This is a genomic window from Rhodococcus sp. 05-2254-2 (assembly GCF_002259095.1).
Classification (GTDB): Bacteria; Actinomycetota; Actinomycetes; order Mycobacteriales; family Mycobacteriaceae; genus Rhodococcoides.
The window spans coordinates 113,580-171,250 of the sequence record NZ_NOZJ01000003.1 but is presented as its reverse complement, the minus strand read 5'-3'; the positions used below and the strand labels follow the sequence as shown (position 1 = coordinate 171,250).

At 64.8% G+C, this 57,671-nt stretch carries 44 protein-coding genes (2 of these 44 cut by a window edge); 13 read left to right on the top strand and 31 right to left on the bottom strand.

What is annotated here, in order from left to right:
- From CH283_RS05470 to CH283_RS05440, 7 genes are all read right to left on the bottom strand, one after another.
- Window positions 1-6,313 carry the 5' end (the start) of a non-ribosomal peptide synthase/polyketide synthase gene (locus tag CH283_RS05470; protein ID WP_255183097.1) on the bottom strand. The gene continues 14,558 nt to the left of window position 1, outside the view, so 6,313 of the gene's 20,871 nt are visible here — the first part of the coding sequence; the start codon lies at window positions 6,311-6,313; the stop codon falls past the left edge of the window.
- A 283-nt stretch (window positions 6,314-6,596) separates the two neighbouring features.
- Window positions 6,597-7,022 (bottom strand): PPOX class F420-dependent oxidoreductase, encoded by a 426-nt coding sequence (locus CH283_RS05465; protein ID WP_068051470.1) that lies wholly within the window; start codon window positions 7,020-7,022, stop codon window positions 6,597-6,599.
- A gap of 88 nt (window positions 7,023-7,110) precedes the next feature.
- Window positions 7,111-8,304, bottom strand: a complete 1,194-nt coding sequence (locus CH283_RS05460) for a glycerate kinase family protein (RefSeq protein WP_094639123.1) — start codon at window positions 8,302-8,304, stop codon at window positions 7,111-7,113.
- A 30-nt stretch (window positions 8,305-8,334) separates the two neighbouring features.
- Window positions 8,335-9,834, bottom strand: a complete 1,500-nt coding sequence (locus CH283_RS05455) for an SLC13 family permease (protein ID WP_255183096.1) — start codon at window positions 9,832-9,834, stop codon at window positions 8,335-8,337.
- A gap of 123 nt (window positions 9,835-9,957) precedes the next feature.
- Window positions 9,958-11,448 carry a sensor histidine kinase gene (locus tag CH283_RS05450; protein ID WP_255183095.1) on the bottom strand — a complete coding sequence of 497 codons (1,491 nt, stop codon included), beginning with the start codon at window positions 11,446-11,448 and terminating at the stop codon, window positions 9,958-9,960.
- The gene (locus tag CH283_RS05445; protein ID WP_094639122.1) at window positions 11,445-11,861 is read right to left on the bottom strand and encodes a hypothetical protein; all 417 of its coding nucleotides are present in this window, start codon (window positions 11,859-11,861) and stop codon (window positions 11,445-11,447) included. The genes CH283_RS05450 and CH283_RS05445 overlap by 4 nt, the downstream gene beginning before the upstream one ends.
- A gap of 100 nt (window positions 11,862-11,961) precedes the next feature.
- A complete protein-coding gene (locus tag CH283_RS05440) occupies window positions 11,962-13,419 on the bottom strand; it encodes an amidohydrolase (RefSeq protein WP_094639121.1) in 1,458 nt (485 codons plus the stop codon).
- 73 nt (window positions 13,420-13,492) lie between these two features.
- Between CH283_RS05440 and CH283_RS05435 the strand changes: the two genes are divergently transcribed.
- Window positions 13,493-13,927, top strand: coding sequence for an acyl-CoA thioesterase (locus CH283_RS05435; protein WP_094639180.1), 435 nt, complete (start codon window positions 13,493-13,495; stop codon window positions 13,925-13,927).
- Here CH283_RS05435 and CH283_RS05430 read toward each other — a convergent pair.
- From CH283_RS05430 to mftE, 13 genes are all read right to left on the bottom strand, one after another.
- A complete protein-coding gene (locus tag CH283_RS05430; RefSeq protein ID WP_094639120.1) occupies window positions 13,903-15,849 on the bottom strand; it encodes an acetoacetate--CoA ligase in 1,947 nt (648 codons plus the stop codon). The genes CH283_RS05435 and CH283_RS05430 overlap by 25 nt on opposite strands.
- 13 nt (window positions 15,850-15,862) lie before the next feature.
- Window positions 15,863-17,497 carry an AMP-binding protein gene (locus tag CH283_RS05425; RefSeq protein WP_068051480.1) on the bottom strand — a complete coding sequence of 545 codons (1,635 nt, stop codon included), beginning with the start codon at window positions 17,495-17,497 and terminating at the stop codon, window positions 15,863-15,865.
- 53 nt (window positions 17,498-17,550) lie between these two features.
- Window positions 17,551-18,327, bottom strand: coding sequence for an ethanolamine ammonia-lyase subunit EutC (gene eutC, locus CH283_RS05420; protein WP_094639119.1), 777 nt, complete (start codon window positions 18,325-18,327; stop codon window positions 17,551-17,553).
- Window positions 18,324-19,736, bottom strand: coding sequence for an ethanolamine ammonia-lyase subunit EutB (locus tag CH283_RS05415; protein WP_068051484.1), 1,413 nt, complete (start codon window positions 19,734-19,736; stop codon window positions 18,324-18,326). The genes eutC and CH283_RS05415 overlap by 4 nt, the downstream gene beginning before the upstream one ends.
- On the bottom strand, window positions 19,733-21,187 hold the full coding sequence (gene eat / locus CH283_RS05410) for an ethanolamine permease (RefSeq protein ID WP_094639118.1): 1,455 nt from the start codon (window positions 21,185-21,187) through the stop codon (window positions 19,733-19,735). The genes CH283_RS05415 and eat overlap by 4 nt, the downstream gene beginning before the upstream one ends.
- A gap of 136 nt (window positions 21,188-21,323) precedes the next feature.
- A complete protein-coding gene (locus CH283_RS05405) occupies window positions 21,324-22,307 on the bottom strand; it encodes a cation diffusion facilitator family transporter (protein ID WP_094639117.1) in 984 nt (327 codons plus the stop codon).
- Window positions 22,308-22,387: 80 nt separating this feature from the next.
- Window positions 22,388-22,927, bottom strand: coding sequence for a DUF779 domain-containing protein (locus CH283_RS05400; protein WP_176460346.1), 540 nt, complete (start codon window positions 22,925-22,927; stop codon window positions 22,388-22,390).
- Window positions 22,927-24,450: an acetaldehyde dehydrogenase ExaC gene (exaC, locus tag CH283_RS05395; RefSeq protein WP_068051492.1), complete on the bottom strand. Its 1,524-nt coding sequence runs from the start codon at window positions 24,448-24,450 to the stop codon at window positions 22,927-22,929. Before exaC ends, CH283_RS05400 begins: the two co-directional genes overlap by 1 nt.
- Before the next feature lie 121 nt (window positions 24,451-24,571).
- A complete protein-coding gene (locus tag CH283_RS05390; protein ID WP_068051494.1) occupies window positions 24,572-25,867 on the bottom strand; it encodes a transcriptional regulator in 1,296 nt (431 codons plus the stop codon).
- 109 nt (window positions 25,868-25,976) lie between these two features.
- Window positions 25,977-26,114, bottom strand: a complete 138-nt coding sequence (locus CH283_RS28190; protein WP_176460347.1) for a hypothetical protein — start codon at window positions 26,112-26,114, stop codon at window positions 25,977-25,979.
- A gap of 56 nt (window positions 26,115-26,170) precedes the next feature.
- Window positions 26,171-27,688: a mycofactocin dehydrogenase MftG gene (gene mftG, locus CH283_RS05385; RefSeq protein WP_255183094.1), complete on the bottom strand. Its 1,518-nt coding sequence runs from the start codon at window positions 27,686-27,688 to the stop codon at window positions 26,171-26,173.
- 33 nt (window positions 27,689-27,721) lie between these two features.
- Window positions 27,722-29,119, bottom strand: a complete 1,398-nt coding sequence (gene mftF, locus CH283_RS05380) for a mycofactocin biosynthesis glycosyltransferase MftF (protein WP_094639178.1) — start codon at window positions 29,117-29,119, stop codon at window positions 27,722-27,724.
- Window positions 29,120-29,244: 125 nt separating this feature from the next.
- Window positions 29,245-29,931 carry a mycofactocin biosynthesis peptidyl-dipeptidase MftE gene (gene mftE / locus CH283_RS05375; protein WP_068051498.1) on the bottom strand — a complete coding sequence of 229 codons (687 nt, stop codon included), beginning with the start codon at window positions 29,929-29,931 and terminating at the stop codon, window positions 29,245-29,247.
- Between the two features lie 70 nt (window positions 29,932-30,001).
- On the opposite strand from mftE, the gene CH283_RS05370 reads away from it, so the two are divergent.
- From CH283_RS05370 to CH283_RS05360, 3 genes are all read left to right on the top strand, one after another.
- On the top strand, window positions 30,002-30,718 hold the full coding sequence (locus tag CH283_RS05370; RefSeq protein WP_068051513.1) for a GntR family transcriptional regulator: 717 nt from the start codon (window positions 30,002-30,004) through the stop codon (window positions 30,716-30,718).
- A gap of 164 nt (window positions 30,719-30,882) precedes the next feature.
- Entirely contained in the window at window positions 30,883-32,436 is a 1,554-nt protein-coding gene (locus CH283_RS05365) for an NCS1 family nucleobase:cation symporter-1 (protein WP_068051515.1), read from the top strand.
- A 10-nt stretch (window positions 32,437-32,446) separates the two neighbouring features.
- Complete coding sequence (locus CH283_RS05360; protein WP_094639115.1) at window positions 32,447-33,190, top strand: aspartate/glutamate racemase family protein; 744 nt, start codon at window positions 32,447-32,449, stop codon at window positions 33,188-33,190.
- Between the two features lie 18 nt (window positions 33,191-33,208).
- Here the strand turns inward: CH283_RS05360 and CH283_RS05355 are convergent, their stop codons facing one another.
- Window positions 33,209-36,985 (bottom strand): NACHT and WD repeat domain-containing protein, encoded by a 3,777-nt coding sequence (locus CH283_RS05355; RefSeq protein WP_094639114.1) that lies wholly within the window; start codon window positions 36,983-36,985, stop codon window positions 33,209-33,211.
- A gap of 224 nt (window positions 36,986-37,209) precedes the next feature.
- On the opposite strand from CH283_RS05355, the gene CH283_RS28655 reads away from it, so the two are divergent.
- Window positions 37,210-37,536 carry a LuxR C-terminal-related transcriptional regulator gene (locus CH283_RS28655; protein ID WP_255183093.1) on the top strand — a complete coding sequence of 109 codons (327 nt, stop codon included), beginning with the start codon at window positions 37,210-37,212 and terminating at the stop codon, window positions 37,534-37,536.
- A gap of 81 nt (window positions 37,537-37,617) precedes the next feature.
- Here the strand turns inward: CH283_RS28655 and mftD (CH283_RS05345) are convergent, their stop codons facing one another.
- The 5 genes from mftD (CH283_RS05345) to mftA are packed head-to-tail and all read right to left on the bottom strand — an operon-like array spanning window position 37,618 to window position 41,656.
- Window positions 37,618-38,805 carry a pre-mycofactocin synthase MftD gene (gene mftD, locus CH283_RS05345; RefSeq protein ID WP_094639177.1) on the bottom strand — a complete coding sequence of 396 codons (1,188 nt, stop codon included), beginning with the start codon at window positions 38,803-38,805 and terminating at the stop codon, window positions 37,618-37,620.
- On the bottom strand, window positions 38,802-39,980 hold the full coding sequence (gene mftD / locus CH283_RS05340; RefSeq protein ID WP_068051503.1) for a pre-mycofactocin synthase MftD: 1,179 nt from the start codon (window positions 39,978-39,980) through the stop codon (window positions 38,802-38,804). Before mftD (CH283_RS05340) ends, mftD (CH283_RS05345) begins: the two co-directional genes overlap by 4 nt.
- Entirely contained in the window at window positions 39,980-41,212 is a 1,233-nt protein-coding gene (gene mftC, locus CH283_RS05335; RefSeq protein WP_094639113.1) for a mycofactocin radical SAM maturase, read from the bottom strand. Before mftC ends, mftD (CH283_RS05340) begins: the two co-directional genes overlap by 1 nt.
- Window positions 41,213-41,246: 34 nt before the next feature.
- Window positions 41,247-41,540: a mycofactocin biosynthesis chaperone MftB gene (gene mftB / locus CH283_RS05330; RefSeq protein ID WP_094639112.1), complete on the bottom strand. Its 294-nt coding sequence runs from the start codon at window positions 41,538-41,540 to the stop codon at window positions 41,247-41,249.
- Between the two features lie 2 nt (window positions 41,541-41,542).
- Window positions 41,543-41,656 carry a mycofactocin precursor MftA gene (gene mftA, locus CH283_RS05325; RefSeq protein ID WP_094639111.1) on the bottom strand — a complete coding sequence of 38 codons (114 nt, stop codon included), beginning with the start codon at window positions 41,654-41,656 and terminating at the stop codon, window positions 41,543-41,545.
- Window positions 41,657-41,761: 105 nt separating this feature from the next.
- On the opposite strand from mftA, the gene mftR reads away from it, so the two are divergent.
- Window positions 41,762-42,415 carry a mycofactocin system transcriptional regulator gene (gene mftR / locus CH283_RS05320; RefSeq protein ID WP_094639110.1) on the top strand — a complete coding sequence of 218 codons (654 nt, stop codon included), beginning with the start codon at window positions 41,762-41,764 and terminating at the stop codon, window positions 42,413-42,415.
- 85 nt (window positions 42,416-42,500) lie between these two features.
- Here mftR and CH283_RS05315 read toward each other — a convergent pair whose 3' ends face one another.
- Window positions 42,501-43,247, bottom strand: coding sequence for a FadR/GntR family transcriptional regulator (locus CH283_RS05315; RefSeq protein WP_094639109.1), 747 nt, complete (start codon window positions 43,245-43,247; stop codon window positions 42,501-42,503).
- Window positions 43,248-43,364: 117 nt separating this feature from the next.
- Here CH283_RS05315 and CH283_RS05310 point away from each other — a divergent pair, with 117 nt between their 5' ends.
- Genes CH283_RS05310 through CH283_RS05295 form a run of 4 tightly spaced genes read left to right on the top strand, consistent with a single transcriptional unit; the run spans window position 43,365 to window position 48,102 of the window.
- Window positions 43,365-45,041 (top strand): AMP-binding protein, encoded by a 1,677-nt coding sequence (locus CH283_RS05310; protein WP_094639108.1) that lies wholly within the window; start codon window positions 43,365-43,367, stop codon window positions 45,039-45,041.
- 45 nt (window positions 45,042-45,086) lie between these two features.
- Window positions 45,087-45,833, top strand: coding sequence for an enoyl-CoA hydratase-related protein (locus CH283_RS05305; protein ID WP_231893954.1), 747 nt, complete (start codon window positions 45,087-45,089; stop codon window positions 45,831-45,833).
- Window positions 45,830-47,044 carry an acyl-CoA dehydrogenase family protein gene (locus CH283_RS05300; RefSeq protein ID WP_094639107.1) on the top strand — a complete coding sequence of 405 codons (1,215 nt, stop codon included), beginning with the start codon at window positions 45,830-45,832 and terminating at the stop codon, window positions 47,042-47,044. The genes CH283_RS05305 and CH283_RS05300 overlap by 4 nt, the downstream gene beginning before the upstream one ends.
- Entirely contained in the window at window positions 47,041-48,102 is a 1,062-nt protein-coding gene (locus tag CH283_RS05295; RefSeq protein ID WP_094639106.1) for an acyl-CoA dehydrogenase family protein, read from the top strand. The genes CH283_RS05300 and CH283_RS05295 overlap by 4 nt, the downstream gene beginning before the upstream one ends.
- A 5-nt stretch (window positions 48,103-48,107) precedes the next feature.
- On the opposite strand, the gene CH283_RS05290 is transcribed toward CH283_RS05295, so the two are convergent.
- Window positions 48,108-51,494 carry a pyruvate carboxylase gene (locus CH283_RS05290; RefSeq protein ID WP_094639105.1) on the bottom strand — a complete coding sequence of 1,129 codons (3,387 nt, stop codon included), beginning with the start codon at window positions 51,492-51,494 and terminating at the stop codon, window positions 48,108-48,110.
- Between the two features lie 211 nt (window positions 51,495-51,705).
- On the opposite strand from CH283_RS05290, the gene CH283_RS05285 reads away from it, so the two are divergent.
- The 3 genes from CH283_RS05285 to CH283_RS05275 are packed head-to-tail and all read left to right on the top strand — an operon-like array spanning window position 51,706 to window position 55,138.
- Window positions 51,706-53,445, top strand: a complete 1,740-nt coding sequence (locus tag CH283_RS05285) for a PEP-utilizing enzyme (protein WP_094639104.1) — start codon at window positions 51,706-51,708, stop codon at window positions 53,443-53,445.
- On the top strand, window positions 53,442-54,380 hold the full coding sequence (locus tag CH283_RS05280; RefSeq protein WP_094639103.1) for a TIGR03619 family F420-dependent LLM class oxidoreductase: 939 nt from the start codon (window positions 53,442-53,444) through the stop codon (window positions 54,378-54,380). Before CH283_RS05285 ends, CH283_RS05280 begins: the two co-directional genes overlap by 4 nt.
- Window positions 54,377-55,138: an SDR family NAD(P)-dependent oxidoreductase gene (locus tag CH283_RS05275; RefSeq protein ID WP_255183092.1), complete on the top strand. Its 762-nt coding sequence runs from the start codon at window positions 54,377-54,379 to the stop codon at window positions 55,136-55,138. Before CH283_RS05280 ends, CH283_RS05275 begins: the two co-directional genes overlap by 4 nt.
- Window positions 55,139-55,147: 9 nt before the next feature.
- Here the strand turns inward: CH283_RS05275 and CH283_RS05270 are convergent, their stop codons facing one another.
- The 3 genes in view from CH283_RS05270 to CH283_RS05260 are tightly spaced (at most 25 nt apart) and all read right to left on the bottom strand, a layout consistent with a single transcriptional unit that may run on beyond the window.
- Window positions 55,148-56,194, bottom strand: a complete 1,047-nt coding sequence (locus tag CH283_RS05270; protein WP_094639102.1) for a zinc-dependent alcohol dehydrogenase — start codon at window positions 56,192-56,194, stop codon at window positions 55,148-55,150.
- 25 nt (window positions 56,195-56,219) lie between these two features.
- Window positions 56,220-57,047, bottom strand: a complete 828-nt coding sequence (locus tag CH283_RS05265; protein ID WP_231893956.1) for a sugar phosphate isomerase/epimerase family protein — start codon at window positions 57,045-57,047, stop codon at window positions 56,220-56,222.
- Window positions 57,044-57,671, bottom strand: the 3' portion of a protein-coding gene (locus CH283_RS05260) for a sugar ABC transporter substrate-binding protein (RefSeq protein WP_094639101.1). The gene runs 500 nt beyond the window's last position; the window shows 628 of its 1,128 coding nt (coding positions 501-1,128); its start codon lies beyond the right edge, outside the window — the gene reads right to left on this strand; the stop codon is at window positions 57,044-57,046. Before CH283_RS05260 ends, CH283_RS05265 begins: the two co-directional genes overlap by 4 nt.

Below are 57,671 nucleotides of genomic sequence, written 5' to 3'. Positions count from 1 at the left end.
GAGCGACTCCGAGGCGCGAGACCACCTGCGTGGCGATCAGCGAGTTGCCGCCGAGTTCGAAGAAGTCGTCGTCGAGACCCACGCGTTCCACGCCGAGAACGTCGGCGAAGACGTCGGCGACGATCTCCTCGATCGGTGTGGTCGGGGCGCGGAACTCGCGCACCTCGAACACCGGAGCCGGCAGTGCCCGGCGATCGAGCTTGCCGTTGACGGTCAGTGGGATCGAGTCGAGCACGACGAAAGCCGACGGCACCATGTACTCGGGAAGTACCTCTGCGATACCGGTTCTGATGTCTTCGATGTCGACGATCGGTCTGCCCTCGACCGCGGCGGACACCACGTAGGCGACCAGTCGAGCTGCACCGGGCGAGTCCTCGCGCACGACCACGGCGGCCTGGGTGACGGTCGGCTGCGCGGACACCGCCGCCTCGACCTCACCCAGTTCGATGCGGAATCCGCGCACCTTGACCTGGTCGTCGGAACGTCCGAGGTACTCGAGTTCGCCTGCGGCGTTCCACTGTGCGAGGTCACCGGTTCGGTACAGCAGCGATCCCTCGTCGGCTCCCGACGCGAACGGGTTCGCCACGAAGCGGACCGACGTCAGTTCCCGGCGACCGAGGTAACCGCGGGCGAGTTGTCCACCGGCGACGTACATTTCACCGGGCACCCCGACCGGAACCGGGTGCAGGCGAGTGTCCAGTACGAATACCCGCAGCCCGGCGATCGGCTTACCGACCACCGACGCACTGGTCTCGACGGACGCGGCATCGAGCGCACGGTAGGACACGTGCACGGTCGTCTCGGTGATGCCGTACATGTTGACGAGCTGGGGCGCACTGTGCCCGTGCCGTTCGAACCAGCCGGTCAGCCGTCGTTGTTCGAGGGCTTCGCCGCCGAAGATCACGTACCGCAGCACCAATTCGCCGTGCGCGGTCGCCGTCGTGCGATCGGCCTCGGAGAGCTGATAGAACGCCGACGGCGTCTGGTTGAGCACCGTGACCTGCTCGTCGACGAGCAGTCGGTGGAATGCCTCCGGCGACCGTGAGGTGAAGTAGTCGACGACGACCAACGTGCCGCCGTACAGCAACGGTCCCCACAGCTCCCACACCGAGAAGTCGAATGCGTAGGAGTGGAACATCGTCCAGACGTCGTCGGCACCGAAGCCGTAGACAGAATCGGTGTTGTCGAGCAGCCGAACGACGTTGCGATGCGGAACCATCACGCCCTTGGGACGCCCCGTCGAACCCGAGGTGTAGATGACGTAGGCGACGTTGTCGGGCCGCAGCGGAGCAGTCCGATCCTCGTCGGTGACGGGATCGTCGGACACCGAGGACAGATCGACGGTGTCGATATCGAGCAGCGCTGCGCCGGTACGTGATTCGACGTCGGACGGCAGTTCGACTCGGTCCGAGCCGGACAACAGAACGGTGGTGGGGCGAGCATCGTCGAGCATGTACTCGACCCGGTCGAGTGGGTAGCTCGGGTCGACGGGGAGGTATCCACCGCCGGCCTTGATCACCGCGACGAGCGCGACGACCAGTTCCGCCGACCGAGGAAGTGCTACGGCGACCAGGCTTTCGGGGCCGACGCCGTGCGAGACGAGAACGCGCGCAAGGCGATTGGACTGCGCATCGAACTCCGCGTAGGTCATCGACGAGCCACCGAACCGCACCGCGACGGCGTCGGGGTGATCCGCGGCTGCTGCATCGAGCAGATCCACCAGGGTCAGCTCTCGTGAGACGTCGTCTCCCGAGACGTTCCACTGCGACACCACGGCACGGTGCTCCGCGGCGTCGACGATCGTGACGTCGCCGACCGGCACTGTCGCGTCCGTTGTGACCGCGTCCAGAATCGCCAGGAAGCGACGCGCGAAGCTCTCGACGAGATCTTCGTCGAACAGATCCGTTGCGTACTCGAACACCGCATCGATACCCGCGGGCGCTCCGTCGTCGAGGTGCTCGGTCAGCCACAGCTGTATGTCGAATTTGGCGATGGGAACATCGAATTCGGCGGCTTCCGCGCGCAGGCTGCCGACGGTGAGTTCACGAGACATCGCCGATTCGAGTGAGATCGCGACCTGGAACAGCGGGTGCCGAGACGTCGAGCGGACCGGGTTCAGCACCTCGACGAGGCGCTCGAACGGCACGTCTGCATGCGCGAACGCGGACAGATCCGTGTCTCGTACGCGCGAGAGCAGATCCTCGAAGGTCAACGCCGGGTCGACCTCGGTGCGCAGTACGAGCGTGTTGACGAACATGCCGACCAGGTCGTCGAGAGCGGGCTCTCCCCGACCGGCCACGGGCGCACCGATGGCGATGTCGGTGGTACCACTGAGCCGGGCGAGCAGCAGCGCGTACGCCGATTGCACGACCATGAACAGCGAGGCGTTGTTCGCTCGGGCCAGGTTCGCCAGCGAGGCATGCAGATGCGCCGGAACGTCGACCCGGAGCTTGCTGCCCGCGTTCGAGGACACGGCGGGCCGTGGCCTGCTCGACGGCAGCGCCAGTTGATCGGGCAGATCTTCGAGAGTCGCGCTCCAGTAGGCGATTTCGCGCGACGCCAAAGACAGCGGATCGGTCTCGGGACCGAGCACCGCTCGCTGCCACAACGCGTAGTCGGCGTACTGGACCTCGAGAGGGGTCCACTCGGGTGCGCGCCCCTTGACGCGGCTCGAGTACGCCACCAGCACGTCCCGCGCCAGTGGGCCGAACGACGCGCCGTCGGCGGCGATGTGGTGGAGCACCATCGCGAGTTCGTGTTCGGTCGGTGAGATCTCGAAGAGTGCGATGCGGAACGGTGTGTCGACCGTGACGTCGAATCCCTTGGCGACCAGTTCGTGCAGCCGTCCACCCAGTTCGTCGCGTTCGATGCGGACCGGCAGGATCGTCGCCGGAGTCCGTGCGGCCGTGAGTACGACCTGTTCCGGTGAGCCGTCCACTTCGGGGTAGACGGTGCGCAGCGTTTCGTGTCGATCGACGACGTCGGCGAATGCGGCAGACAGCGCCACCACGTCCAGCGGGCCGGTCAGACGAACGGAGAACGGCAGGTTGTACGCCGCGGTGGTCGGGTCGAAGCGGTTGAGGAACCACATCCGCTGTTGCGCAGGTGAGAGCGGAATACGCTCGGGGCGTTCCCGCGACTCCAGAACCGGGGTGTCCGCCCCGAGCCGGGCCGCCGATTCGGCCCTGGCCGCGAGTGCGCCGACCGTGGGAGCCTCGAACAGCTCACGGACACCGAGGCGCACACCGAGAGCGCTGCCGACTCGCGTCACCAACTGCGTGGCGATCAGAGAGTTGCCACCGAGCTCGAAGAAGTCCTCGTCCAGACCGACCTTGGAGGCTCCGAGCAGATCCTCGTAGATGCCCGCGACGACGTACTCCGCTCGGCTCTGCGGAGCCCGGTACTTCTTCGCACTGCTGAACACCGGCTCCGGCAACGCTTTTCGGTCGAGCTTGCCGCTGGTGTTCAACGGCAGGGCGTCGAGGACGACGACCGCTGCAGGCACCATGTACGACGGTAGGGCGTGACCGGCGAACTCGATCGCCGTGGCCGACTCGATGGATCGCCCGGGAGCCGCGACCACATACGCCACCAACTGATCACCGGTGACCGTCTGGACAACCAGTACCACTGCCTGCGAGATGGATTCGTTGGCGAGCATAACCGTTTCGATCTCGCCGAGCTCGATGCGTTGGCCGCGGAACTTGACCTGGAAATCGGTTCGTCCGATGTAGTCCAGCACTCCGTCGCTACGCCAGCGTACGAGGTCACCGGTGCGGTACATCCGCTCGCCGTCGGTGCCGAAGGGGTTGGCGACGAAGCGATCCGAGCTCAGATCCGGTCGGCCCACGTAGCCGCGCGCCAACTGGACTCCGGCGAGGTACAGCTCGCCCGATTCGCCGATCGGGGTGGGTCGCAGCCGACCGTCGAGAACGAAGGCCCTGGTGTTCCACTCGGGGACACCGATCGGAACGGTGCGGGTGTCCTCCGGTCCGCTGGGGTGATAGGTGACCGAGACCGCGGCCTCGGTGGGGCCGTAGAGATTGTGCAGCCCCGCCGAGCACAGCGCGCGGAACGACGCTGCCGTCTCGACCGGCAGGGCCTCACCGATGACGAACACGTGGCGCAGCGAACTGCAGGTGCCCATCGGCGCATTGGCCACGAACACCGTCAGCATCGACGGCACGAAATCGGTGACGGTGACCCGATGTTCGGCGATCTTGTTGGCCACGTAGACCGAGTCTCGATGCCCGTCGGGGGTGGCGAGCACCATCGTCGCGCCGACGCGCAGCGGCAGGAAGAATCCCCAGAGCGAGACGTCGAAGGTGGTGGCCGTCTTCTGCAGATAGACGTCGGAGGCGTCCATCGGATACTCCGAGAGCATCCACTCCATCTGGTTGTGGATGGCCGCGTGTTCGACCGCGACACCCTTGGGCCGTCCGGTGGAACCGGACGTGTAGATCACGTACGCAGTATTCGAAAGTCGTAGTGGCGCAGTGCGTTCGACATCCCGAACGGGTGCCGTGGACCTCGCGGCACAGTCGACGAGATCGACCGCAACCGTCTCGGTTCCCTCGGGCAGCGCCACCTCGTCGCGGGAGGAGATCAGCACGCACCGCGGCTGTGCGGAATCCAGAATGTAGGCCGTGCGATCCGCGGGGTGGTCGGGGTCGATCGGCACCCAGGCACCGCCCGCCGCGACGATCGCGTACATGCCGACGACGAGGTCGAAAGAACGGCGAATCGACAGTCCGACGAGCGTCTCGGGACCCACACCCATGTCGATCAGGTGGCGAGCGAGGCCGTTCACGCGCGCCGAGAGGTCACCGTATGTCAGCGCCTCGCCCTCGTACACCAGGGCTGTCGCATCAGGGTTCGCGGCCGCGGCGGCCTCGAATGCGGAGAGCAGAGTCCGTGGCTCGGTCTCGTGCTCGGTGTCGTTCCACCGGTCCACGACCTGCTCGCGTTCGAGACCGTCCGTCAGTGCCAGATCCCATACCGCGTCCTTCGGTCCCGACGCCACGAAGCGGGCGAAGAAATCGACGAAGCGTTCGTGGTTCCGGCCGGCTTGTTCCGGTCCGTACAGATTGGGGTTCGACTCGAAGTCGATGTGCGTGGTGGACCCGGCGACGCTGGTGTACAGATTGAGCCCGAAATCCTCGATGAGGCCGGTCGAGAGAATGTTGATGCCGCCGACCATCGACCCGAGGCGCACCTCGCCGAAGAACAGCATGATGTTGACCCACGGGCCGAAGAACGAGGCCTGACCACTGGCCGAGCCTGCATCGCGCCGGATGTCCTCGTGCCGGTAACGCTGGTGGCGCAGGGCCCCGGAGACCTCGGCGTTGACGCGCGCGAAGAGCGTCTCGACGGTGGTGTCTCCCGACACGTCGAGCCGAAGGGGAACGACGTTGGAGACCATGCCGCCGGAACGGCGAAGTACAGCGGTGGTGCGTGCGGTGACCGGCAGCGAGAGTACGACGTCTTCTCGTCCGGTCATCTGGGCGAGGTAGGCGGCGAAGCCGGCGATGACGATGGTTGCCATCGTGGTGTCCGTCTCGGCACGAAGAGCCTCGAGCCGTTCCATCGTCTCGGTGGACAGAGCTGTGCTGTCGATCTGGCTCTTCGCTGCCGGCGGAGCCGTGTGCCCGGCGAGAGTGGTGACTCCGTCGATGCCGTCGATGCGTGACGCCCAGTACTCGCGGTCGGCCTCGAAACGGGTCGAATCACGGTATGCCACGTCGATGTCGTAGACCTTGGTCAGATCCGATGCCAGGTTCTTGCTCGGCTCGGTACCTTCCACCGCTGCGGTGTACAGCTCCGCCGCACGGTTCATGAACGTGACGGCACCGAAACCGTCGAGCACCACGTGATGCACGCGCTCGTACCAGAACCACACGTCGTCCTCGAGGCGCAGGACGGTCGCCGCGATGAGTCGGTCGCGGAGAATGTCGATCGGCGCGCTGTAGTCGCCGTGCATCCACGCCAGGGCCGCTGCTCGCGGATCGGCCTCACCGCGCAGATCGAGGTAGTTCAGAGAATCGTCGAGGGTGGGGTCGACGATCTGCCGGGGCTCGGCGTCGACCTCGACGATGCGCACGAATCCCGATTGCAGTTCGAGTGCCGCCTGCGAGGATGCTCGGCGAAGCAGCTCCACGTCGAGGTCGCCGTGCAGTTCGATGTACTGGGCGATGTTCGCGGGTACCGAGGGGTCCACGTGCTGCGCGAACCACATTCCCAATTGGGCCGGTGACAGTGGGAACGACGAATGCTCGGAACTGCCGACTCCGTCGTCGTGTCCAGCACCTTCCACACCTAGCGGGTCCAATCGAAGCCTCTCTTTCCCACAATCACACGCGCCCCCACCGGCTGCCACACGAGCAGCGATCGGCAGGCACCGAACACATCGAGCAAGTTGCTTACTTCGTTCTCTATTTTCTCACCGGAAACAACTCGAAGTTACCTTTCAGTACATATCCGTCCGTATGTACCGGACTGTTACAAGTCGATACCCGATCCGAGCTCACCCGACACACTCCGACTCGATTCGGCACCCGGTCAATCTACAGTGCCGACCGGGCGAAGACCGTCGCTCGTCATGCCGTCATGTCGAAAGCGGCGATCACCTTGTTCGGTGTCACCCGAACGATCAATTCGCCCGGAACACCGTTGCGTGCGCCGAACTCCTCGGCGCGATCGCGGCCCATGTACCGAGCCCCCAGCTCGGTGGCGGTGCGGAGCAACTCGGCGGGATCCTCGTCGACCGACGCGATGCCCTGCACCTGGACGAATCCGTACGGCGGCTCTTCGAGATCGACGGTCAGCACCACGCGGGGATCACGGCGAATCGACTTTCCCTTCGCGGTGTCGGCCCCCGTGTTGAACACGATCTCGTCGCCCTCGACGATGAACCAGACCGGGGCAACCAGGGGCCTGCCGTCGGAGGCCAGGTACCCGAGCTTGCCGGTGCGGGTACCCGTGGACAGAAACTCGCGTACGCGCGGATCGGTGATCGACGTCATCGCAGACACGCTACGCGGGTGGTCCGACAGAATCGGCGATGGCGGACACTTCGGCAGGTCCACGAGATCCATTCACGCTGCTCCGGCCTCACCGGCCGAGAGTCGCTCCGACCAGAAGCAATCTCATCGCTCGCTCCGTGGCGTCGGTCAGGAACTCGGCACCCCGTTCGAGCGCCTCGACCAACTCGACCGGTGAGGGGAGGATGCCGGCGAAGGCGTCGATACCCGAGTCGTAGTTGGCGCGGGCGTCGAGACCGATGGTTCCCGCGAGCGCCACCACAGGTTTGCCGTGAAGCTTGGCTCGGCGGGCGACCTCCGTCGGGATCTTCCCCTTCGGCGTCTGCTTGTCGATGGACCCCTCGGCGGTCAACACCAGGTCTGCTGTCGCGATGAGGCTGTCGAGGTCGACATGATCGAGCATCACCTCGAAGCGTGGTAGCAATTCGGCCCGCAGGACCGCTGCCACGCCTGCCCCCATCCCGCCGGACGCGCCGGTACCGGGCCCGGTGCGGAGGTTCAGACCGGCCGGCCGCGTCGACACGTCACGCTCCAACACCTCGGCCCAGCGGTCCATCGCAGCCGACAGGATCTCCACTTGCGTCGAGCTGGCCCCCTTCTGCGGTGCGAAGATTCGGGCGACTCCGCCGGGCCCACAGAGAATGTTGTGTGGGTTGCATGCGACCCTGATCTCCACACCGCTTCCCGGACTCAGCCGTGAATCGAGGCCGGATACATCGATGTGGTCGAGCCGAGTCAACTCGCCTCCGCCGTCGCCCAATTCGAGGCCTTCGGCATCGAGGAGTCGCACTCCGAGCGCCTGCAGAAGCCCCGCGCCGCCGTCCGAGGTGCCGGAGTCGCCGCAGCCCAACAGGATTCGTTCGGCACCGTAGTCGAGGGCGGTGCGGATGAGCTCACCGACTCCGCGACTCGTGGTCACCGTCGGGTCGCGCATGTCTCGCGGAACCAGCGACAGACCGGCCGCTGCTGCCATCTCCACGACCGCGGTGACCGGCCCGTCCGTTCCCAGCAGAGCGAAATGGGAATCGACCGGCTTGCCCACCGGCCCGGTCACGACGGTGTCGATCACCTTGCCCAGGGTGGCACCGGCAAGGGCGCGGGCGGACCCCTCACCCCCGTCGACGAGGGGGACCGAGTTGACGATGGCCCCGGGCACCACCCGGCGAATACCAGCGGCAATGGCCGCTGCAACCTCGTCGGCACCGAGAGATTCCTTGAACCCCGACGGGGCGACGACGAATCGGAGTGGGGTGGAAGACGGCATGGTGATCGATTCCTTTTCGAGGGTGGGAGATCAGGAGATGGGGGTGCCGAGCAGCGGCCACACGAACACGGCGAAGAACAGCACGGTCCCTGCGGTCAGCGGCGCGAGAAAGGCGGACAGGCGTAGCAGGTCCTTCGGTGAATACGTCTCCACACCTTCGGCTTCGGCGAAGATTGCCACCGGCTTCGCCGAGGACGGCATGGTGTGGCAGAAGCCTGCTGCAGCCGTCGACGCGAAGGCCGCGGCCATGGGGTCGACTCCGAGCGCCGAAGCCGTGGTGACGACGAGCGGAACGAGGACGGACGAACGTGCCGAGCGAGATTGGATGAGAAGGTGCGAGGCCACGGACAGCACGATCACCACCGCGATGAACACCCAGGGCGGTGCCGAGCCGATCGGAACCAACGTGAACAGCCCGTCCGAGAGCCACCCTGCCGCACCGGACGTCGTCAACGCGGTCCCGAGGGCCAGCGTTGCCGCCATGAACAGCAGCAGGGACCATGGCACGGTGGCGAGCGCCTTTCCGAAGTCGGTGGTACCCACCCGCGGCGAGGTGGAGATCAAGGCGCCCAGCAGGGCGATGATGGCGGGGTGCACGCCGTGCAACGGTTCGGAGCACCACAGCACGATGACGACGGCCAGCAGCGTCGCGGCCCGGTTCTCCGCGATGGTCAGCGGTCCCGTCACCGGTGTCGAGAGTCGCGACGCCATGTCGGATACGTTCACCGTCAACGGTATTCGGCGATCCTCCCGATCGGTGAACAGCGCCAGTACGAGTTCGGCGGCGCAGTGGCTGCTGACCACGGCCAGCGGCACACCGAGCAACAGCCACGCGGTGAAGCTGATCCCGGTACCCGTCGCACTCTCGAGCACCTGGCTGGTGATCAGATGCGCCCCCGCCCCGATGAGCGTCGCCACCGCGGACAGCAGGATGACGGTAGGAAACAGGATTGCCAACGCCCGCACCACCCGCTTGCGCTCGGCGAGCGCCTGCGCCAACGCCAAGAACACCGGCAGCGCAAGGGCCGCGCGACCCGAGGTGGCGGGGATCGCGAAAGCGGTCACGATCAACGCGGCCGTCACCAGATGGGCGAGCTGGCGTACGCTACGCGCGCCACTGACGATGAACACTGCTGCGCGCGTTGCCAAACCGGACTCGCGGACTCCCGCGGCGATGATGAATGCCGCGATGAGAAGCCAGATGGTCTCCTCGCCGAGAGTGTCGAACAGTGCGTCGGTGCTCACCACACCGGTCAGTACCAGACCAAGTGCCGCACCGAGAGCTACGTAGGTGTCGTCGATCTTCGTGAACACCCAGAGCGCGACAGCTGCGGTGAAGACCACGAGCGTGGTACGCCCGGCGCTGGGCAGCCCTTGCGCCGCGCCGGCGAGTACGGCCAGGAGTACCAGCAGCGCAACCGAACTCATGACACCCTGGACCAGTCGGCGGGTCAACAGATCGCGAAAGTGCCACGAGCGCATCGGTTCCGGGACAGGAGGTGGCTGCGTTCTGTAGCTGACCGTGTTCATGGTGACCAGTCTCGGTCCGTCCGATGAAACGTCGATGAACGTTCCATGAGCGTTCTTTCATGTGCCGTTCCACTGCCGTGGGTGACGTGGAAACATTTCTGGCAGAACGAAACCGTCGGTCGCTCACCGTGCCGGCAGGTCGAGCCCGAATGTCGCACCTGCACCAGGCCGACTGTCGAGTGTCGCGGCTCCGTGATGCCCGTCGGCGATCGCTCGCACGATACTCAGGCCCAGACCCGCTCCGCCGTTGTCCGAGCGAGGCGAAGCACTGGTGCCGCGCGCGAATCGTTCGAAGATGGTCGGCGCGTCCGCGCTGGACACACCGGGACCGGTGTCGCTCACCCACAACAGAACTCGGTCCAGGGCGAGCTCGGAGCCCACGACGATTCGGTCACCGGGGCCGGTGTGCGACACCGCATTCTGCGCCAGCTGAAGCACTGCCTGCGTGACTCGTTGTGGATCGACCCGCACCGAGCCCGTGCCGACGTGCCCCAGTATCCAGTCGCGGTCGGCGAGCGCGCGTACCTTCGCGTCGATGTCGCGCGTGAGGGTCTCGAGATCCACAGGTTGCTTGTGCACGAAATCCGGCCGCTCGGCTTTGGCGAGGAGCAACAGGTCTTCCACGATCCGGTTCATTCGGTCCAACTCGTCGGTGACGAGCCGGACCGTCTCTTCGCGCTCGCGTGGGTCATCACCCATCAGTTCGAGATGCCCCAGCACGATCGTGATCGGCGTACGAAGCTCATGGCTCGCGTCGTCGACGAATTGTCGCTGCGCGGCGAACGCGGACTCCAATCGATCGAGCATGTCGTTGAAGGTGTCGGCGAGTTCGGCGACGTCGTCTCGGCCGTCCACTTCGATCCGCCTGGACAGGTCGTCGGTGGTGATCTGGGCTGCGGTCCGCCGAACCAGACGCACGGGCGCAAGAATCTGCCCGGCCACGACCCAGGCGATGCCGCCGGTGAACAGCAGTGCCATCAGTGACACTCCGATCACCACACGAACGGTGTCGGACACGTCCGCGCGTTCGCGGTCGACGAGGATTCCGATCGCGAAAGTTCCGGCCTGGCCTCCGCCGGAAGGTTCGGCGACCTGTTTCGCCCAGGCGACTTCACCTTCCGAAGTCTGCGTCGATCCCACACTGTCGGGTGAGTCCACGATCGCCGATACGACGGCCGCGTCGGCGACCAGATCTCCCGGGCCGCTGCGCTCCTGACGCAGCAGTCGATCGGTGTAGCCGAACAGGATCTCGTCGTCGTCCGGGTATTGGCGCTGTAGGTGCAACTGGAGCAGATCGGCGACATCGCCGAACGGCAACCCGTCGTCCGGATCCCGGCCGGTCGCAGCGAACTCGCTGAACTCGCCGATCTCTTGGTAGAGCGCCACCGCAGTGTCTCTCTCGACATCGGCGAGGAGGATCGTTCGGACGGCAACCCCCACGGCCAGCATGGCCAGTGCCATGACGAACAACAGCCAGCCGAGGATGCGCACCCGCGCCGGAACACGGGTTCCCACCCGGGGACGACGAGGCGCAGGCTCGGGCACAGGTCCCCTCCGAGCGAGCACCTCGGTGCGGGCATCACTGCCGTCGATCAGTTTCTCGGTCGAGTTCACCCGTCGTCGTCTTCCACATCGTCGTCGCCATCCGCATCGTCCTGGCCACCGACGTCGTCGTCATCGTCATCACCGTCCGGAATGACTTCGACGGGAGGCGGGGCAGGGACGACGATGGACTGCGGTGCTGCCGGCGGCTCCGCTGCATCCGGAGCCGTACCGCCCACCGGGCCCGTGGCCGCGGGAGGGATTTCGGCCACCGAGGGGGCCGCGGTCGAGGAGGGCGGTGTGTCCGATGGGGGCGGTGCCTCGCCGGAGGTCTGGGATGCGCTCGGTGCCGCGACTCCGACGGTGACTCGCGGCTCGAAGCTCGGTGGCTGTGGGGTGTCGGCGAGTACGGTGCTCGCCAGTGCTACGCCCACCGGAACGATCACCACGGCCGCCAGGACGGCGATCTTGGGTGCGAACTTCACATCACCACACTGTCTCGAACGAGTGAGACGCCGATGAGGGCAACATGAGTGAGTTCTCATGTCCGGGTCGAGACCGAATTTTCGTCCGCGAACCCGGTGCCTATCCGGCGGACGCGTGAGTGAGCGCGCCGGCGCAGATCGTCGCTCGGATCTCGGTGTCGGCCAGATCGTGTGCCGATCGGTGCACGGGATGCTCGACGAGAACGACGATGTCCGCCGTATCCCCCACGCGGAGTATCCCGCGGCCACCGCACGCTGCCCGCAGTGCCACCTCGAGAGGTACCGCTTCCTCGGGGTGCCACGGAGGTCGGTCGTCGTCGGTACGGAACACCGCTGCGGCGACTCCCGCCAACGGCTCGGGCGGACTGACCGGCGCGTCGGAACCGAACAGCAACCTCGCCCCGCTCCGGTGCAGGGTTCCGTATCCGTACGCCACCGAGCGCCGTCCGGCCCACAGATCCTCGGCGATCTCGCGATCGGCCATCGCGTGCTGCGGCTGTACCGATGCCGCGACGCCGAGCGCTGCGAAACGCGCGATGTCCTCCGGCAGGATCTGTTGCGCATGTTCGATTCGACCACCGCAACCGGCGCGCTCGAACGCATCGAGAGCAATACCGTTCGCGCGGTCGCCGATCGCGTGGATCGCCGGAACGATGCCGCCGCGTGAGGCCCGCGACACGAGCTCGAACAGACCTTCCCGGGTCTCAAGCAGCAGACCGTACGCGTCGTCGCCCTCGATCCCCGGGTACCGGTCGTGGCAGCATGCCGTCCGGGTGTTGAGCGAGCCGTCGAGCATCACCTTGAGTGGTCCCCGCCGGATCAGTTCCGACAGAGCCGAGACGTCTCCGGTCCGCTCGCCGCGCTCGAGTGCTTCGTCGAGCCATTGCGGCCACACGGTCGTGTCGACGCGTACCGCGGGAGAGCCGGCCGTCAGGCGTCGATCCCAGACCGTCTTGTTGTCGGCGAACTCGAAATCCACGACGCCGGTGACTCCGCGGACCGCCAGTGCCGCGGTGGCGTCGAGCACGGCTCGATCGAGTTCGGCCGGGTCCTCCTGCTCTTCGAGAGCCATGACCGCTTCGAGGCCGTCGACGTCGCGCAACACACCGGTGGGGTGGTCGATACCCAGGTCGTCGAGCAACGCCGGGCTCAGCCACAGCGTGTGCAGATCCATACTCGTCATCGCCACGCGGGCACCGGGCAGCGCATTCTCGAGCAGGTCCTTGTGTGGCTCCTCCGGCCACTGTGCATCGCGGAAACCGTTGGCGCGCACCACGGATTCACCTGCCGTACGCGCGTAGGGGTACACCAGCGCGACGGCGTCGGCCGCCGACATCGCCGGCCCGACGTCGATTCGCCTACGGGCCGCCGCCCACTGCGTCAGATGCACGTGAGAGTCCACGAATCCGGGTAGCGCCACCCCGCCCCCACCGTCGAGCACCTCGTCACCCACTGCACGTCGAGTACCTGCGGGGGTGATCGCCGCGATGACCGACCCTGCGAGTTCGATGTCGAAGAGCACGCCGGAACCATCCAGTGCGACATTGGCGATAATCACTCCTGGGACTCTAGAGCGTCGACTTCACGGGCGCGCATGCCATCCTCTAGCAATGAAAACAGAGCCTGTTGCGATGCAGACAGAGCAGACCGGTCCTGTCGGATATCACGCGAGCGTGACGGTGCGCTGGTCCGACATGGACGCCTTTGCGCACATCAATCATGCACGGATGGTCACACTGCTCGAAGAAGCGCGAATCGAGTGGCTGCTCAGCGAGGGTGAGGCCAACGAGTCACTGATCAAGAGTGCGTTGATCGCCAACGTGACCATTGCGTACAAGAAGCCGCTCCGTCATTCGGACGGTCCACTCGACGTCACCCTGTGGTTCGAGAAGGTGCGTGCTGTCGACTTCACCATCGGGTACGAGGTGCGCGCCGCGGGAGCGGCACCGGATTCGCCGCCCGCGGTGGTGGCAACCACCCGGATGGCGATGGTCGACGTCGGTGCCGAGACTCTGCGCCGCATCGCGCCGGAGGAGAAGGCCTACCTCGCGCGCTGGACTCGCTGAAACTCGGCCGCCCGGTCGACGAACCACGCCAACGCAGCCGGGTCGTCGACGGCGCTCGCATCGACGGTGCCTGCCGCAGCGGCACCTTGGAAAAGTCGTTTGAGCGGTACCTCGAGTTTCTTCCCCGTTCGAGTGTGGGGCAGCGCGGGCGTGGCGATGACGTCGTCGGGAACGTGTCGCGGCGACACCTGGGTTCCGATGACGGATCGGATGCGTTCGGCCAACTCGTCGGTCGCGCCGCCCGGGACCACCACGAACAGCGGCATCCAATATCCGCCGTCGGGTAGCTCGATGCCCAGAACGAGCGCCTCGGCGACCTCGTCCAACGATTCGACGGCCTGATAGATGTCAGCGCTCCCCATACGAATTCCGTTGCGGTTGAGCGTGGAATCCGACCGGCCGTGGACGAGCACACTGCCGCGATCGGTCCTGGTGATCCAGTCGCCGTGCCGCCAGATTCCCGGATAGGTCTCGAAGTACGCCTCTCGGTAGCGAGATCCGTCCGCGTCGTTCCAGAAGTGCAGCGGCATCGACGGCATCGGCTCGGTGACGACCAACTCACCGACGGTGCCACGGACTGCGTGGCCGTCCTCGTCGTAGGCGTCCAGCGCGACGCCGAGGAACGGCACCGACAGCTCCCCCGCCCGGACCGGCGCGGTCCGCACTCCCCCGGCGAACGCCGACACCACGTCGGTGCCACCGGAGATGGAGAAGACCGGCACATGGGCTCCGATGTTCTCCGACAACCAGATCGACGACGTCGCAGGCATCGCGGACCCGGTGATCCCGATGGCCCGCAGTGCCGAGAGATCGTGATCGGAGCCCGGATGTGCGTCGGCCTTGATGCATGCCAGTACGTACCCGGGGCTGGTGCCGAGATAGGTCACACCCAGCCGAGCGGCGATGTCCCACAATGCATCAGGCGTCGGAAATGCGGGATTGCCGTCGGCGCACACGATCGTGGACCCGGCCAGCAGACCGGCGACCTGAAAATTCCACATCATCCAGCTGGGGCTGGTGTACCAGAAGAACACGTCCTCGGGCCCCAGATCGGAGTGCAGGGCAACGGATTTGAGATGTTCGAGCACCACGCCGCCGTGGCCGTGCACGATGCCCTTGGGCAGACCGGTGGTACCGGAGGAGAACACGACCCACAGCGGATGATCGAACGGCACTGCGACCGGTTCCAGTTCACGGCTCTGCGCTGTTGCGGCAGACCAGCCCACCGCACTTCCCGACGCCTCGCCGACCGTCACCACCAGCCGTAGCGTCGGCAGCCCGGTCGTGAGCGCGTCGACATCGGCGGCCTTGTCTCGGAACTTCCCTCCGTAGACGTACCCGTCGGCAGTGATCAGTGCCGTGGGTTCGAGTTGTCCCAGACGATCGAGTGCTGCCGAGGCCGAGTAGTCCTGCCCGCACGCGGACCACACCGCACCCAGGCTCGCGGTCGCCAAGAATGCGATCACTGCCTCGGGGACGTTGGGCAGATATCCGACGACGCGGTCGCCGCGTCGAATTCCCGCGCCGGCCAACGTCCCCGCCAGCGCCCCGGCCTGATCGATCATCTCCTCCCACGTCACGGTCCGCGTCGAACCGTCCTCGCGGGCGTGCACGATCGCGGCGCGACCGGGTCGAGCGTACCGAGTCACGTGGTCCACGTAGTTCAGTTCCGTACCCGGAAACCACTGTGCGCCAGGCATCATGCGCTCCGCGAGAACCGTTGTCGGCACGCTGGAGGAGCGAACCTCGAAGAAGTCCCACACCGCTCGCCAGAACAGCTCCAGCTCGGTGGTCGACCATCGCCACAGAGCGAAGTAGTCCGGGAGAAGCACATCGTGACGTTGCTCGACGAAGCGCGCGAACTCGGTCACCCGAGCCTCGGCGAGGTCGGAATCCGTCGGCGTCCACAGCGCACTGGTCATGGAAGCGAGTATGTCAGCCGAAGGGCAGCTGTTCGATCAGGCCGAGCGATCGCTCGCGCATCTCCACCTTGCGCACCTTGCCGGTGACCGTCATCGGGAACTCGTCGACCACGTGCACGTACCGCGGGATCTTGTAGTGAGCCAACCGCCCGTCGCAGAACTCACGCACCGCTGCCGAATCGAGCGGCGCAGCATCGTCTTTCATCCTGATCCACACCATCAGCTCTTCACCGTACTTCGGGTCGGGCACACCGATCACCTGCGCGTCGAGGACGTCGGGATGGGTGTACAGGAACTCCTCCACTTCGCGGGGATAGATGTTCTCGCCGCCGCGAATCACCATGTCCTTGATCCGTCCGGTGATCGCCACGTAGCCATCGTCGTCCATCACCCCGATGTCGCCGGTGTGCATCCACCCCTCGTCGTCGATGGCCTCGGCGGTCTTCTCCGGCTGCTCCCAGTAGCCCAACATCACCGAATACCCGCGCGTGCACAGCTCGCCCGCCTCGCCGCGCGGCAGTGTGCTGCCCTCGATCGGATCGACGATCTTCACTTCGAGGTGCGGACCGACGCGTCCGACGGTCGACACCCGTTGCTCGATGGAGTCCTCGCTCCGAGTCTGCAGGGACACCGGCGAAGTCTCGGTCATGCCGTAACAGATCGACACCTCGGCCATCCCCATGCGCTCGATCACCTGCTTCATCACCTCGGTGGGGCACGGCGATCCGGCCATGATGCCGGTACGCAGACTGCCGAGGTCGAAATCCTCGAAGTTCTCCAGTGCCAGTTCGGCGATGAACATCGTCGGGACTCCGTAGAGCGACGTGCACTTCTCCGTGGAAACGGCCGTCAACGTCGCGACCGGATCGAACGAGGGCCCGGGAATCACCATCGCTGCGCCGTGCGACGTGCACGCGAGATTGCCCATCACCATGCCGAAGCAGTGGTAGAACGGCACCGGAATGCACACTCGATCCTCGGCGGTGTAGTGGCAGAGTTCGCCGACGAAGAATCCGTTGTTGAGGATGTTTCGATGACTGAGCGTCGCACCCTTGGGGAAACCCGTTGTCCCCGAGGTGTACTGGATGTTGATGGCGTCGTCGCAGCGGAGCCGCTCGGACACATCGGTGATCATGCGCGGAGTCTTCGCCAGCGCTCGATGCCCGCGATCGGTCATCGCTTCCCACTGGATGCTCCCGATGAACAGCACCTCACGCAGAGACGGCACCTCGGGGCGGGCGTCGTCGATCATCGCCGCGTAGTCCGACCCCTTGAACTCCCTGGCCGACAACAACACCGACACCCCGGCCTGCTTCAGCACGAACTGCAACTCGTGCGAACGGTACGCGGGGTTGATGTTGACCAACACGGCACCGACCTTGGCCGTCGCGTACTGCGCCAGAACCCATTCCGGGCAGTTCGGTGCCCATATCCCGACGCGGTCCCCCACCTCGACACCAGCCACGAGCAAGCCGGCCGCCAACAGATCGACGTCGGCGACGAACTCCGAGTAGGTCCACCGTCGCCCGGACGCAACATCTATCAGCGCATCGCGATCCGAGTACCGCGCCGCAGTTCGATCCAGATTCGCACCGATCGTGTCGTCCAGCACCGCTGTGTCCGACTCACCGGAAGAGTAACTGTCCATACGGCCACGGTAGTGAGCCCGGTCACCCTCGGCCACCCCCGAATAGGGGGATGTCACTCGAGGGTGAGGGCCTCGGCTGCCTCGAGCACATCGGCTCGCGAGGTGTCCTTCAACGCCACACCCGACCGCCCGAGCTTCCTGGCACCGGCCAACAGGCCGGCCACGATTCGTGCCGACTGCGCATACCCCTGGCCTTCCGGCGGATGGATGTTGGATACGCAATTGCGATCGGCGTCGGTGCACCCGGGTTTCGGCAGATGCGTCAGATAGATACCGAGACTGTCGGCGACCGACAACCCCGGACGCTCCCCGATCAGCACCAACACCGTCCGCACACCCATCGCAGCCGCGATGTGGTCACCGAGCGCCACCCGCGCCTCGGTTGCAATCACCGGAGCCGCGATCGAATAACGATCGGAGAGCTCTGCTTTCAGCGCTTCCAGCATCGGCACGCCGTGATCGGCGAGCGCACGTGGGGACAACCCGTCGCCCAGCACGATGCCGATCTCGCTCTCGGAATTCACCACCTCCGACAGATCCTTCGGTTGCCGACCGAGATCTGGCCGTCGCAGGTACTCCGCGCGACTCGTCGCCAACGACGTCACCACCGACGGCGAACCGAGACCGACCTGCTCCACCCGGCCAACGAACTCCACGACCTCGAGCGGCATGTGCACAGCATCGCGCGCCGCAGCATGCGCCGAGCGAAACTCGAGCACCCGCGTGGTCGGCAACGAATCACCGATGCGGCCCAACCCGATTCGAGCCTGCGTCATCGCGCGCAACTCGCCCCAGAACTCTACTTCCGGTCGTTCCGCTGGCGTGCTCATCGCGCACTCATCAACGCGCGCAGCGGCGATCCCGCGGCATCGACGTCGAGGACTCTGCCGTCGGCGTCCACCATGCCAAGTCGGGAGAGCCACGACTCGAATTCCGGTGCGGGTCGCAGACCGAGAACCTGCCGAACGTAGAGCACGTCGTGAAAGCTCAACGACTGGTAGCCGAGCATGACGTCGTCGGCACCCGGCACCGCGATCACGAACGCGACCCCGGCGGTACCCAGGAGCGTCAGCAGGGTGTCCATGTCGTCCTGGTCGGCCTCGGCATGGTTGGTGTAGCAGACGTCGACACCCATCGGCAGTCCCAGCAGCTTGCCGCAGAAGTGATCTTCGAGGCCCGCCCTGATGATCTGTTTGCCGTCGTACAGGTACTCGGGCCCGATGAATCCGACGACGGTGTTGATCAGCAGCGGCTCGAGATCGCGGGCCACCGCATACGCACGCGTTTCGAGGGTCTGCTGATCGACGGGGCGGTCGCCGGTACCGATGTGCGCGCCCGCCGACAACGCCGAACCCTGGCCTGTTTCGAGATACATGACGTTGTTCCCGACGGTTCCGCGGTGCAGCGATCGGCCGGCCTCGTTGGCTTGCCGAAGCAGCGGGATGTTCACTCCGAAGCTCGAATTGGCTCCTTCGGTGCCCGCGATGGACTGGAACACCAGATCGACCGGAACGCCCTTGTCGATCAGTTCCATCGTCGTCGTCACGTGCGAGAGCACGCACGACTGAGTGGGAATCTCGAAGCGTTGCCGGATCTCGTCGAGCAGGTGCAGCAGTTCGGCCGTCGCCTGAGGTGAGTCGGTCGCCGGGTTGATCCCGATGACCGCGTCACCCGATCCGAGCAGCAACCCGTCGAGCGTGGCCGCGGCGATTCCGCGGGGGTCGTCCGTCGGGTGATTGGGCTGAAGCCGGGTGGTGAGCGTTCCGGGCAGTCCCACCGTCGTACGAAAAGCCGACGTCACCTGCACGGCTCGAGACACCGCGATGAGATCCTGGTTTCGCATGATCTTGCTGACCGCTGCCACCATCTCCGGAGTCAGTCCGGCGGCCACCGACCGCAACGTCGCGGCCGCGTCCGGCCTGGCGGTGACCTGGAGCAGCCAGTCCCGCAAGCCTCCGACGGTCAGGTGCGACACCGCTCCGAAGGCGATGCGATCGTGTGAATCGATGATTAGCCGGGTGACCTCGTCGCTCTCGTACGGCACGAGCAGATCCTGCAGGAAGACGTCGAGCGAGACCTCCGACAATGCCCACTGGGCTGCCGCGCGCTCGGCATCCGATTCCGCTGCGCAGCCTGCCAATTCGTCGCCCGATCGAAGCGGTGTCGCCTTGGCCATCAAGTCCACCAACCCGTCGAAGGTGTAGGTGGTGCCCGAGACCTGCTGGGTGTAGATCGTCATTCCAGCTCGGCCTCGGCCTCGGCCAGCGCAGCGAACTCCTCGTCCGGCGAGTTCGCGACCAGATGATGCCTGCTGTAGATGCCGAAGTAGGCCATGAACGCGACGAACACGCCGAGGCACCACAGTGCCGCTGTGGAATCGACGACGAACGTGGCGACAACGGCGAGCGCTGCGACGATCAACGCGAATCCGGTGGTCACGACGCCGCCGGGGGTTCGGTACGGGCGTTCCATGTTCGGCTCCTTGCGACGGAGCACGATGTGACTGACCATCATCAGTACGTAGCTCAGCGCCGCGCCGAACACGGCCATGTTCAGCAACATTGCGCCCTGACCGGTCAGTGAGAGCAGAAAGCCGATGACGCCGGGGACGATCAAGGCGAGCGTCGGGGCCTTGCGAGAGTTGGTGATGGACAGTGTCTTCGGCAGGTATCCGGCACGCGAGAGCGCGAAGAGCTGGCGCGAGTACGCGTACATGATCGAGAAGAAGGACGCAACCAGTCCGGCGAGGCCGATGTAGTTGACGATCTTGCTCGCAGTTCCGTCACCGAGGGCTTCCACCAACGGATTTCCCGATTCCTTGACGGCGTCGGCACCGCCTGCGCCGGTCACCAGGAGCAGTACGACAGCACCGGTGACGAGCAGCACGCCCATGGCGGCGATGATGCCGCGTGGGACGTTCTTGGTCGGATCCTTGGCCTCTTCTGCGGCCAGCGGAACGCCTTCGATCGCAAGGAAGAACCAGATGGCGAACGGGACGGCAGCCCAGATGCCCAGGTAGCCGAACGGCAGAAATCCCGAAGCTCCGGCTGCGTCGGTGGGCGCGATGTCGGTCAGGTTGCTCGCGTCGAATTGTCCGATGGCGGCGACGGCGAACACGATGAGTCCGACCAAGGCGATCGCGGTGATGACGAACATGATCTTGAGGGCTTCGCCTGCGCCGGAGAGATGGATTCCGATGAACACCGCATAGACCACCAGGTAGACCCACCACCCGTCGGTGATGCCGAACAGCCCGAGGGATTCGACGTAGGCACCGATGAACGTCGCGATGGCGGCGGGAGCGATGGCGTACTCGATGAGAATCGCTGTACCGGTGGCGAATCCGCCCCACGGTCCGAGAGCGCGGCGGGCGAAGGTGTAGCCACCGCCGGCCGCGGGCAGCGCCGAGGACATCTCGGCCATGCCGAGCACCATGGCCAGGTACATGCCCGCGATGATGATCGCCGCGATGAGCAGACCACCGAAGCCACCCTCGGCGAGACCGAAATTCCATCCGGAATAGTCGCCGGAGATGACGTAGCTGACTCCGAGGCCCGCCAGCAGGACCCAGCCTGCCGTTCCCTTCTTCAGGGTTCGCTTGGCCAGGTAGTCACCGCCCTCGACGTGTGACTGAGTGCTCTCGTGGGAGCCCGATTTCGGAGGAGACGACTGGGGGTCTACTACGGACATGACAAGCCTCTCGTAGCCATAACGCTCGGGACGACGGTCACGCCCGAGGGGACGATTCACAACAGGTGTGGCGCGCGAATCGGTTCACGATAGGCGCGTGATGTAAGCGGCGCGTCATCGATGAATGACGGGCGAATTACGGCTGGTACCCGACGGCGTTGACGTCGCCGAGGTCTCCCTCGTCCGGTTCGGCGACTGTCAGTACTGCGTCCACCACAGCTCTGTTGGCTTCCAACTCACGCTCCAGCCGCCGGAGCGTGTGCGCGATGCGTGATTCTGCGAAATCACCGACGAGATCGACACTCGCCACCACGTAGAGCTGTTTGGGACCGACGAACTCGATGCGAACGAACCGGACCGACGCCACGTCGGGAAGTTCCTCGATCCGCTGCACCACCGCGTTCCATAATGCTCTCGATCCCGGTTCGCCGGTGAGGAATCGGCGGTTTCGATCGATGAGTACGAACGCGACGATTCCGAGCAGCACACCCACCAGAATCGAGCCGATGGCGTCGAAGGCAGCGTTACCGGTGAGCTGATGCAATCCGATTCCGGCACCGGCGATGACTATGCCGATCAGTGCGGCACTGTCCTCGGCGAACACTGCGCGCAGTGTCGGATCCGAGGTCTCGAGCGCGTGATCGAGAAAGTCTCTGTGGTACTCGGCGGCCTCGCCGCGAATCTGTCGAACCGATTGCAGAAACGAGACTCCCTCGAGCAGAAATGCGATGCCGAGCACCACGTATGCGACGAGGTAGTTCTCGCTGCTCGATTCGCCGGCGAACAGCGAGGTGATGCCGTGCCACACCGACACCGCCGCACCGGCGACGAAGAGTCCGACCGCTGCGAGAGTCGACCAGAAGTAGGTCTCCCGCCCGTAGCCGAGTGGCCGTCGTTCGTCCGGTCCGCGCGATCCCCGACGATTGGCGACGAGCAGGAATATCTCGTTCCCGGTATCGGCCCAGGAGTGCGCGGCTTCGGCAACCATCGACGCAGATCCGGTGAACACCGCTGCACAGGTCTTCGCGATCGCGACGCCGAGGTTGGCGACGAAAGCGATGACCACGGTGCGCAGGCTCTCGTCACCCTCGACGTGGTCGGACTTCGGTGCGCTCTTCATCGTTCGCACTGTATGCGCTCCGCGCAGTGGTGCGGCTGAGTGCCGCCTGGGGCTCTCAGCCGCGCCACTGCCGCAGGCATTCAGCCCTGGAGCATCCCCGGAACGGGACATGCGTCGACGGCCTCGGCGACCACCAGCGGATCGTCGGGGATCTCCGGCCGTCGGCCTTCTTCCCAGTCGACACCCGCGAGCGGTGGGTACTCGGCGAGGATGTCGTTCTCCTCGGCGGTGTACGCACGTCCGCGGCTGAGGAAGCGCACTCCCTCGGGCGATTCGAGCGAGAACCCACCGCCGCGGCCGGGAACCACGTCGAGCACGAGTTGCGTGTGCTTCCACGCCTGGAACTGAGACCCCGAAATCCACACCGGTACACCGTCGCTCCCGCTCGGGAGGTCCTGTGGGACCTCGCCGACGCCGAGCCTGAGGTCGATGTACCCCAGGAGAACGTCCCGGTCGCCGACGATGAATTCGCCGGCGGGATAACACATCGGCGACGACCCGTCACAGCATCCCCCGGACTGATGCATCATCAGTTCGCCGTGGATACCGCCGAGGCGACGGAGCAGGTCCATCGCCTCGACGGTGGTCTTCAGCCGCGCAGGCGGCCGAGGGGCATTCATCAGAAGAAGCCCTGTGCCTTCTGGGCGTAGCTGACCAACAGGTTCTTGGTCTGCTGGTAATGATCGAGCATCATCTTGTGATTCTCACGGCCGATACCCGACTGCTTGTAGCCACCGAACGCCGCGTGCGCGGGGTACTGGTGATACGTGTTGGTCCAGACGCGACCGGCCTGGATATCGCGGCCGGCACGGTAGGCGATGCCGCCGTCCCGCGACCAGACGCCTGCGCCGAGCCCGTACAGGGTGTCGTTGGCGATCTCGATGGCGTTGTCGTAGTCGGTGAACGACGTGACCGAGACGACCGGCCCGAAGATCTCCTCCTGGAAGATGCGCATGTTGTTCTTGCCGGTGAAGATCGTGGGCTGCATGTAGTAGCCGCCGTTGAGGTCGCCGCCCAGCTGTGCGCGCTCGCCGCCGGTGACGACCTGTGCGCCCTCACCCTTGCCGATCTCGATGTACGACAGGATCTTCTGGAGCTGATCGTTCGAGGCCTGTGCGCCGATCATGGTCTCGGTGTCGAGCGGATCTCCCTGTCGCACAGCCTTGGTACGGATGGCTGCGAGGGCGAGGAACTCGTCGAAGATGTCGGCCTGGATCAGCGAGCGCGACGGGCAGGTGCACACTTCACCCTGGTTGAGGGCGAACATCGTGAAGCCCTCCAGCGCCTTGTCCTGGTAGTCGTCGTTGGCCTGCAGCACGTCGGAGAAGAAGACGTTGGGGCTCTTGCCACCGAGCTCGAGTGTCACCGGGATCAAGTTCTGCGACGCGTACTGCATGATCAGGCGGCCGGTGGTGGTCTCGCCGGTGAACGCGATCTTGGAGATACGCGGGCTCGAAGCCAGCGGCTTGCCTGCCTCGACGCCGAATCCGTTGACGATGTTGAGCACGCCCGCGGGCAGCAGGTCGCCGATGATCGAGATCAGGTGCAGGATCGACGCGGGGGTCTGCTCGGCGGGCTTGAGCACCACTGCGTTACCGGCGGCGAGGGCGGGGGCGAGCTTCCACACGGCCATGAGGATCGGGAAGTTCCACGGGATGATCTGCCCGACGACGCCGAGCGGCTCGTGGAAGTGGTAAGCGACTGTGTCGCTGTCGATTTCGGAGAGCGATCCCTCCTGCGCGCGGATGCAGCCGGCGAAGTATCGGAAGTGATCGATGGCCAGCGGGATGTCGGCGTTCAGTGTTTCGCGGATCGGCTTGCCGTTGTCCCAGGACTCCGCCAGCGCGATGGACTCGAGGTTGTCGGCGATGCGGTCGGCGATCTTGTTCAGGATCACGGCACGCTCGGCCGCGGAGGTCTTGCCCCATGCGGGGGCTGCGGCATGTGCGGCGTCGAGCGCGAGCTCGATGTCCTCGGACGTGGAGCGGGCGACCTCGCAGAAGTTCTCACCGGTGACGGGAGTCGGGTTCTCGAAGTACTGGCCCTTGACCGGCGGTACCCACTCGCCGCCGATCCAGTTGTCGTAGCGCGACTGGAACGACATGACGGAATCGGCGGTACCTGGACGGGCGTAGACGGACATTGAAAATCCTCCTGATCGACACGTGCTTCACAGTTGATGCGGTGTGTGATTCAAGACACTAGGGCTTGCAACGTTGCAACTACGTTGCCGATTCCGAGGACGGCCTGGAGCGACCGGCTCCTCAGATGCCGAGATCGCGGTCGAGTAGGTCGATACGCGCACTGACCTGCCCGTAGAGCGCGGAGTCGCGGCTGAGCGTGGCCCGGTACGCCTCCCATGCGATGACGTCCGTGCGGCCGTGGATGGACGAGGTCCACTGCGCCAGCAGCACTGGATCTCCGAGTCGGAGCAATGCGGCCTGCATCCGAGACCGCAGTTCCTCGCGGATCTCCTCGATTCCCGGCGCGGACGACCCGGGAAGCACCGGGCCCGAGTAGATGCGCAGAGCAGCGTCGACGTCGCCTCGATCCAGGGCTCGTCGGATATCGCCGACGTCGGAGGACAACTCGCCGACCAGCCGGTAGGGCCGCGATGCCAGGCCTGCAGTACCGAAGGCCTTGCGCAGCCTCGACATCTCGGCGCGTATGGTGACCGAGTCGAGTTCCTGCTCGTCGAGCAGAACGGCGAGGTGGTCGGAGCTCAGGCCTTCGGGATGCTCACCGAGCAGAAGCAGAATTTCGGCGTGCCGCTGCGAGAGCGGTATCCGACCGGATCCGCGCACCACTCCCGGCCGTCCCGATCCCAGGACCTCGAGCCGGGGAGCTGTGTCGCCCAATGATTTCGGCGAGTTCATCAGATGCAGGCGCAGCTCGGATTCAGCAGCGGCGACCGTTGCGCGTACCAACGAGAGCACCTCGGGCACCGCTACCCGCGGGCCACCGGTGATATCGATGGCTCCCAGGATGTGACCACTGGTGGGGTGGTGCACCGGTGCCGCCGAGCAGCTCCACTCGTGCACCGACCGCGAGAAGTGCTCGGATGCGAAGATCTGCACGCTGTGATCGACCGCGAGCGCAGTGCCCGGGGCGTTGGTACCTTTGCTCTCCTCGCTCCAATCGACCCCCTCGGCGAAGTCCATCGCGAGTGCTCGGTCCTTGGCCGCAGAATCACCCTCGACCCACAGCAGGCGTCCCTCGGCATCGGAAATCGCAACGAGCAAACCGGTGTCGGACGCGTCCTCGACCAGAAGCTTTCGAATCACCGGACGGATGATGGCCATCGGGTGTCCGTTGCGGTAGCGCTCGAGGTCCGCACCGGTCAGCGCTGGAGTGTCGTTGCCACCGTCCGGGTCGACACCCTTGGTTCGGCTGCGCATCCACGAATCGAGAACGACCGACCGGACGGCCGACCCATGGGTACGAACATCGTCGACGAAAGATTGATGGGCACTGGACATCTGGCGCGCGAGCACAGCGACGTCCTCGCCGGGGCGCACTGCGACCCAGGGGTTGCCACCACTGTCCGATCGGCTTGCCATTCGACGCTTCCTCCGTGACCTGTCCACATCGTTGTAACCCAGCTCACACGCAAGGATACAGCCGTGGCCGACGCGCGCGGCCGTGGCCGGTTGCGCCGACCCCGAGTGCCTACTTCTTCTTGACGGCCGTGGTGATGATGTCGTTGCTGGTGTCACCACTGGATTTGGCCCGCTTGTCTGCGCGCTTGTCCTTGAGCGATTTGCCGGATTTCTTGGTCATCGTGTTGCGGGGCGATTTGTCCGACATGGCAGTAACCCATCTATCGGGGAACCTGAACGGTCCCCAGACCACGAACGCTACGCCTACACACCCTCACCGTGGTCTGCAACAGCCACCGGTCGTTCCGCCGGCTCCTCTCCCATCAACGCAGCGGCGCGTTCGGCCAACATGATCGCCGTCGCGTGCGGGCCGCGGCTCGGCACCATCGGGAACGCCGAAGTATCGATCACGAAGACTCCATCCACACCGCGCACGCGGCAGTGATCGTCGAGCACCGACCCCGGATCCGACTCGGGTCCCATCCTGGCGCTACCGGACAGGTGCAACGACGTGCCCAGTGCCGCGAGAGGGTCGTCGACCGCAGGGACCTCGACGCACGCCATGGACGACGATGCGATCAGATCTCGCGCCAGTGCGACGCCACCTCGCACCGCCTGCCGATCACCCTCCGATTCGAGATAGCGGTAGCGCACGTCCGGAGCCTCGAACGGATCCGTGCTGCGCAGCGCGATGCTCCCTCGTGCCGTCGAGCGCATGAGGCCGACACCGAACACGTGCGGACCTGCGGGGAGCCCGGAAATGAGTCGGTCGAATCTCCCGGTGTACGGCCTGATCTCCACGTCGCCCGCATGCAGCACCGCTTCCAGAGCACGAGATGCCGTCGGGAATTCGTTCGTCGTGACGACGGGAACGGCAACCTCGGGATGGTCGCTGAAACCCTGGCCGACTCCAGGACTGTCGGCGACGACCGAAATACCCAGCGCAGCAGCGCTTTCCGACGGTCCTATGCCGGATCGAAGCAGTAGGGCAGGAGTATGCACCGCGCCGGCCGAGACGACAACGGTGTCGGACTCGACGACACTACGTACACCGTCGGCGATGAGCTCGACCCCGATCACCTTGCTTCCCTTGAATATCAACGACGCGACCGTCGTATTCCCCTGTACCCGTAGGTTCTTCCTTCCGACGACCGGCAACAGATATGCCAGAGCGGCACTTACGCGGACCCCGTCGCGAATATTCGAGGGCACGACGCCCACTCCCCCCACGGCCGCGTCGGGAGCGTTCAGGTCCTCGTGGAACAGAAAGCCCGCGTTCGTAGCGGCCTGCACGAATGCCGCCGTCACGGGATGTCGGTCCTGCGCGGGAGTGCGCGAGACCGGCATCGGTCCGTGGGAACCGTGCCACCGACCGGTCGCCCCGGCATCGAGATCGGTTTCGGAGCCGATGTAGAACGGCAACACCTGATCGAAGGACCACACCGACTGCGGCCACGCGTCGAAGTCGCCCGGCGTGGCGCGGACGAAGTATCCGCCGTTCACCGCGCCGGAGCCCCCCAGCACCCGGCCTCGCGCGATCGTCCGAGACACATCCGCCGCGAGTTCGGCCGTGTAGGTCCCCACCCATTCGCTCCCCGGGCCGATGGGAAGCGTCGACGCGTCGAGCAAAGCCGCCGGAACATCGGCGACGCCGGAGAACGCAGGCCCGGTTTCGAGCAACAGCACCGACCGATCCGGATTCTCACTGAGCCTCGACGCAACGACGCAGCCGCAGGAGCCGCCTCCCACGACGATGACGTCCGCGTGCTCGATTCCGATCACACCGTCTGCGGGGCGGGCCCGGCTCGCACCGCGTCAGCCGTCCAGGCGGGGCTTGAGCGCGTCGATGCTGCGCGCGGACAGTGCACCGCGCCACAGGCCTGCGCCGTACGCAACATCATCGGCACGTTTGTAGAACGCGTACCGAACCGGGTCGAGACCGCCGAGTTCCCGATGCTTGTACCAATCCGAAAACGCCTCTGCAACAGCCAATCCCAGCGCTATTCTACGAATACGACTCGACAGCAGCACGGCGAGCAGGGTGATCGGCCAATAGTGTCGACACAGGGCCGACGCCAACTGCCACAACCCCGCCACGAAACCCTCGGCAGCGAGAATGGCCGCGATTCGCGTGGGCTGATCCAGACCGACGAACATCTTGCGCAGGCGAACGATCGTGACACCGAGTGTGGCGGCGGCACCGACGAGTCCGATCCTCGTCAGACTCGCGGCGAGCAGACACGCGACCAACGTCCACGGCGACATCGCGATGGGCGGCACCATTCCCGGATGACGTGCCGACAACGGTGTGGCACCGGTCCCGTAGAACAGCTTGCGTGCGAACCACTCGACGAAGGTGACGCGATGCTCGTGCGCGACGTGAGCGACGGGTTCGTAGCGCAGTCGCCAACCCGCTTCCTGCAATCGCCAGCACAGGTCCACGTCCTCGGCCACGTGCATCGACTCGTCGAATCCCTCGCAGTCCATCGCCACCGACCGACGAATCAGCATTGCCGCACTGGGCACGTAGGAGACCGAGCTGCCTGCGCGTACCGCTGCTTCCCTGCGACCGAGGTCGAGGGACGAGCGCGCGTGTTCGTACCTGGCCAGGGCGCTGCCCTCGGGCTCCAGCGCGACGATTCGGGGTGCCACCAGCGCCACGGCCGGATCCGAGAAGTGCCCCAGCATCACCTCGAGCCATCCCTTGCGCGGAACGACGTCCGAGTCCAGGAAAGCCACGAAATCAGTTGTTGCACATCGCAATCCCGTGTTTCGTGCCGCAGCGGGTCCGCGCGAGTGCTCGTGTCGGAGCACCGTCACGCTGCCCACACTCCACGAGACCCGCGGCACTGCGACCGGAACGTCCGACCCGTCGTCGACGATGATGACGTGCAGACCGTGGAGTGCTGCGATCAAGCGCTCCAACCCGGCCTCGTTGTTCTTGAGCGGTACGACCACGGTGACGTCGCTCGGCGACGGAATCGACATCGGGCGCGGGTTCCCGACACCCGAGTCGAGCAGTTTGCGAGCGACGAGAGCGGACTGCGAGTCGGTCACTTCGATGAAACCGTCACCGATCATCGCCGCTGCCGTCGGTGCGAGCTTGAGCATGCGTGTCGGTGAACCACCGATCAGGACTCGTCCTTCGGAGAATGTGCGTACGCGTGGATCGACTCGCACCCCGAAGCCGTCAGGCAACCGACCTTCACCCATCAGGAGATCGTAAGCGGACGAGACGCCGAAGTGTCGGCCACCCGTGAAATCGGACGGAACATACCCATGCCCCGTTTTTCCGGAATCGTCGGACGGCCCCTCAGCAGGCATTCCATCGAGCTCGTTCATGTGATCACTCCGTGCTCGGAGGGACTCCATCTCTGCACAGCGTCGCCGGCGCGGGTGCAGAGCTGCTCGAACATCCGACGCCCCTCCTCCGGATCGGCCCCGGTGGGATCACCGAGCACCCCGTTCGCAGTGATCGGTGCCATGCCGTCGACGCGAAGCGCAGGCAACAGGTCGGCGATGTCGGCGACATTGCCCACCTCGGCCTTGCTCATGTTCACCACCTCGGGCGAAAGGTGCAGCAGCAACGACGTTTCGGTGCGCCCGGCGTGAGCATCTGCTCCCGGTATCGCGCACGGAAACCACACGACGTCGCGGCCCTCGTAGCGCAGCAGCAGTACGGCAGAGCGCACGGTGGGGCCGTTGCCTCCGTGTCCGTTGACGAACACCACTCGCTCGGCCCAGCGGCATGCAGAACGTCCGTACTCCACCAGAACCGATTCGAGCGCTACGGCCCCGATCGAGACGGTGCCGGGAAATCCCTCGTGCTCGCCACTGGCTCCGTACGCGATCGCGGGGGCCACGAGAGCATCCTCGATGGTGTGCGCCACGGCGGTTGCGATACGAGTGTCGGTATCGAGCGGGAGGTGCGGACCGTGCTGCTCGATCGAGCCGACCGGCACCACCAGGGTGCGAGACCCGTCCAGGTCCGGCCAGTACTGCGTACCGAGGGGGTCCGTGGCCATGAGTGCAGATGCTATCGGATGGAACGAGGACGTCACGCCGCCGAAACACTGCGACGATAATCTTCGATTCGTGCCACCCCGTCGCCGATCCGTATTGCTCTCGCAATTGTCGATATCGGCACCCGGCGGCCCGCAACCGACAATTCTGCAAGAGTTACGCCGAGTCATTCTGGCCGGCGATGCGCCGCCGAATACGCCGATTCCACTCAATGAAGTAGCGGAACTCTTCGGGGTGAGCAGAATTCCGGTGCGCGAATCCCTCAAGACACTCATCGGCGAGGGACTGGTCGATCATCGACCGAATCTGGGCTACACGGTTGCGCAGTTGACCGCAGCCGAACTTCGCGAAATGTACATTGTGCGAGAGGTATTGGAGACGGCTGCACTACCGTCCGCAGTCGGGCTCGCCACCGAGGCCGACCGGGCCCATATCGTCGAGATCAATCGTCAACTCGAGGCCTCGCTTGCCCAGGACGACTCGCGAGAATACCACCGCCTCTCGCGTGAGTTCCACCTGTCCCTGACCCGTCCGTCCCGCATGCAACGATTGCTGCACATGCTCGAATCCGCCTGGAACATCACCGAACCCGTGCAACCCATGGTGCATGTCGCCGGGTCGGACAGGGCGTCGCTGCACAGCGATCACGCCGAAATGCTCGCGGCATTTCTGGCCGGCGATTCCGCGGGCTTGCTGCGCGCCGCGCAGCATCACCACACGCGTCTCAATTCGGTCATTTCGACACTGTCGAACGATCACGGATTGTTCGCCGATCCGTCGTCGGAATAGAGCCTCAGCAACAGCCGGAAAAGATGCGGGAGTGGAGCCTGCAGGAACGACCGAAAAGATATATCGCTCTCGTCACGAGTGCGCAACACTTCGCCGCTAACTTTTCCTCATTCGCTCGTTCACCTCCTTCGTTCGTCTCATACGCCATGCCGTCAGGAGCATCGATGACAGATACAGCGCACGGTCCCGCTCAAACGGGAGATCTCGTGGAAGCCGCGGGCCACCCCGTCGGTGGTGGACTGATCAAGGACACCTACGACCCACGGCTGACCAACGAGGATCTCGCTCCGCTGAAGAAGCAGACGTGGACTTCGTACAACCTCTTCGCCTTCTGGATGTCGGACGTGCACTCGGTCGGCGGTTACGTGACGGCGGGCAGCCTGTTCGCGCTCGGGCTGGCCAGTTGGCAGGTGCTGATCGCGTTGCTCGTCGGCATCACGATCGTCTACTTCTTCTGCAATCTGGTCGCCAAGCCGAGCCAGGTGACGGGGGTTCCGTATCCGGTCATCTGTCGTAGCGTGTTCGGAGTGCTCGGTGCCAACATCCCGGCGATCATCCGTGGCCTGATCGCGGTGGCCTGGTACGGCATCCAGACATTCTTGGCATCGGCTGCCCTCGACATCGTGCTGATCAAGCTGTTCCCGTCTCTGGCTCCGTACGCCGTCACCGCGGACTACGGTTTCGCCGGACTGTCGCTGCTCGGTTGGGCGAGCTTCCTGTTCCTCTGGGTTGTCCAGGCTGCGGTGTTCTGGCGCGGGATGGAGTCGATCCGCAAGTTCATCGACTTCTGCGGCCCTGCCGTCTACGTCGTCATGTTCATGCTGTGCGGCTACCTGATCTGGAAAGCCGGCTGGGGCGCAATCGATCTCACCCTCGGCGATGTCGAGTACACCGGCTTCAGCGCCGTTCCCGTCATGCTGGGAGCCATTGCGCTCGTCGTCTCGTACTTCTCCGGCCCGATGCTCAACTTCGGTGACTTCTCTCGATACGGAAAGTCCTACGCTGCCGTCAAGAAGGGCAACTTCCTCGGTCTGCCGGTCAACTTCCTGGTGTTCTCCATCCTCGTTGTCGTCACCGCCTCGCTGACTCTGCCGGTGTTCGGCGAGCTGATCACCGACCCTGTCGAGACGGTCGCCCGTATCGACAGCACCTTCGCCATCGTCCTCGGTGCCCTCACCTTCGCCATTGCGACGGTCGGCATCAACATCGTGGCCAACTTCATCGCTCCGGCGTTCGACTTCTCCAACGTCAGCCCGCAACGCATCAGCTGGCGCGCCGGTGGCATGATCGCCGCAGTCGGTTCGGTATTGATCACCCCGTGGAACCTGTACAACAATCCCGAGGTCATCCACCTGACGCTCGAGACCCTCGGCGCGTTCATCGGGCCTCTGTTCGGAATCCTGATCGCCGACTACTACCTGATCCGTAAGCAGCACGTGGCGGTCGACGAACTCTTCTCGATGTCCAAGACCGGCCTGTACTGGTACTCGAAGGGCTACAACCCGGCGGCGGTGTACGCGACCGTCGCCGGCGCAGCGGTGGCGATGTTCACCGTGCTGTTCAACGGAGCCGTCGACGGCCTGGAGATCGCCGGTATGTCCACGGCGTCGAAGTACAGCTGGTTCATCGGCTGCGGCATCGGATTCGCCTCGTACTACTTCCTTGCGACGCGAACCAAGCTGGCTGTCACCAACTTCGACGTTCCAGCGAAAGCATAGGATCTCTTCCGTGCTCATCAAGGTCATCAATCCGAACACCACCAGTTCGATGACCGCAACGATCGGTGACTGTGCCCGGGCCGTGGTCGGCCCGGGCACGGTCGTCGACGCGGTCAGCCCCTCGATGGGGCCCGTCTCGATCGAGAGCCATGTCGACGAAGCCCTCAGCGTCCCAGGAATTCTCGCCGAGATCGCCAGCGGCGAGGCCGCAGGGGTCGACGGCTACGTCATCGCCTGCTTCGGCGATCCCGGCATGGACGCGGCTCGCGAGCTCGCGGCCGGGCCGGTCATCGGTATCGCCGAGGCGGCCATGCACGCCGCGAGCTTCCTGGGCCGAGGATTCAGCGTCGTCACCACACTCGGACGCACCGTCGGGCGTGCCCAGGATCTGGCGAACCACTACGGCTTCGGACGCCACTGCCTCGGTATCCACGCGTGCGACCTGCCGGTCCTCGATCTCGAGACGGACCCCGACGCCCGCAAGATCGTCACCGAGGTGTGCCGCATCGCCGTGGAGACGGACGGTAGCGATGCAGTGGTCCTCGGATGTGCGGGGATGGCCGATCTGTGCCAACACATTTCGGCCGAGATCGGCGTACCGGTGGTCGACGGCGTCGCCGCGGGAACACTGTTCGTGCAGTCACTGATCTCGCTGGGACTGGGTACCGGAAAGAGGGGCGAATTCGCCGCTCCGCCGCCCAAGCGCTACACCGGGATGCTGGAGGGTTTCAGCCGACCGATCCCTGATCCTTAGCCCTGGCTCCGCGGTCGATCAGGTCTCGCACAACTGCCGATACGGCACCCCGGGCAGATAGCGGGCCCATTCGGCTTCGGTGACCACCGAGCCCCCGGATTCGCACAGGCGACTGCGGACCTCGTCCGGCTCGGTCCGCCACATGCGGAGGTCGCGGGCAGTACCACCGCCGTACAGCACCCCACCGTCGCCGACGAAGACCGCATCGTAGACACGCTGGCCGTACGCGGTGAGGGCTGCGTACTGCTCCGGTGCGGAACGGTTCGCCACAGTCCACACCCAGAGCGTCGATCCCCCGTCACCCGCGGCCAAGCGGGTGCCGGACCGATCGAATCTGAGCGAGTAAATCGGACTGGACGGCCCCACGATGCGACTCCGATGCTGTGGTGCGGATGAATTCTCCATGTCCCACAGTCGAATCGAGCGATCCGCACTTCCCGCGGCCAGAGTCCGCCCGTCCGGTGAGATGACCACGGCCTGGACGGCACTCCCGAAACCTCCGAGTGTGCCCGTTCGGTCCGGATCGGTAGGATCGCCGATGTCCCACAGCTCGACCACGCCACCGACACTGGCGATGGCAAGTACTTTCCCGTCCGGAGACAGCGCCAGTCCCGCCGGATAGTTTCCCGCGTCCAGGGTGGACAACGCGCGCGGAGCAGAAGGATCCGTCAACGACCACAGCGACACGTCGTTCGAGCTCTGGCCGGCCACAACAAGCAGGGTTCCCGACCGGTCGAACGCCATCGCCGCAGTCAAACTGGCGCTTGCCTGCCGAATGCCACCGAGGGCGACCGGATCGGCGAGATCGCTGGTGTCCCAGAGTCGGAACCCCCCTGTGGTCGTGCCGACAGCAGCCAGGGTGCCGTCGGCCGTGAGGGCCACCGCACCGGTCTGCTCGACGCCGTCCTCGATCACCAACGGCGGCGACGCCACCGGATGCTCCACATCGGAGACGTCCCAGAGGATCGAGCCGGGAGCACGGCGACCGGCACCTGCGAGCAATCGGGTACCGGACTCGTCGGTGGGGGTCTGCCAGACGGTGTCACCGGCATCGGGTAGCGCCGGTCCGAGAATCGGCCAGATTCGGGTGACGCCATCACCACTCGCAGTCACGATCGACAAGCCATCGGGTGAAAATGCCAGCGAACTCACCTGGATCGGACCGGGAAGCGTCAGATTCAGCGTGCCCGAGGCCGCGTCCCACACCCGCGAGGAATTGTCCGAACTCGCCGCAGCAATCCGAGTCCCGTCGCTGCTGAACGCCACATCGTTGACGTAGCTGGTGAAGCCGGTCAATGGAGGCAATGGGGTGAGCCGGCCGGCTGCATCGACGGCCCACCGCAGAACCTCCTGCCCGGTGGTCCCCGCGATCAACGTCGCTCCGTCAGGAGAAAAGGCCAGCTGCTGTGCGGTATAGGTGGAGCCGTCCGAGGGAAGCCCGAGCAGTGGAACAGTCTGTGGTGCAGTCGAACCGGGAAGTCGTTGCGCGTCCCACACCCGCATCGCGCGCCCGGCACCGACCGTCACGAGGAAGCGGCCGTCAGGACTGAACTCGGTCGCTGTCGGCGAACCAGGTTGAGCAATCTCACCCAGCATGCGGGGCCGGGCCGGCTCGGAGACATCGAGAAGAGGCAACGACTCGTCCTGGGTGCCGACGAGCAGTAACCGACCGTCAGGAGAAAACGACAGGCTACGAACGCCGGTTGTGTCTGTGCGCGACAACATTATCGGTACCGCCGGGTCTACGACATCCCACAATTCGACGCCGCGGAACCCTCCCACAGCGAGCATTCCACCCTGCGGATGGAACGCCAGCACCGGTGGGTCACGCGAGACGATTTCACCGAGCTTCGCGTGCCCGTCTGCGAGCGACCACATCCGCACGTGTCCGTCGGAACCGGCTGTCGCCACGATGTTTCCGCGCGGGTCGACCGCGGTCACCGCCTGACCCTCCACTCCGAGCAGCCGCACAGGAGTGTGGATCGCAGATGAATCGAGTAGCGACGACCGCGCCTCCGTCGTGCGGTCCACCTCGTACGACGCCAACGCGAAGTATGCCGCCAGCCCGGGATCTTGACTCCTCAATTGCTGTGCGACACCGGCGATCTGACGTGAGACAGCCTCTGCCTCCGCGCGCTCGGCCTCGACCCGTCGGTTGTTCGCGTCCGACCGAGCAACGAACGCGGTCACTGCCAGTGTCACAGCCAGTACGGTCAGAAGCGCGAGTGCAGTGACGAGCGTTTCGAGGGTGCGTCGCCGACGTCGGTCGCTGCGGTTCTGTTGCTCGATTCGGTTCGCACTCGCGTCGAGATACCGTCTCTCGACCGAGTTGAGATCTCGCCGACGTACCGGACCGAGAGATTCCTGCACCAGCGCCAACCTCGATTCCGGCAGCAACGAACCGTCGTCGCGATCGTTGTTCTCCCACAGTTCTGCGGCCTGGGTGAGTCGACGGTGCTCGACGAGCCACTGACGATCGTCGTCGAGCCACTCGCGCAGCCGCTGCCACGCCGTCAGCAACGCCTCGTGGGTGATCTGGACGGTCTCTTCTCCGACGGTCAGCAGTCTGCGTGCGGCAAACCGTTCGACGACGATGTCGACGTCGGTGACCGCGTCCGCGTTCTCGTCTCCGTTGAACAGCTCCACACGATCGACTCGGCGACGAGTGACGACCTCGTCGTCGAGATTGATCAACCGCATGAAGATGCGCCGTGTCTCGCACTGCTGTTCGGCGGTCAAGGCCGAGAACACTTCTTCGGCGCTCTGCCCCACGGCACCGCCGATCCCGCCGGTTGCGAGATAGTCCGAGACAGTCAACGTTCTGCCGCTCGACACCTGCCACGTGGTGAGCAGGGCATGGGACAGCAGCGGCAAAGCGCCGGAGTCGTGGGCGAACTGCGATCCGCGTGGACCCAATTCGCCGACCAAGACCTGCACGAGGGCGGCCTCGACGGAGAGACCCGCCTTCGCGGCAGGCGACACGATGACCTCCCGCAGTTGTGACTCGGTGAGACGCCCGACAACCACCGGGTTGTCGGACAGGCCGGCGAGCAGCGCGTCCTCGGACACGGCGTTCTGGTAGAAATCCGCCCGCAGTCCGACCACGAGAACCGACCCCGCGCTCGGCAACGCCGCTGCCGCACGCAGAAAGTTCTCGCGCTCGACCGGTGTCGCCAGTGTCCACAACTCCTCGGCCTGATCGAGGACGAGAACCGATCCCGGCGCAAAGGATTCGGCTCGCTCGGGGAAGGCACGAATATCGCCGACGCCGGAATGGACTTTCGAACCGGGGAATCTCGATGCCAGCCCGGCACGCAGGAGCGAGGACTTGCCGGAGCCCGAAGCACCGACGACGAAGACGATGCCTCCACCGGAGCCGAGGGCTTCCCGGACGCGCGTGCTCAGACGCTCGATCACGTCGTCACGGCCGAAGAACCACTCCGCATCGGCCGGCTCGAACGCCTCGAGACCCTTGTACGGAGGGTCGCCCTTCACCGGATCGACGGTCCGCCTGCCCGGGATCGACCGCACCCTCGACACCGCGTCCCACCACAGGGCGCGCTCGTCCTCGTCGGCGACGCCGCATGCGATCAGTACGGCGGCGAACATCTCGGCGCTGGCTTTGGTCGGGACGTGATGTCCGGAGAACCAGCCACCGATGGTGCCGTGCAAGCCACCGGAACGCTCGACGATCTCTCGGACCGTGGCACCCGCCTCGGTCCGGATCGCACGCAATGCTGCCGCGAATTCCGTGCGGTCCGTGATCGACGAAGGATCCGGACGGTCGATGGTCATGAGCGAGAACTATAGAACCGGGAAAACCTCGATAGAGGCACTCGCGCGTCGCGCTGAGCTGCACGAACAGCAAATTGATGCGTTTGAATGACGCTCGTACGGAGTCCGTGGCCGTCCGTATTGACCTTGTACGGACATGCCCGTTCAGCTGGATCTGCGACGAAGTCCAGTCGACGATGGACGGTGTGGTCGGGGCAAGTGGACACTCCAGGGGGGAAATTCTCGTGCTCGAACAAACGCTGGCATCGGCAGTGCATCACCCGTTCCGGAGGCCGGCACAGCGGGGACCCGGTGCAGTCCCGACACCGCTCGAAGCTCCCCACCGCAAGCCTGCGTTGAGCGCCCGCGAGATCGAGGTCATGCTCGCCTGGTTCGCCTCCGACTCGAAAACGGTCGCAGCTCGGTCCGTCTACATCTCGGTGGGCACGATCAACACCCACATCACCCGCATCCGGCAGAAATACGCGGCGGTGGGACGCAACGCGCCGACGAAGGCCGCCCTGTTCGCTCGCGCACTACAGGACGGCCACACTCACCTGTCCGAATGGTGACTGTCGATTCGCCTTTCCATGGCGGCCGGCCGCGTCGAATCGGCTCCTCGGTTCTGGATCCCGGACTCCGATCGGCGTCGGTTATCCCAGACCGGGGAGCTGATTCGACGGCGTGAAGTCAGGCGGCACGAGGACATCCGACGGTGACAGTTCGTGGACCGACGCGTGGCCGAGACCGAGGACCGCGGAGTCCAGGCCGCCGCGCAGGATGTCGAGCACGTTCTCCACGCCGGCCTGACCATCAGCCGCTAGACCCCACAGGTATGCGCGTCCGATCAGCACTGCCCGCGCACCGAGCGCGAGTGCCTTCGCCACGTCACTTCCCCGACGCACACCACCGTCGAGGGTGATCTCGACCTGATCGCCCACCGCCTCGGCGATGGACGGCAGCACCCGGATCGACGCCGGGGAACCGTCGAGATTGTTACCGCCGTGATTGGACACCGAAACCGCGGTCACGCCTGCGTCCACGGCCCGCAGTGCGTCATCGACTCGCGAGATGCCCTTGAGCATGAACGGCCCGTCCCACTGCTCACGCAACCACGCGATGTCGTGCCACGTGGGCAGCGCGGTGGATTTCCACTCCCGATACGCAGCGAAGAACGTCGGCGCAGGCCCACCGGGCGGAGCGAGGTTCGGGGCAGTCAGATCAGGGAACGCGCCCGACCTGGCCCACTGCGTCAGCCACCGTGGCCGGCACAGCGCTTGCGGTGCGAACCGGATCATCGCCCTCGGATCGAGGCGTTCGGGAATCACCGGGCTACCCCAGTCACGGCCCTCCGAGAACGACCAGTCCATCGTCAGAATCAGCCCGACCGCGCCTGCATCACGTGCACGCTGAAGCATGTGCTGCAACAACTCTCGTGAACCGGCCCAGTGCAGCTGAAAGAACGTCTGCGGGTTCGCGGCCACGACCTCTTCGATCGGTTTGCTCGCGAACAACGACAACCCCATCGAAATCCCCCGCGCCGCAGCAGCTCTGGCGACGGCGACCTCACCGTCCGGGTGTACCGCCTGCACACCCGTCGGGGAGATCATCGCCGGGAACGCCAGCGGTTGCCCCATCAGTGTCGTCGACAACTCTCGGGTGTCCGACAATCCTGCCACGTGTGGGGCGAACCCGAGTTGGGCGAACGCGGCGGTGTTGTCCGCCGCGGTCAGACCACGTTCGGAACCTGCTACCAGCGCCGAGTACACCGACGTCGGGAGGCGCTTCCGTGCTCGCCGCTGCGCTTCGGCAACGGTCTCGAACCACACGCTGGTGCTCAGACGCCGAGCTTCCGGTCGAACCCGGGCGGCATCACCACATCCGACGGCGAGAGATCGTGTACCGAGGTGTGTCCGAGCCCGAGGACGGCGGAATCGACTCCGCCGCGCAGAATGTCGAGGACGTTCTCCACGCCTGCCTGACCGCCGGCCGACAGACCCCACAGGTACGCCCGGCCGATGAGCACCGCACGCGCACCGAGTGCGAGTGCTTTCACCACGTCGCTGCCGCGTCGGATTCCGCCGTCGAGGGTGATCTCGATCTGATCGCCCACGGCTTCGGCGATCGCAGGCAACGCCCGGATCGGAGCCGGGGTGCCGTCGAGATTGTTGCCGCCGTGATTGGAGACGGAAATAGCCGTCACGCCCGCGTCGACGGCTCGTTTGGCGTCGTCGACGCGCATCACTCCCTTGAGCATGAACGGCCCACCCCACTGCTCGCGGAGCCAGGCCACGTCCTCCCACGTCGGCAACGGGGTGCCCATCCATTCGCCGTACGCTCCGAAGAACGTCGGCGCAGGACCACCGGTGGGTGGCGTCAGATTCGGCGTCGTCAGGTCGGGAATCTTGCCGGTCTTGGCGAACTCCCACAACCACTTCGGTCGCATGATGCCCTCGGGAGCGAATTGCACCATTGCCTTGAGGTCCATCTTCTCCGGAATCGACGGGCTGCCCCAATCGCGGCCGTTGGAGAACGACCAGTCCAGGGTCATGATCAATCCGACGGCTCCCGCGGCGCGTGCCCGCTCCATCCGCTGCAGCAGGATCTCGCGCGAGCCCACCCAGTACATCTGGAAGAACGTCTGCGGATTCGCCGCAGCGACCTCCTCGACGGACTTGCTGGCGAACGAGGACAATCCGATCGCAATGCCCCGCGCTGCAGCAGCTCTCGCGACGGCGACCTCACCGTCGGGATGCACCGCCTGGACACCCGTCGGGGAGATCATCACCGGGAACGACAGGGGTTGCCCCATCACAGTCGTCGACAAGTCCCGCTTGTCGGACAGACCGGCAACGTGCGGGGCGAACCCCAGTTCGCCGAATGCTGCCATGTTGTCGTCGATCGTCAACCCGCGTTCGGACCCCGCCACGAGTGCGGCGTACACGGACTTCGGTAGACGTTTCTTCGCTCGTCGCTGCGCTTCGGCAACGGTCTCGAACCACGCACTCTTGGCCATCAGTGTTCCTGTTCCATTCCTGCGAGCGGGTTCTCGTCGCAGATCTTCGCCGGGGGACGCATCATCAGCGTCAGCGGCACCGACTTTCGTGGGGTCTTGCGCTGCCCGGTACGGGAATGATCGACGCTGGACTTGGGGATCTCCCCCGCCGCCGCCAACGCCATTTCGCCGTTACCGATGACGCATTCGGGATCAGGACCGTCCATGGGCAGGCCCGTGAAGAATTTCGCCGCCATGCAGCCACCGCGGCACGCATCGAAATGAGCACACTTGGTGCACGCACCCGAGGTCTGCGGAGACCTCAACTCCTGGAACAATTCGGAAGTCTGCCAGACGGATTGGAACCCGCCCATGCCGTCTTTCGCGTCTCGCACGATGTTGCCGGCGAGGAAGTTCTCGTGAATGGCGAACGGGCATGCGTACACGTCGCCGATCGGGTCGATCAGACACACCACACGCCCGGCACCGCACAGGTTCAGTCCGGGCATAGCATCACCGAACGCCGACAGGTGGAAAAACGAATCACCGGTCAACACCCCCTCACCGTTCGCGACGAGCCAGTTGTAGAGCTCTCGCTGCTGCCCCGCCGTCGGATGCAGATCGTCCCAGACATCCGCGCCACGTCCCGACGGTCGAAGCCGCGTGATGCGCAGTGTCGCAGCGTATTTGTCGGCCAAGGCCTTGAAGTCGTCGAGCTGAGAAACGTTGTGCCGGGTGACGACCACCGAGATCTTCGCGTCCCGGAAGCCCGCCTCCTTCAGATTCTCCAATGCACGGCAGGCCATGTCGAACGAGCCCGGCCCGCGGACCGCGTCGTTGACCTCTGCCGTAGCGCCGTCGATGGAGATCTGCACATCCACGTAATCCGACGCAGCCAAACGCGCCGCGACCTTCTTGTCGATCTTGACCCCGTTGGTGGAGAACTTCACCCCCACCTGATGCGCAGTCGCATAGTCGACGAGCTCCCAGAAGTCCGACCGCACCGTCGGCTCACCGCCACCGATGTTGACGTAGAACACCTGCATCTTCTGCAGCTCGTCGATGATCGACTTGCACTGCTCGGTACTGAGTTCGCGCGGGTCACGGCGACCCGACGAGGACAGGCAGTGCACGCAGGAAAGGTTGCAGGCGTAGGTCAACTCCCACGTCAGACAGATGGGGGCGTCGAGTCCGAGTTCGAATTGATCGACCAGTTTTCCTACCGGAGCTGGTCTTTCGAGGGTGGAGGTCATGGGCGGAAGTCCTCTTCTGCGATAGGTCAGGGCTTTACGGGCGAGTGATCATGTTCGAGCGGGCCAGCGTCGCGAGTGCCGTCACATACGGCACCGACTGCGACTCGGTGATGCCCGCAGCCGCAATCGCCGACCGCATATCCGGGTGGTCGGGCAGCGATTCGATGATCGCCACGATCGTGCGGTTCTTCAGGAACGAGAGCTTGCGAGTTCCGAAGTGGTAGAGCAGCGCCCCGAACGACTCCGGCCGCAACGCCACCTGCGGATGCAGAATCCACCGCACATCCAGGTCCAACTCGTCGAGGTCCTCGCGCACCGCAGTGGTCATGATCAGTACACGCCGCACATGCCGTCGATGGATACTTCCTCGACCAACGACTCTTCGACCAGATCGGATTCGACGACTGCCGTATCGACTACAGCGTTCTCGTTGTTCTTCGACATCGGAAACCTCCTGAGGTTGTTCGGACCACAATCGGAGTCGACAGTGGCTTGGGTCACCAACATAATGACACTGAGTGCAGAAAACCAGAGAATGGAAAGAAGAAAATGGTCAGGAGCGCAAAACCGTCCAGTCAGCCAGGTAGGCGCCCGTCCACAACGCGGGGCGAACTGAGCGATCTCGGAATCGAACTGTTCGCCGCCAAGGGATTCGAGGAGACCAGCGTCGACGACATAGCCGATGCTGCGGGCATCGCGAGGCGCACGTTCTTTCGCTACTTCCCGTCCAAGAACGCAGTTCCCTGGGGCGATTTCGACGCTCAACTCACGGCATTGAGGACGCATCTGAACGACCTGCCCGGCAGTGTCGGACTCGCGGACGGACTGCACTCGGCCCTGTTGCAGTTCAACACATTTCCCGAGGAAGAAGCCGCCGTACACCGTCAGCGCATGGCACTGATCCTGGGAAATCCAGCACTGCAGAGCTACTCGATGGTGATGTACGAGGGCTGGCGTCAGGTCATCGCCGAATACGTGGCAGCACGGACGAACTCCGACCCCGGCGACCATCTTCCGCGCACTGTCGGATGGATGCTCTTGGGGGTGGCGATCTCGGCGTACGAGCATTGGCTGATCGACGAGAACAACAGCCTTCCCGAGCTTCTGACTGCAGGAGCGTCGGTTCTCTTCACCGGCGTCGGTCCACTCCGAGCGTCCAGCGGCACTGTCGAAAGCCAACTGGACGGAGAGCACATCGAGTGAGCACTGGAAACCGAGCACTGCGCCGACTCACACCGTCAGCTCGATGGAGTCAGCGACGAGATCCGCTCCGACACCACCTCGAGATCTACATCTGCCACCGAACCGGACGGGAAATGATGGCCCGCAGGCGGCGGCGGTAGTACTTCGCCGATTCGCCGACGAACGCGCTCATCGTGGCCGCAGCAGCGTCGGGATCGCGCAAGCTCAGCGCGTCGAGAACGTCCTGCTGCATCTCGATAGCCGCAAGCCGCGTCGCGAGAGGATGCTCGTTCGGTTCGGCGTCACGTACCAACAACCAGAGAGTTTCCATCAGGATGTTCAGGACCGGATTTCCGGCCGCGTCGTACACCCCCCGCTGGAACTCTGCATTGTTCTCCTGGAAATTTCCGTAATCACCGGGGTCCTCACGCATTCGGTCGAGAGCACTCTGCATGAGCTGTATCTGCTCGTCGCTCACATTCGTCGCGGCCTCGCGAGCGATGATGGGCTCGAGCATCAGACGGGCATCTATGACATCGCTGATGTTGGCCCCGTCCAACTGCAGGAACAGCTTCATGGTGTTGCCGAGCGATTCGAGCCTCGGTCGCTTGACCACAGGGCCGCCGCCGATCCCCGACTTGATGGTGACCAGATCACGGCTTTCGAGCAACCGCAGCGCTTCACGGACCGTGGTCCGAGCAACACCGTGCTCGGCCATCATGTCTTTTTCCGTGGGCAACCGCTCCCCCTCCACGACGCCCCCGTCGAGGATCCGGTCCGCGATGATGTTGGCGATCCTCGCGGAGACCTTGGGCGACCGCACCCGCGGAGCGGTGCTCTCCTCAGCTGTCATGTCTATGACCTGACATCGTTGTTCTCGGTGTGATGCGGGCTAACTCTATACATAGTTTGATAGCTTAGTTACTGTAGTGATTGTCAGAAAACTGAGGGACTAGGGCAGGAGCCGACCATGTTGCCGACTCGGCCGCCGGACATCGACCTCGCCCGGACGTATCGCGAACGCGGGCTGTGGAGAGATCTTCCGATCGGGCATTACCTCTCGCGTGCCGCTCGCCTCTACCCCGACGCCACTGCAGTGGTGGACGGCGACCGGCGCGCGACATTCGCCGACATCGACCGTGACGCGACTCGTCTGGCGGCTGCCTTGCACGCCAGAGGAATCACCTCCGACGATGTGATCGCATTCCAACTCCCCAACTGCACCGAGGCAATCGTCGTATTCCATGCCGCGATGAAGCTCGGAGCCATCGCCAATCCGATCGTGCCGATCTACCGGTTTCGTGAGCTGCGATTCATCTTCGGTCAGTCGCGGGCGCGGATCGCCTTCGTACCCGCGGAGTTGCACGGGGTCGACGTCACCGACATGTACAGCGATCTCTCCGCCGAACTACCGGACCTCGAATCGATTGTCACCGTTGGCGATTACGTGGACGACCGACCTGGCACGAGGTGGACCGACCTGATCGGCGAGGTCACGGACTCGATGGTCGCCGACCTCGATGCTGCGACTTCTCCGTCGCCCGACGACGTCTGCTTGTTGCTCTACACGTCGGGGACGACCGCAGACCCCAAAGGCGTACTGCACAGCCACAACACGCTGGTCTACGAAAACCTTTCGATGGCGCGGTGGTTCGGACTGAACGAAACCGACGTAGTCTTCAATCCGTCCCCGGTCACGCACATCACCGGAGTCAACTGCGCTCTGGTTCTCCCGTTCGTAGTGGGCGCAACCGTGGTGTTGCAGGCCGACTGGGATCCGGTGACGGCGTTGCAGCGAGTGATCGACGAACGGTGCAGCTTCATGATCTTCTCGACGCCGTTCCTTCGAGGCTTGCTCGATGCCGCCGAGGCGACCGACTCGTCGACCCCGTCGATCCGGTACATAGTCTGCGGTGGAGCCGACATCCCCGATGCTCTGACCGCGGCGGCCACCACCCGCCTCGGCACCGTCGTTCGGATGTACGGGGCCACCGAGGGGCCGTCGGTCACCACAGCGGACCGGTGGGACCCGCCTGCCCTGCGGATGAAATCCGACGGTCGCCCCATCGAGTCGACCGAGGTGATTGTGACCGATGCCGACGGTGGACTCGCGCAGACCGGCGATGTCGGCGAGATTCTATGGCGTGGACCGGACACCTTTCTCGGCTACCTCGATGCCTCTCTCAATACGGCGGCGTTCACCGAGGACGGATTTTTCCGTACCGGTGATCTCGGCCGCTTCGACGCCAGCGGTGCCCTCCATGTGGTGGGGCGAATCAAGGACATCATCAACCGGTCGGGTGAAAAGGTCAGCGCCTACGACGTGGAGAACGAGCTCGGCGCACACCCCGACGTGCTCGAGATTGCCGTGGTGGCAGGTCCCGATCCTGTGACGGGAGAACGTGGTTGCGCATTCGTCGTCACCCGCGAGCACCGAGACCTGAGTCTCGAGGAGGTGCGTGAGTTCCTCGTGCACCGCCGAATCGCCATGCAGAAAATTCCGGAAAGCCTGTTCATCGTTGATTCGCTGCCCAAGACGGCAAGCGGAAAAATTCAGAAGTTCGCGCTGCGCAACTGGACGCAGAACCGCGTCACGGTGCCGCCGCAGATGGCTGCGATGACCTTTGCCGCAGCACACGAAAGATAGGACCTCCCAATGCCTCTCCAGCCTGATGGAATCGAACATCTCACGGTGACCGAGCCGGAACCCGGCATCGCAGTGGTCGAATTGGCCCGCGGCAAGGTCAACGCCATCGACACGCAGATGTACGGGGAGATCGCTACGGTCTTCGAGGCACTGTCGGACAACCAGGATATTCGCGCTGTGGTGCTGACCGGTCGTGGCCGAATATTCTGCGCCGGAAACGATCTCGGAAGCTTTCGGGTCATGGATTCGATCGGCGGAGAGATCGAGATGCGGGAAGCGCGCCGAGCGATTTTCGGAGTGCTGGACTGCGCACTCCCGGTGATCGCGGCCGTCAACGGCCCCTGCCTCGGAAGCGGATTCGGATTGACCTCGGTCTGCGATCTGGTGGTCGCGTCGGAGCGAGCGACCTTCGGCCTGCCGGAAATGGGGGTCGGTGTGCTCGGCGGCGGCCGGTTCACGGCCCGAATGCTGCCGCAGCAAGCCATGCGGCGGATGTTCTTCACCGCCGAAGCTGTCGACGCCGAAACCCTGCGCAGGTGGGGCGCACCGATCGAGGTCGTCCCACATGACGACTGTCCGGCCACGGCCATGACACGTGCGCGATCCATTGCGTCGAAGAGCCGCTACGCACTCACCCTGGCGAAGAAGTCGCTCAACGGCTGCGAGGACCTCGATCTCAAGCGTGGATACGAGCTGGAACAGACGTTCACACTGCGCCTGTCCGAACACCCGGACTCGAAGTCTGCAGTCGAGGCACGTATTGCCGAGATGGCAGGAGGCAAGAAGGCATGACGCCGGATGATCGCGGTATCGACGTTCGGGCCTTCACCGAGAAGGCCGAGGCATGGCTCGAAGAAAACCTGGCGCGGCGAAGCAACGAATCGACCGATTCGAGTTACGCGATCTTCCACGATCGCAGCCACGTCGAGGAGCAGCAGCTCATCGACGCAGCCAAACGCTGGCAGGGGGTGCGCGTCGACGCCGGCTTCGGAGCCATCACGTGGGCTCCGGAATGGGGCGGTCCGGGGTTGACCGCAAGCCACGAGCGCGCGTTCGTCGGGCTCGAGCGAGACTTCGCAGCGCCGGACCGGCACGAAAGCGTCCTTGTCACTGTCGAACTGGTGGCCCCGACAATTCATGCCCTGGGCACGGACGAGCAGAAGCAGCAGTTCGTCACGTCCTTTCTGCGGGCCGAACAACTGTGTTGTCAGCTGTTCTCGGAGCCCGGAGCCGGTTCCGACCTCGCCGGATTGTCCACCAAGGCAACGAAAACCGACGGTGGCTGGCGGGTGAACGGCCAGAAAGTGTGGAGCTCGGGAGCCCAGTTCTCGGAATGGGGTCTACTCATCGCCCGCACCGATACGACAGTCCCGAAACACCGGGGTATGACGGCATTCATGGTGCCGATGCACACCCCGGGTGTCGATATCAGACCGATCCGCCAGATGTCCGGTGGCTCGACCTTCAACGAAGTGTTCTTCTCCGATGTCGAATTGCCGGACTCGCTGCGCCTCGGAGCCGAGGGGGACGGCTGGACTGTCGCACTCACGACGCTCGGCTTCGAGCGAAGTTCGAGCGCAGGAATTGTCAGCGCCGGAGGAAACAGTGCCGACTTGGTCCGGCTGGCAAAGACTTTGGGCATAACCGACGACCCACTGGTTCGCCAGCAGCTCGCCGACGCGGCGATCTACGAGCGAGCCGCGGCGTTGCTGGTAGCCCGGTACGCCGAGCGAGAGTTGGCCGGGGCGGTCCCGGGCGTGGAGGGTTCCATCGGCAAGCTGGTCTGGACTCAGAACCTCAAGCGAATCGGCGACGCCGCGGCGTCGTTCCTCGGGCCGAGCATCCTGGCCGACACCGGGGTGCCCGACACCTTCGCCTGGACCGAGCATCTTCTCGGCGCACCCGGCTACCGAATTGCCGGGGGCTCGGACGAGATTCAGCGCAACATCATCGGCGAACGCGGACTCGGCTTGCCGCGTGAACCACGGGAAGGCCTCGTATGAGACTCGAACTGTCCGAAGAACAGCAGGACCTGAGCAGTAGTCTGCGCGCGTCCTTGTCCAGAACTGCCGCAGGACGGGATGTATGGCCTGCGCTTCTGGAGATGGGCTTGACCGAGATTCCGTTCCCCGAACACGTCGGCGGTGCGGGCTTCACGCTGAAGGACACTGTTGTCGTGATGTCCGAACTCGGTCGATCTCTCGGAAGTGCTCCGTACTTCTCGTCGGTGATCTTGGCCGGGCTCACTCTGCTGCATGCCGGTTCCGATGCTGCCTGCGCGCAGTACCTCCCGCCGATCGCCGATGGCTCCGCCACTGCAGCGCTCGTGACGGGATTTCCCTTCGGCACGTCGCTCGTCACCGCGCGCGTACAGGATTCCGACACCGTCGTTCTCGACGGTGCCCAGGAGTCCGTCGTCGACGGCTCCGATGCCGATGTGTTGCTCGTGGTCGCGAACGGATCGGACGGACCTCACCTCGCTGCGATCGACGCACACGCAGAGGGAGTTATCCGAACTCGCCGAGAAACATTGGATTTCACCCGAGGGCTTGCTCGCGTCGAATTCTCCGGTGCCCTCGCGCACCGAATCACCGGCGCAGACATGTCGGCCGGTCTCGACACAGCGCAAGCAGTGGCGATCACGGCACTTGCCGCCGAGCAAGTGGGCGCGGCGCGGGCCTGCCTGGAGATGTCGGTGGACTATGCGAAGACCCGGCGACAATTCGGCCGGGCCATCGGGTCGTTCCAAGCGATCAAGCATCGTCTGACCGACATGTCGATCGCGATCGAACTGGCCGAGGCCGCTGTGCTCGACGCCGCGGGAGCCGACACGCGACGCGGCCCGGAGTTCTCCGTCGCTGCGGCCACCGCGCGAGTGCTCGCTTCGCGGGCCGCTACGTTCGCCGCCGAGGAGTCAATCCAGATCCACGGGGGCATCGGCTTCACGTGGGAACACCCATTGCACAGGTACTTTCGTCGGGCCAAGACCAGCGAGCTCCTGTTCGGAAGCACCACCCTGCACGTGGAGGCCGTTGCGGCCGCCCTCGTGCAGGGTCCCTGAGGGCCCTAGGCCCCTACCACCAACAACAGGTCACCGCCCTCGACCGGTGCCCCGCCGCCGATCAGCACTCGGGTGACAACGCCTGCGGTGGTCGCGGTGATCGTCGCTTCCATCTTCATCGCTTCGATGGATCCGACCGACTCCCCCTTGTCCACGGTGTCACCCTCTTTCACCGACAGCGTCACCACGCCGCTGAAAGGTGCGGACAGATGAGCAGGATCGGTGCGGTCTGCCTTCTCGGCGGACCGTGAGGCGCTCTCGATGCTCCGATCACGCACACGCACCGGCCGCAGTTGACCGTTGAGGACGCACAACACATTTCGACTTCCCGAGGGGTCGGGATCGGAGATCGCCTCCAATCCGATGAGCAATTCCACCCCCGGTTCGAGCACGACTCGATGTTCTTCGCCCTGTCGCAACCCGTAGAAATACTGATTGGTCGACAGCTGCGACGTATCGCCGTAGCTGTCGCGGTGTCGCTCGAACTCAGCAGCTGGCCCCGGGAACAGCAACCTGTTCAACGTCTCTTGCCGCTCGCGTCCCGACGTTGCCAGAGCCGCTCGATCCGCGGCACCGACCGAAACCTGCGGGGAGGCCTCTGCCCTCCCCTTCAGCGCCCGACTCCGCAGCGGTTCGGGCCAACCTCCGGCCGGCGTGCCGAGATCACCACGGAAGAAGTCGACGACCGATCCTGGAATGTCGTAGCTCGACGGGTCGGCAGCGAATTCCGCTGCGGTGGCATCTGCACCGACCAGAGCCATCGCCAGGTCCCCCACGACCTTCGAGGACGGTGTGACCTTGGTGATCCGCCCCAGAATGCGGTCTGCACCTTCGTACGCCTCCTCGATGTCCTCGAAGCGCTCCGCAAGTCCCAATGCGGCCGCCTGCTGCCTGAGATTGGAGAGTTGGCCACCCGGGATCTCGTGCGTGTACACCCGTCCCGTCGGTGCCCGCAGTCCGGATTCGAAGGGCGCATACGCCGATCGCACTGCAGCCCAGTACGGTTCGAGGTCGCATACCGAGCCGAGATCGAGGCCGGTTGCGCGATCGGTGTGTTCGGTTGCGGCCACGATGGCCGACAGTGCCGGCTGGCTCGTCGTGCCGGCGAGCGCCGCGCTTGCGCCGTCCACAGCGTCTACTCCCGCTTGCCACGCGGCGTAATAGGTAGCTAACTGGCCGCCCGGTGTGTCGTGGGTGTGCAGGTGCACGGGGAGGTCGAACCGTGACCGCAAGGCGGTGACCAAGGTGGCTGCCGCAGCCGGACGCAGCAGGCCGGCCATGTCCTTGACGGCCAGAACATGAGCTCCCGCCTCGACGATCTCCTCGGCCAACCGGAGATAGTAGTCGAGGGTGTAGAGGCTCTCGCCCGGATCGGCCAGGTCACCGGTGTAGGACATTGCCACCTCCGCCACCGCGACACCGGTATCACGCACCGCATCGATCGCGGGCCTCATCTGATCGACATTGTTCAGAGCATCGAAGATTCGGAAGATGTCGATACCGGTCTCGGCCGCCTCCGCCACGAAAGCATGCGTCACGCTGTCCGGATAAGCCGTGTATCCCACGGTGTTCCGGCCGCGCAGCAGCATCTGGAGACAGATGTTGGGCATCGCGGATCGCAACAGCGCGAGCCGTTCCCACGGATTCTCGTGCAGGAAGCGCAGCGCGACATCGTACGTTGCACCACCCCACGCCTCCACCGACAACAGCTGCGGTGTCAGTCGCGCGACGTGGGGTGCCACGGCCACCAGATCACGGGTGCGTATCCGCGTGGCCAGCAGCGATTGATGAGCGTCCCGAAACGTCGTATCGGTCACTGCAAGAGCGGAGGCCGAGCGAAGATCGGCTGCGAAGCCGGCCGGGCCGAGTGCACGGAGCCGATCGCGGGAGCCTGCAGGCGGGGCTGTGTGAGCGTCAATGGGAGGAAGCTTGTCGACGGGGTACACCGGCGACGGACGTTCCCCGTGCGGGCGGTTGACGGTCACGTCTGCGAGATACCGAAGAATACGAGAGCCGCGGTCTGCAGAGACGTTCTGCGTCAACAGAAGTGGATGGCCCTCGATGAAGTTCGTGTCGACGTTCCATGCGAGAAAGTCCGGATCTTCCAGGACCGCTTGCAGAAACGAAATGTTGGTCGCGACTCCTCGCACCCGGAACTCGGTGACCGCGCGCCGGGAGCGAGCACAGGCCGTCGCGAAATCTGCTGCTCTGCAGATGATCTTGACGAGCATCGAGTCGAAGTGAGGGCTGATCTCCGATCCGACTCCGACGCTGCCGTCCAATCGCACACCCGATCCTCCCGGTGTGCGGTAGGCGGTGATCTCACCGGTGTCGGGACGGAATCCGTCGGTTGGATCCTCCGTGGTGATCCGGCATTGAATCGCCGACCTCCGGATTTCTATGTCGTCCTGGCTCAGACCCAGATCGGCCAGGGTGTCTCCGAATGCGATCCGCAGTTGCGACGTCACCAGGTCCACGTCGGTGATCTCCTCGGTGACGGTGTGCTCCACCTGGATTCTGGGATTCATCTCGATGAAGACGTAGTTTCCGTGCGGATCGAGCAGAAACTCGACAGTGCCGGCGCAGGTGTAGCCGATGTGTCGAGCGAAGGCCACCGCATCGGCACACATCTGTTGCCGGAGTTCGGGATCGAGACCGGGTGCGGGCGCCACTTCGACGACCTTCTGGTGACGTCGCTGCAGTGAGCAGTCCCGCTCGAACAGATGGATGATTTCCCCACTCGAATCGCCGAGGATTTGCACCTCGATATGCCGGGGATCGATGACCGCCTGTTCGAGGAACACGGTCCCGTCACCGAATGCGGCTTTCGCTTCACGCGAGGCTGCCTCGATCGCGTCTCGGAGTTGCTCCGGCGCAGGCACTCTGCGCATTCCACGTCCACCGCCACCGGCGACCGCTTTGACGAACAGGGGGAAAGTCATGGCCCGGGCCGCGTCGATCAGCACGTCCGGCTCGTCGGACGGAGGCGACGAAGCCAAGACCGGCAACCCGGCCGCTTTCGCTGCGGCGATCGCCCGGGACTTGTCACCGGTGAGCTCGAGGACCTCGACCGATGGACCGACGAAGGTGATGCCGGCATCCTTGCACGCCGTTGCCAATGCCGGGTTCTCCGAAAGGAATCCGTATCCGGGATACACCGCGTCGGCTCCCGACTCACGTACCGCAGCCATGACAGCGTCGACCGAAAGGTAAGCGCCGACCGGGTTTCCCGGGTCACCGATCTGGTACGCCTCGAAGGCCTTGGCGCGATGAGCGGAGTTTCGATCCTCGAAAGGATAGACCGCAACCGTCGAGGCGCCGAGTTCGACGGCGGCACGGAAAGCACGGACAGCAATCTCTCCGCGATTGGCGACGAGGACTTTTTCGAACATGGAGTTCCTCTCCAAGACCAGGGATGTGATCCGAGTCTCGCACAAGACAGTGACCATTACTACACTTCATATAAAGTTACTGTGGAGATTTTCGCCGTCGTCACATGCGTGCGACTTGCCGGAAAATATCTCTGTACATGTTTCTTTTGCTCCACAGTTTCTATAGTGTGACTTGAAATACAGTCCGGCATCAACGGCAGAGGAGCACTCAGTGAGCGTCGAGAACGATCGCGACAGCTGGATCACCGACTGGGAGTTCAGCGAGCGGTACCCGGTGTACACCCGAGCCAACGCCGGGGAAGTACTTCCCGACCCGTCGAGTCCCCTGAATGTGACCCTTGTCTGGAACAAGGGCCTCAACATCGGCTGGCGCGAAGGATATGTGGAACACCTCGGCACTCACCTGGCCTCCGAGATCGACGAGACCATGCCACAGATCATCGGCAACTTCGGCGGCTACCACTACACCAACTTCTCGATGACCGAGCTGAACGGAGCCCGCCTGCCGGGCTTGACCGTTCCGGTCTGGAACAGCCTGTGGGTCGGCGATCACCCCGACATCCCGGAATACGTCGAACAGCCCTGGCACCAGAACGACCGACTCACTGCAGGATTGGCCGACAAGACCGCGTGGGCACTGACCACCGACACCTTTCCCGAGGCAGAGGAGGCGAAGCGTCGCGCGGACGACGCCCGCGCCGCGCGCCCCGACATTGCTGCACTGACTGATCGCGAACTGGTCGACCACGCGCGATCCTTCGTTCCGGACCTCGTTTTCTGTTACGCCTACCACCCCGTGACCACCACACTCTCGACCATGGGGCCGGCCGTAGCCGGAGCCCTTCTCGATGCGATCGGTGAGGCCGACAAGCTCGGCGACCTCCTCAGCGGGCTGGGCGGAGTCGACTCGGCAGAACCGTCGTACGCCCTGTGGAACATGGGTCGGTCGGTGGCGAAGTCCGCGGAACTGACCTCCCTGTTCGACTCCGGTCTCGCCACCCTCCTCGAGGCCGTCGACGCCAGTGACTCCCCCGATGCGAAGCAGTTCCGCCAGGACTTCGACGACTTTCTGTACAAGTTCGGATCGCGCGCCCCGAACGAGTGGGACATCCGTTCCGACAGTTGGGAATCGAAGCCGGTGCTCGCTTTGCTCGCCATCAACGGCATGCGCCTGAGTCCCGACGAATCCGACCCCGAGGTCATCAGAGGGCGCAACGAGAACAAGCGCATCGCACTCACCGCGGAGCTCGCCGCCAAGATGCCCGACGACACAACTCGTCAGAGTTTCCTCGACGCCGCCAAATCCATCACCAAGTTCATGCCCTGGCGGGAGCGGACCAAGACGGCCTGCGTCAAGGTCATGGGCGAGATGCGCACGGCCCTCTACGAATTGGGCCATCGTATGGTCGATCGCGGCATCATGGGCGACCATCACGACGTCACCATGTTGCTCGACGACGAACTCGACGCGTTCGTCGCCGATCCCGAAACTTTCAAGAGCACCATCGCGGAGCGGCGCGAGCAGTACCTCGCGCTCTTCGACCTGGAGCCCCCCTTCTTCTTGTTCGAGCCACTCCCGCTCTCGCAGTGGCCCAGAAGGACCGAGAACAAGGCGCAGGTCGCAGCTCCCGGCGATTCGATGACCGGAGTCGGTGGTGCACCGGGGGTCAGTCGTGGACGAGCACGCATCCTTCATGATCCCTACGAGGTCGGTGACCTCGCCGAGGGAGACATCATCGTCGCTCCGCAGACGGACCCGGCCTGGACTCCGCTCTTCGTGTTTGCCGGCGGCGTCGTCGTCAACGTCGGTGCCACCATCACTCACTCGTCGATCGTGTGCCGTGAACTGGGCATCCCATGCGCGGTCTCGGTGCAGGACGCCACCCTGAGAATTCCCGACGGTGCAATGATCGAGGTCGACGGAAACACGGGAACGGTGACCGTACTATGAGTCTCGCAATCGGGTTGTCCCTTCCTCAGCTCGGCGAACACGTCGATGCCGGGGCCGTCCGCGCCTTCGCCACCTCGGCCGAGGAACTGGGCTTCTCGAGCCTGTGGGTTCAGGAGCACCTGTTCTATCCCGAGCAGAACGAATCGATCTACGGCGGGCGACACACCACCAGTGTGCATCCGGCGTATCGCTCGGTACTCGGTGCCACCGAACTGATGGCGTTCACCGCGGCCTGCACTCGGACTGTCACCATCGGCAGCAGCATTCTGGTGGCCGGCTACCATCGTCCGGTCGAATTGGCGCAACGCTTGTCGACTCTGGACCTGCTGTCGGGCGGACGACTCGTGGCAGGACTCGGGGCCGGCTGGTCCGATGAAGAACATGCTCAGATGGACGTCGATCCGCGCACCCGTGGCCGTCGGATGGGCGAATTGGTGCGGGCCGTGCAGGCCTGTTGGGGACCCGACCCGGTGGAATTCGAAGGCGAGTTCTTCACCATCCCCCGGTCCATCGTGCGCCCCAAACCAGTGCAGCAGCCACACCCACCACTGCTTTCTGGTCTTCGTTCGGCGACCGGATTGAAGCGCACCGCAGCACTGTTCGACATCTGGAACCCCAGCAGTGGCAGCCCGGAGGCTCTGCTCGAACAACTCGAGACGATGCGGGGCCTGCGTCCGGAAGGTGCACACCCGGTGCGATTGTTCCTACGTTCCTACCTGCAGCGTCCGACGGACGCCGTCGGATCCGGAGGCCAAGGCATCGACGGGGTAAGAGGCGACATCCGCACTGCCCTGGCGGCAGGCGCAGAACACCTGATCGTCGAGCCCAACTTCTGGGACGCGATGCGTTCGCCGAACGATTGGGTCGACGCACCGGCACAGTTGGCAGTCCTGCTCGACGACGTCGAGGAACTGTCGACGGCGAGCGCATCGTGAACACCGTCGCTGTGGTCACAGGTGCAGGTTCGGGTATCGGCCGTGCGACCGCTGAGATCATCCTCGAAAACGGCGGCTCGGTCGTTGCATTCGACACCGCCGCGGAATCCTTGGATTGGTTGTCCGGCAACGACAATGCGGTGCCGTTCGTCGGCGACGTCACCCGACAGGACGACAACCGCGCAGCGGTGCGTCACGCGGAGACCTCGTTCGGACACCTCGACGCGCTGGTGCTCAATGCCGGTGTTCCAGCTTCCGGATCCATCGAAACCCTCGACATGGAGGTCTTCGACCGCTCGATCGAGGTCAACCTTCGCGCCGTCGTACTCGGTGTGCGCGAATCGATTCCCGCGTTCCGGCGCACAGGCCGCGGTTCGATCGTGATCACCGCGTCCGCAACCGCGCTCGGTGGCGAGCCGAACCGCTGGCCGTACGCCGCGGCCAAAGCCGGCGCTGTGAACCTCGCGCGGTCCTTCGCCCTCGACCTGGCGAACGACCGAATCCGCGTCAACGCCGTCTGCCCAGGGCCCATCAGCACCGGCATGACCCGACGCATCGAGGACAACACCCCCGACCGCTACGAAGCGCTCAAAACGATGATCCCCCTACACCGTTGGGGCACCGCTCGGGAGGTGGGCGAGGTCATCGCATTCCTGGCCTCGCCGCTGGCGTCGTTCGTCACCGGTGTCGCGATTCCGGTCGACGGCGGGGCCACCTGCGGGAGCGGTCAGACAGTGCCGGTGCCGGCTCCCGCCTGACCCACCGCGTCAACGGCTCGGGTCCACCAGCACCTTGGCGTGCCGACTCGTCCCGGAATCGAGTTCGGCGAACATCCCGACCAATTCACCGAGCCCGATAGTGCCTGTGTGCAAGGACTTCAGGTCGATTCGACCTTCGGCAACCAGCGTCATCGCACCGATGAAGTCCTCGTGCGAGTACGCCAGCGAGCCGATCACCGTGAGCTCCCTCGACTGCCAATCGCCGTAGCTGACCGAGGAATCGGTGCCCGGATACCCGAGCAACGCCAGGGTCCCGCCGCGTCTGACGAGCTCGGCGGAGGGCTGCATCAACGCGGCGACTCCGGTGCACTCGAACAGGACATCCGCGCCGAGACCACCGGTGACCTCACCGAGCAGCGCTGCGAGATCCGCCGGTTCCACCACGTCTGCGAAGCCCAGATCCGTTGCTGCCGCTCGACGTGCGGCCGACGGCTCGCTGACGAGAATGCGGCCTGCTCCGGCGGTACGTGCGTGTTGCGCGGTCAGTAGACCGATAGGACCCGCACCCTGAACGACCACCGTGGACCCCAGCGTGATCGCGGCACGTTTGACGGCATGGAACGTCACGGTCGCCGGCTCCATCAACGCGGCCTCCTCGTCGGACAATGCGTCGAGCACCGGAATCGCTCGGCGAGCCGACACCGTGAGGGTGGTGGCAAACCCGCCGTGCACGGGTGCGTCGTCGGTGATGCCGTTGGCTTCTGCAAAGGCCAGGTCGCAGTGAGCGGCGTGACCTGCCCGGCATTGGGCACACACACCGCACGCAGGCCCGACACCGGCCACCACGCGTTGACCCACCCGCAGGGTGGTCACGTTCTCACCGACGGCGCTGATCGTGCCTGTCCATTCATGTCCGAACACGGCCGGTGGCAGAGCAGCGGACGAGTATCCGTGTGTGTCGGTCGCACAGATACCGCAGTAGCGGATGTCGACGACAACAGCGTCGGGGGCAGGCGGCGATGCGGCTTCGATCGTCGTCTCCGCGGTTCCGGGTGCGACGACGTGGACGTACTTGCGCTCGACGGTGCCGGTCATGACAGTATGCAATGCAGTTTGTTGGTCATGTCTCCAGTTTCTCACTTTCCGCGTCGTCGAGCACCTTTCGCGTCGCTCGACCCAGTTCTGCAATCCACGCCCGCGTGTCGGCCGCGCTACGGGCGGACGGGACCTCCACGCTCACCGCAGCCGTCGATGGGAGTGCGTGCACGAGATCGGCCAGTGGGAATGCACCCAGTCCCGGTGGGAGCCTGTCGGTTCGAGCCTCGGTGATCGCAGCATTCAGGTCGTCCGAGGGCTCCGCCGACGCTGCATCACAGATCTGCCAGTACGGCAACGAGTTCTCGTCGACGGCGTCGAGATCGGCCAGCTCCGATCCCGCCCGGATCCAATGCAGGGCGTCGACGAGGACGCCGGAATCGCTCCCCCGAGCTTCGGCGACGAATGCAGCAGCGGCAGTGAAGTCCCGAACAGACGAGAAAATCATCGGCTCGAGACAACACCGTAGGCCGTACGCCCCGGACAACTCCGACAGGAGGTCGAAGTTGTCGATTGCTCGACTGCGATCGTCATCGAGCACCGTCACGAGCAGATGCTTCGCCCCGAGTTCGGCACCTGCCTCGACAATCGCCGACCAATCGCCCTCGGAGCTTCCGGGATGCAGCTTGACCACCTCGACATCGAGAACGCGAATCCCGTTGTGCGCCAACGCAGATGCTGTATCCCGCAGCAGCGCCGATCCCGCCGGGAGAAGGAATCCCCTGTCCCGTTCGCCCTGCGCCACCCGGATACCCACCGCGTCGAAGCCACCCGACGCAGCGCAGTCGATCAACTCCGGGGGTGAGAGGTGCAGCGCCGACAGATGCGACAGGGACAGAACCCGAGGCGTCACTTCTGCCAGAGTGTCTCGAATTCACCCTGGTAATCCGCGACACCGACGTAGTACCCGGTATCCTCGTCGAGGACTGCCGACCCGATGTTGTCACTGTTGAGCAATTGCGTGGGGAGGAACGCGGCGTCGGCCGCTGCGAGGTCGTCGCCGTTGAAATGCCGCGCCAGAGTGTCGATGACGCGCCACCCCAGAATCTGCACCGGGAAGCCGACCCACACACTGTTGTCGCCACCCTTCAGCGACTCGAGGTTGTCCGGTGTTGGCGTCTGACCGGCGAAAGTCACCTGATCGGTCAGGCTCGCACCACGCAGCGCCGCATCGACACCCAACACGAGATCGCCGAAGGAGAAGACCGCGTAGTTGATGGTCGGGTCCCGCTGGAGTGTACTGACGACGCTCTGCGGAGTCTTGGTGCCGAGATCGGTGACCTGCTGATTCACGAGTTGGGTGGTGCAGTCCGGGCACTGGGCTTCCAACTGAGCTGTGAATGCGTCGGTGAAGACGTTGAGGATCGAGTAGTCGGTGATCGAGAAGATCGCGACATTCGCCTGCCCATCGCTGTCTGCGACGACCTGACTCGCGACCATCTTTCCCCACTCCTCGACCTGAGCGTCGCCGTCCAAG

Excerpts from the sequence above, each read along its gene's own strand:
- CH283_RS05465 (WP_068051470.1), bottom strand. The coding sequence starts at position 7,022 with ATGACGTCGATCACCGATCCGCGCGTACGCGAGTTTCTGTCCACGGGT.
- CH283_RS05460 (WP_094639123.1), bottom strand. The coding sequence starts at position 8,304 with ATGCCGTCTTCCACCCCACTCCGATTCGTCGTCGCCCCGTCGGGGTTC.
- CH283_RS05455 (WP_255183096.1), bottom strand. The coding sequence starts at position 9,834 with ATGAACACGGTCAGCTACAGAACGCAGCCACCTCCTGTCCCGGAACCG.
- CH283_RS05435 (WP_094639180.1), top strand. The coding sequence starts at position 13,493 with ATGCAGACAGAGCAGACCGGTCCTGTCGGATATCACGCGAGCGTGACG.
- CH283_RS05430 (WP_094639120.1), bottom strand. The coding sequence starts at position 15,849 with ATGACCAGTGCGCTGTGGACGCCGACGGATTCCGACCTCGCCGAGGCT.
- CH283_RS05425 (WP_068051480.1), bottom strand. The coding sequence starts at position 17,497 with ATGGACAGTTACTCTTCCGGTGAGTCGGACACAGCGGTGCTGGACGAC.
- eutC (WP_094639119.1), bottom strand. The coding sequence starts at position 18,327 with ATGAGCACGCCAGCGGAACGACCGGAAGTAGAGTTCTGGGGCGAGTTG.
- CH283_RS05415 (WP_068051484.1), bottom strand. The coding sequence starts at position 19,736 with ATGACGATCTACACCCAGCAGGTCTCGGGCACCACCTACACCTTCGAC.
- eat (WP_094639118.1), bottom strand. The coding sequence starts at position 21,187 with ATGTCCGTAGTAGACCCCCAGTCGTCTCCTCCGAAATCGGGCTCCCAC.
- CH283_RS05405 (WP_094639117.1), bottom strand. The coding sequence starts at position 22,307 with ATGAAGAGCGCACCGAAGTCCGACCACGTCGAGGGTGACGAGAGCCTG.
- CH283_RS05400 (WP_176460346.1), bottom strand. The coding sequence starts at position 22,927 with ATGAATGCCCCTCGGCCGCCTGCGCGGCTGAAGACCACCGTCGAGGCG.
- exaC (WP_068051492.1), bottom strand. The coding sequence starts at position 24,450 with ATGTCCGTCTACGCCCGTCCAGGTACCGCCGATTCCGTCATGTCGTTC.
- CH283_RS05390 (WP_068051494.1), bottom strand. The coding sequence starts at position 25,867 with ATGGCAAGCCGATCGGACAGTGGTGGCAACCCCTGGGTCGCAGTGCGC.
- CH283_RS28190 (WP_176460347.1), bottom strand. The coding sequence starts at position 26,114 with ATGTCGGACAAATCGCCCCGCAACACGATGACCAAGAAATCCGGCAAA.
- mftF (WP_094639178.1), bottom strand. The coding sequence starts at position 29,119 with ATGGGTGAAGGTCGGTTGCCTGACGGCTTCGGGGTGCGAGTCGATCCA.
- mftE (WP_068051498.1), bottom strand. The coding sequence starts at position 29,931 with ATGGCCACGGACCCCCTCGGTACGCAGTACTGGCCGGACCTGGACGGG.
- CH283_RS05365 (WP_068051515.1), top strand. The coding sequence starts at position 30,883 with ATGACAGATACAGCGCACGGTCCCGCTCAAACGGGAGATCTCGTGGAA.
- CH283_RS05355 (WP_094639114.1), bottom strand. The coding sequence starts at position 36,985 with ATGACCATCGACCGTCCGGATCCTTCGTCGATCACGGACCGCACGGAA.
- mftD (WP_068051503.1), bottom strand. The coding sequence starts at position 39,980 with ATGGCCAAGAGTGCGTGGTTCGAGACCGTTGCCGAAGCGCAGCGACGA.
- mftC (WP_094639113.1), bottom strand. The coding sequence starts at position 41,212 with ATGACCTCCACCCTCGAAAGACCAGCTCCGGTAGGAAAACTGGTCGAT.
- mftB (WP_094639112.1), bottom strand. The coding sequence starts at position 41,540 with ATGACCACTGCGGTGCGCGAGGACCTCGACGAGTTGGACCTGGATGTG.
- mftA (WP_094639111.1), bottom strand. The coding sequence starts at position 41,656 with ATGTCGAAGAACAACGAGAACGCTGTAGTCGATACGGCAGTCGTCGAA.
- mftR (WP_094639110.1), top strand. The coding sequence starts at position 41,762 with ATGGTCAGGAGCGCAAAACCGTCCAGTCAGCCAGGTAGGCGCCCGTCC.
- CH283_RS05315 (WP_094639109.1), bottom strand. The coding sequence starts at position 43,247 with ATGACAGCTGAGGAGAGCACCGCTCCGCGGGTGCGGTCGCCCAAGGTC.
- CH283_RS05310 (WP_094639108.1), top strand. The coding sequence starts at position 43,365 with ATGTTGCCGACTCGGCCGCCGGACATCGACCTCGCCCGGACGTATCGC.
- CH283_RS05300 (WP_094639107.1), top strand. The coding sequence starts at position 45,830 with ATGACGCCGGATGATCGCGGTATCGACGTTCGGGCCTTCACCGAGAAG.
- CH283_RS05295 (WP_094639106.1), top strand. The coding sequence starts at position 47,041 with ATGAGACTCGAACTGTCCGAAGAACAGCAGGACCTGAGCAGTAGTCTG.
- CH283_RS05290 (WP_094639105.1), bottom strand. The coding sequence starts at position 51,494 with ATGTTCGAAAAAGTCCTCGTCGCCAATCGCGGAGAGATTGCTGTCCGT.
- CH283_RS05280 (WP_094639103.1), top strand. The coding sequence starts at position 53,442 with ATGAGTCTCGCAATCGGGTTGTCCCTTCCTCAGCTCGGCGAACACGTC.
- CH283_RS05270 (WP_094639102.1), bottom strand. The coding sequence starts at position 56,194 with ATGACCGGCACCGTCGAGCGCAAGTACGTCCACGTCGTCGCACCCGGA.